Below are 57,671 nucleotides of genomic sequence, written 5' to 3'. Positions count from 1 at the left end.
CTGCGGCGCCCGAGCATGGAGTCCAGGCTGTAGGTGATCGGCTCGGCCGGTGTCGGCAGCGCGATCTCGTGGACCGGGTCGATCCGGAAGCGCTCCGGATAGCCCTGGGCCGACTGGAATCCGGCGATCTGGCCGCGCCGGAAGTCGGACAGCGCGGTCAGCTTCTCACCGCGGCCGACGGGCTCCACGTAGGGCAGGTCCTGCTGGGAGTAGTGCAGATAGGCGGCGCGCGACCAGCGGTGCTCCTCCCAGCGGAACATGTCCTCGGTGGTGCCGGCGTTCGCGTCGACCAGCAGCCCTGCCGCCAGGGCCTGTGCCCGTTCGGCCGAGTCGAAGCCGGCGGCCGCCGCCTCGGAATCGGTACGCGCTTCGAGGTGGAAGTGGAGGAGCTCCCAGGCGCGGGCCCCCACGGTCCGCAGCCGTTCGCGGGTCGCGAGACCGAGCGCGCTGAGCTGGTCGCCGCGGCGCTCGTGCGCGAAGAAGAAGGGGGAGGTCACGAGCCGGGCCGGAGCCGGGGCGGTGGTGTCCGTGGTGTTCGTGGGGTGAGGTGTGCTCATACGAGGGTCCCGAGGAAGAGGGGTGTCATCCGTTCGACATCGATGCCGAGCAGCGAGGCGATGCGTTCGTCACTGAACTTCTGGTACGTGTAGCCGCCGACGCCGAGCCGCTGGATCACGGTGCGGTACGCCATCAGGGTGTGGCCGACGTCGATGAACGGCGCGCGGGCCGAACGGGCGTCGCGGTAGCGCCACATGGCCCGTTCCACCAGCGAGGTGAAGACGATCAGTCCGAACGGCTCGGCGTGGAACTTGTCGAAGAGGTCGAAGCTCGCCTCGCGGAAGTCGGCGGAGTGATCCCCGGCCCGCAACAGATCAAGCCGGTGCAGTGCCACGTTGTAGTGGTACACACCCGGCTCCACCCCGCTGCCCGGGAAGAGCGCCACGAACGCCTCGGTGGGATGACGGGCGCCGCCGGACGGCACCGCCTTGCGCAGGAACTCGCCCTGGACCGCGAACGGACGGCGGGTGCGCTCGCCGAAGCAGACGTCCATCAACAGCGACAACCCCTCGGGGCCCCGCCGCTGCTGCGGGGACATCGCGGCGAGCAGGGCGTCGGCGGACTCGCCCTCACCCACCTTGCGCAGCGGCACGGAGCCCTCGGAGGGCAGTGCCAGGGTGATCGGCGGCGGCGCGCTGACCCCGATGTACTCCTCCATCCGCGCGTCGTCCGCGTCGAAGGCACCCTCGGTGTCCATCTGGAGGAAGGGGTAGTCGCGGGTCGAGGCGTGGTAGCGGTACGCCTCGTCCCAGTCGTAGGCCCGCCAGGCCTCAGCGGCGGCGGTCCGTTCCGCGGGGACCAGCACGTCCTCGGCGACCAGGGTCGTCCACAATTCGTCGGCGATCGCGGCCAGGTTCCCCTCGGCCCGCCAGAGCCCGGTGATCACCTCGCGGGTACCGCTGTCCGGGAGCAGGCTGATGGCGTGCGCGACGCGCGGGTCCTTCAGGACGAGGGGGGCCCTCGCCGAGCTGGTCTCGGCCACCATGACGCGCTGGTCACCGGAGAACGCCAGGGGATACACCAGCAGTTGCGGATGCGGTGCGTAGGTCTGTGGTGCGCCCGCCGGCGCTTCGATGGTCACGGTGGTGAAGCACTCCTCGTATGCGATGGGTCCAGGGGCGGGCCGTGCCGCCGCGCCGGTGCGGACACGGCGGCACGGCCCGGGCGGGTCAGCGACCGATGCCGTCCTGGCTGTAGTACTTCGGGTCGTTGCCGTTCTGGATCAGCGCGGCACGCACCACGCTCTCCGGGGCGCGCTCCACCAGGGAAACGCCGTCCTGGCTGTAGTACTTCGGGTCGTTGCCGTTCTGGATCAGGGCGGCGCGCACAACGGTCTGCGGGGCGCGCTCGACCAGGGTCTCTGACATGGGAATTCCCCTTTCGATCGGGACGTCCGGACGGGTGTCCGGACGGTTCACCCACCGCCGGTCGCGGTGGGAGTCTGTGGGGGCCGGGCGGTGAGCCGCGGCCGGGGAGGAGCGGACGGACGGGATCCCGGCGCGTCAGCCGCGCTGCCAGACGCCGTACACGATGCGGTGTTCGTGCTCGGGGCTCCCGCCGTGCGCATGGGTCAGGTCGCGGTGCCAGACCTCGCGGGGGCTGCGGCCCAGCCCGGCCAGCGCGTCGCCCACCAGGGCGCGGGGCGGCAGGTACGCCTCTTCGTAGGTCAGCGGTACCTCGTCGCAGATCCAGCTCAGGGCCAGCGGCCCACCGGGGGTGGTGACGGCGTCGACGGCCGCCAACATGCGGTGGACCACGTCGGGTCCGCTCGCGTAGTGCAGCACTCCGAGCAGCAGGACCGCGTCGAACGGCGGCTCCTGAGCGAGCGAGAGCAGGTCCCCCCGGCGCAACTCGACCGACCCGCCACCGGGCAGCGGTTCGGCGCCGTCTGTCGCCGCGTCAGCGGCGAGCTCGACGTCCGTCCCGAGGACGTGGTGCCCCGAGTGCTCGGCCAGCCAGCGGGCGACCGAACCGCTTCCGCAACCGGCGTCGAGCACACGGGAGCCGGCCGGCAGCGCCGCGACGGGTTCCAGCACGCGGTGCATGTGGGTGTTGAACGGCCGTGGGACGTCCGTGCTGCGCATCGCGCTCAAAATCGCTCCTCCGTCTTCTCCGTCGGGTGGTTGACGAATCCGGCGGGCTGAGGCGGTGGCCGCCCGGTCCGGACGTCGACGAAGCTAGGCGAGGGGGGATCTACAGCTGATCCACGGCGAATTCGACCGCGGCCCGCACCGCGTGCCGGCCCCACCGGCAGCGGGCGGGCCGCGGAGCGCCGACACCACCTGTGACCTGCACGTAGATCGCCTGTAGATCGACGTCGAGCAGGATGTTCCGCAGAACAGGACGTACCCGGCGGCGGCGCGCCCCTCAGTCCGCGCCGGCCGGGCACGACCACGGAAAGGGATGCACGTGATGTTCAGCAGGAATTCGGTGGTCCGGACGGCCGCGGCGGCAGCCGCCTTCGTGGCGCTCAGCGCTACTGCCGCGGGCGCCCTGACCGCCGCCGACGCACCCGCCGGGTACCACGTCCGACAGGGCGAGCGGACCGTGGCGTTCTCGGTGTTGCCGCCCCAGTGGAACAACACCGGTTCGGACTGCAAGGTCTGCGCGGAGAAGTAACGAGCGCGACGCAGGCAGCGGCCGACGCCCCACACCATCGCCCCCGAAGGGCGTGCGGCGCCGACACGCGAGAGGGTCCCGCACCGGTCCGGCCGGTGCGGGACCCTTCCGCGTTCGAGGTGAACCCGGGTGCCTGCTCCCGCAGGCACGGATGATCTCCCGGGTATCGCCCCGGAAGTCGTCGGTGGGTTCCCGTTCCGACGGTGTCCGAGGGAACGGACCCGTCCCGGTTCCCGTCCTGGAGGGTGAGGTACGTGCCCTTCGGGTGCTGGAGCGCGCGCCGCCATGGGGCGGGTTTGTGACGGACCGGTCGCAATCACCTCTCGAACACGCAGTGGACCGCGGTGGCGGGTCGAGCAGCGGGCGCACCATGTGACCATGGGCAGCCCGGTCGCACCTGCCCGAACCGTCGTGGTGCGGCACGGCCCGACCAGCCGTGTCACAGCCCTCGTCGTCATGAGGGCGAGCCATGCTGCCGGTACGGACACGGGGATGGGGAGTGGCATGCAATCGGACCGGTTGCGCTTCGCCGTGCTGGGCGCGATACGCGCCCACCGCGGTGACACGGAGATCCGGCTGGGGCCGCCGCAGCAGCGGGCACTGCTGGCGGCACTGCTGGTACGGAGCGGGCTCACGGTCTCGCTGACGCAGCTGATCGATGCCGTCTGGGGCGAGACGCCGCCGAACAAGGCGGTGACCACCGTCCGTACCTACGCCTGGAGGCTGCGCCGGCTGCTCGAACCGGACCCCGCCGGGCCCGTCGTGCTGGTGTCGGCGGGCAGCGGGTACCGCCTCGTGGTGCCCGACGACGCACTCGATGCCCGGCGGGCCGAGTCCCTCGTCGGTCGGGCGGCCGAAGCCCGACGGGAAGGGCTCCCGGACGAGGCCGCGGCGCTGCTCGACGAGGCACTGGCACTCTGGCAGGGCGAATCCCTGACGGGCGTGCCCGGCCGCTTCGCCGAATCCCAGCGCAACCGGTTGGAGGAACTGCGGCTCGCGGCCGTCGAGGAGCGGTACGACCTGGACGTGCTGCGGGGCAAGCACGCGCGCGCCATTCCCGGACTGACCGAGATCACCGTCGCCCATCCGCTGCGGGAGCGCCCACGCGCTGTGCTCATGCGCGCGCTCTACGCGGCGGGCCGGCAGGCCGAGGCACTCGCGCTGTTCGCCGCATTCCGGCGGCTCCTCGCGGACGAGCAGGGCATCGACCCCGGACCCGAGCTGTCCGCGGTCCACCAGCGGATCCTCGCCGCGGATCCCGCGCTGGTCACCGTGGCCGCGGCCGACGACCGGCCGCGCGAGGAGAGCGGCGGGCGGCCTCCCGGTGCACCGGCCGTCGCGGAGCCGGCACGGCTGCCGATTCCCGCACAGCTGCCTCCGGACATCCCCGACTTCACCGGACGAGCCCGGCAGCTGGCCACGTTGTGCGCACTGCTGACCGACGCGGGCCGCACCGCGCCCGTCGCGCTGGCGGTGACCGGAATGGGCGGCACCGGCAAGACCACGCTCGCACTGCACGTCGCGCACCGTGTCCGGTCGCACTACCCCGACGGACAGCTCCACGCCGACCTGCACGGCGGCGGCCCGGGATCCCCCGAACCGGATCAGGTCCTCGCGGAGTTCCTCATCGCGTTGGGCATCCCGGCGCCTTCCATACCGGACGGCCTCCAGGAGCGCAGCCGCCTGCTGCGGTCGGCCTTGGACGGGCGCAGGGTGCTGCTGGTGCTGGACAACGCGCGTGACGCGGAGCAGGTCCGGCACCTCCTGCCGGGTTCGGCCGGGTGCGCAGTGATCGTGACGAGCCGCTCGCTCCTGGTCGGACTCCCGCTGAACCACCAGCTCACGGTGGACGCCTTTCAGCCGGAGGAATCGCTCACCCTTCTGGACAACGTTGTCGGAAGCGGGCGGACGGCCGCCGAGCGGTCGAGCGCGCTGGACCTGATGGCAGCCTGCGGCCACCTGCCGCTCGCCATCCGGATCGTGGCGACCAGGCTGGCATCGCGTCCCGGCTGGACCCTCGCCGACCTGGCCGCCCGACTCGCCGACGAACGGGCGCGGATCAAGGAGTTGCGGGTGGGGGGCCTGGCGATCGACGCCGCCTTCGAGGTGAGCCACCGCCAGCTGACACTAGATCAGGCGGCGGCGTTCGGCATGCTCGCCGTCGCAGGGCCCGCCGGAATCGGCCTCCCGGCCGCCGCCGCGGTCCTGGGCACCGACGACGCGGACGCGGAGACCCTCGTGGAGTCGCTGGTGGACGCCGTACTGCTGGAGTCACCGGCGCCCGGCCGCTACCGCTACCACGACCTGGTTCGGGTCTTCGCCCTGCAACGGCTGGAGCACCAGGAGGCCGACGCCGCCCTCGACCGACTGCTCGGCTTCCTGCTGGCCACCGCGCGCAACGCCTTCACGCTCGCGGTGCCGGGCGATCCGGTGGGCGAGGCCCTCGGGGTGGCGCGCGGCCCGGAGGGCCTGGCGTTCACCGACGTCGACGGGGCCCGCGCCTGGGCCGCCCGCGAATTCGACGCCGTCATCGCCGCCGTGCAGCGCGCCGTCGAACGTCCCGGCGACGGCGGCGAGCGGCTGCGCGAGGCCGCCAACCTACTGCTGGCGCTCAGCCCGTTCCGCCGACCGGCGACGAACGGCTCGGCGGCCGTGGCGCGCACACTCGCGGCAGCCGCGGAGCGGACCGGAGACATGGCGGCGGTCGCACGGGCCCGGCTGACGTGCAGTACGACCGCCCTGCAGACCGCGCGCCCCGCCGAAGCGGAGGAACACGCCCGCCTGGCCGTCGCCGCGAGCCGCGCCATCGACGACATCACCATCCTGCGGCAGGCGCTCAACGACCTGGGCCTCGCCCTCCAGTTCCAGCGCCGTTTCGACGAGGCCGCCGCCTGCTACGACGAGGCCATCACGCTCGCCCGGCGCCTCGGGCACCGTTCCGGTGAGGCTGCCACGACCCTCAACGCGGCCCTGGCCCGGGTACGCAGCGGCCGGGCCGCCGAGGCGGCGGCGATCTGCGAGTCGGCGCGGGCCACGGCCCGGGAACTGGCCGACAGGGAGGGCGAGTCCTACGCCCTCTACGTGTGGGGGCTGGCCCTGCACGAGCAGCGGCGCCACGCGGACGCCATCTCCCGCTACACGGCCTGCCTGGACATCTGCCGCACGGCAGGACTGAGGCAACGCGAGGCGCATGCCTGGTACCGGCTCGCCGACACCCTGTGCCAGGTCGGCCGGCACGCAGAAGCCGCCCGGCTCGCCGCCGACGCGGTCGAGCGGTGCGAGGAGCTCGGGGCACCGCGCGACAAGGCGCACGCCCTCACGGTCCTCGGCCGGGCCGGGATCGCACTCGGCCGGACCGATGCCGCGCGCGCCCATCTCCACGAGGCACGGTCGGTGTTCATCGCCCTCCAGCTGCCCGACGCGGCCGATGTCGGCTGGATCCTCGACGCCCTGGACGCCCGTGTACCGCTCGGCTGAGCGGCACACGGCCGTACCCGGCAGCGCCTGCCCACGTCCTCCGGACCACCGGGACGCGACCGCGTACCGGCGCCACTCCGGCCGGCGGTGGAGGCGGGTCCAGGACGACCGAGGAGAAGATGTCGGCGGCCTGTCGGGTCAGTAGGTGAGATGTCGGCGCGGGCTGTCAACGTGTGACGAGGTGCTACCGGACGATCCGTCCGGAGCCGCGTTCGAAGAGGAGACCTCTCGTGCACGACGTGGTGATCGTAGGAGCCGGCCCGGTCGGTCTGACCCTGGCCTGTGAACTCGGCCTCGCAGGATGCTCGGTACTGGTGCTCGAACGGGAGCCGGAGCTCGGCTCCCCGTTACGGGCGGCCCCGCTCGGGATGCGGGGCCTGTCCGCCGCGTCCGTGGAGGCGTTCTACCGGCGCGGCCTGCTGGAACCGCTGCTCACGGCGTCCGGCGTCCAAGAAGGGTGGGGGCCGGTCTCCACGGCCGACGCACCGCAGGGACGCCGGATCGGAGGCCACTTCGCGGGGATGCTCCTCGACGCGGCCCGCATCGACCTCGACGCACTGCCCTTCCGGCTGCCCGGCCCGGCGGAGGAGCCGATACGGACGGACCTCGCAGCGGTCGAGACCGTGTTGTCCGAGCGGGCGGCGAAGCTGGGCGTGGAGATCAAGCGGGGCGTCAAGGTCTCGGCCGTCCACCAGGACCGGGAGAGCGTGGTCGTCCGCGCCGACGCGGAAGCGTACGAAGCGCGCCGGCTGGTCGGCTGCGACGGCGGACGCAGTACGGTGCGCAGGCTCACGGGCTTCGAATTCGTCGGCACCGAACCGCAGTTCACCGGATACACGATGCGCGCCCGCCTCGCCGAACCGGAGCAGTTGGGCCACGGGTTCCATCTGACGCCGACGGGCATGTACCTCCGGTTCCCGGCCCACGGACACATCGTCATGATGGACTTCGACGGCGGCGCCTTCGACCGGTCGTCGCCGCCGACCCGCGCACACCTGCAAGAGGTGCTGCGCCGGGTGTCCGGCACCGACGTGACCATCACCGAGGTCGACATCGCCTCTTCGTTCACCGACCGGGCGATGCAGGTGACGACCTACCGGCGGGGCCGCGTCCTGCTCGCGGGCGACGCGGCCCACATCCACTCGCCCCTCGGCGGGCAGGGCCTGAACACCGGCATCGGCGACGCGGTGAACCTGGGATGGAAGCTCGCCGCGACCGTGCACGGCCACGCACCGGACGGACTCCTGGACACCTACGACGCCGAACGCCATCCGGTCGGCGCCGCGGTCCTGGACTGGTCTCGCGCCCAGGTGGCGATCATGCGGCCGGACCCGTACTCCCCGGCCATCCAGGCAGTGGTGCGCGACCTCATCGGAACCCGGGACGGTGCGACCTACGTGTACGAGAAGTTGTCGGGGGCGTGGATCCGCCACGACCTCGGCAGCGAGCACCCGATGGTCGGCCTCAGCGCCCCGGACTACGCCCTGGAGGACGGGACCCGGCTCGGGGACCTCATGGCGGACGGGCGCGGGCTGGTGCTCGACTTCAGCGCCGAGCGCCCCCTGCGGGCCCCCGCGGCGGCCTGGGCGGGCCGGCTCCGGTACGTGGCCGGGGCGGTGGAGAACGACCTCGGGGCGGGTGCCGTGCTGGTGCGTCCGGACGGCGTCGTCGCCTGGGCGGGGGACGGGCGGTCCGATCGCGCGGCCTTCGAGCGGGCCGCCCGCCGCTGGTGGGGTGCTCCTACCACGGCCGGCGTGCCGTCCGAGGCCCACCCGGCGGACGCCCCCTCGCACCAGGGCGCCGTCACCCGACCCTGAGCCCGGCCGGGCGGGGCACCCCGGCGGGGCCCGGCACGATCCCAGGTGACGGCCCGGGAATCACCCCGCCCCGCAGGGGTCGGCCGCCGTCCGGACCGCGGCCGACGGGTCCGCGGACGCCCTCCACCTGCCGTGTCAGTCGAACAGGTTCTCCCGGTCGGCCAGTTCGTGGTCGATGAGCTCCTGAACGGCACTGCGCGTGCTCTCCGTGAGCATGCGCGCCGCGTCACGGCGGGCGGCCAGGCCCTCGGGCCTGACCGGAGGCCGGATGGGCTCCCCGACGCTGATGGTCCAGTTGGACGGCAACGGGAACGGCGTGGTGACCGGGAAGTACGGCACGCCGAGGAGCCTGGCGAGGGTCGGGACCTCACCGAGCTTGGGCGACGCCTCCTCGGCGCCCACGATCCCGATCGGTACCACGGGCGCCCCCGCCCGGATGGCGGCGACCGCGAAGCCCGGACTGAACGGACGCAGGCGGTACCGCTCGGTGAACGGCTTCTCCAGACCCGCGATGCCCTCCGGGTACACCCCGACGAGCTTGCCCGCGTTGAGGTGGTCGACGCCGGCCGTCGGGCCGATCGGGAGGGCACCGTTGCGGCGCGCGTGGCGCCCCAGAATGGGGGTGCGGAAGACGAACGGCGCCGCCAGGAAGCGCACGCGCCGGTCGAGCGCCCTGCCGAGGACCTTGTCGAGCACGAACGCGTCCAGGCCCCAGGCCCCGGAGTGGTTGACCGCGATCACCGCCGGGCCGTCGACGGGGATGTTCTCCAGACCGAGAGCGACCACCCGGAAGTAGTCGTCGACGAGCCAGTCGAGGAGACGGTCCCACGCCACCCCGCCCGCTTCTCCGAGCAGGCGCCTGGCTGAACCGAGTTCGGCCTGGGTCGCCCTGATCATCTCGGCCACGCTGTCCCTCACGTAGGATCTCGCTCTCGCATCGCTGGTCGTCGACGAGGTGTCGACGGGACGGTTTCCAGCCCGTTCAACGTCCCTACGGACTGTTGATCACGGCCGGTCGGTACGGACGGCGCCCGGTCGTTCGTTCGACGGCGCGAGGGCCCGGCGGGAGCGTGCGGCGGAGGTCAGTCCGACAGGTGCCGCGCGGTGCGCCGGACGTCGGCGGCGGCGGTCGCGCACCGCTCGGCGTGCGCGAGGATGACCATCCGCAATCGCTCCCCTGTTTCGCTTCCGTTCCAGCCGGGATCGGCCGCGCAGGCCGCGAGGCGTTCCGCCTGCCGGTCCAGGCGGTCCGCGCCCGCCCTGCCCCGCGCCCCGTGGGCGGCCAGTCGTCCCGTGCCCGCGGAGGGGACGGTGGGGTCGTCGGAGGCGGTGAGGGCGACGACCACGGTGTCGGGGTCGAGGGTGTCCGGCAGTACGTTCGGGGCGACGCGCGGGGCGAGCAGGGCGGGGCGCATCCCGTCGGTGGCGACGCGCAGGACTTCCCGGCCCACGAGGGCCGCGAAGTCGGCGGCGGTGCAGGCACCGGACGGGTTTCCGCACAGGGCCCACGACGGAGCGGCGGAGCCCGCGCCCCGGGCCCCTCGCTCCAGCAGGTCCGGTCGGAGGAGGATCTCGTCACCCGGGATGAGGACCGCATCCCCCGTGTCGAACGGAGCGCGCACCGGGTACACCACCGCGGACAGCGGAGGGTAGTGCTCCAGGGCGAGACCGCAGGCGTCCTCCACCGAGGTGCCGGTACCCGTGCCCGTGCCGGGAGTCCGGAGGTGGGTGCCGACGGTGGTGGTGGTTGTGGTGGTGGCGTGCAGGGCCAGGGCCTGGAGGGCCGAGACGACCGTGGCCGTCGACACCAGGTCCAGCAGGTGCGCGATCGCCAGGTCCGGGTGCGGCGTGTGCGGCCCGCCCCGCACCAGCCGGACGGCAAGGGCATCCGGGGCGGTGTCCGCCGGGTACCGGGCGAGCCGCCGTCGCACGGCTGCCGCCCGCTCCTCGTACCCACGGCTTCCGGCGGCTCGCGCCGCCGCCGTGACGATCTCGCTCAGCAGGGTGTCGTCGCTCGCACCGGGCCCCAGCACGATGCTGCGGCTGAGCCGCAGCATGCCCGTCCGCCAATGCTCCCGGTCCACGACGCCGTCCTCGCCCCGGGCGCCCAGTACGGGCAGGAGGTGCTCGGTCACCAGGGCGGTCAGCCGGTCGTGTTCGGCCTCCGTCAGCACGTCCCAGGGCTCCGCCGGGACGACGTGCGGCGACAGGCCGCACCGGCTTCCGTCGGCGTCCAACCGGGACGCGGCGCCCAGCGCACCCGCAGCGTCGGCACCGCCCAGCAGCCGCTCGGCGCGGGCGCGGGTCATCGGCACGACGAAGGTTCCGAACGGCGTGCGCAGACGTGCCGGCCCATCGGACGGACCGCCTCGCAGGTGCGTCATCAGCCTGCGCGTGAGACCCTCGCGGGTCAGCGCGTCCAGACGCAGGGTGCGCGCGGGAAGGTCCGCCCAGGGGACGCGGCGGGCCGCCCATGCGGCGCTGAACAGGAGGCTCTCCACGGGATGGGCCGCCCGGGGCCGCACGGTCTTCGTGACCTCGTCCTCGGCACAGGTCATCGGTCGCTCTCCCTCACGGTCGCTCATGCAGTGATCACTTGCGTTTCTCCGGCGCTGCTCGCGCCCCTGTGCGTTCACTTGTCGCGGAGCATGTACGGCTGGTTGTCGACGACTTCGCCGTCGTAGGCCGAGATCAGTTCGTTCACCCGGTCCCGGTGGTGCGCCATCTCGCCGCGCAGGGTGTCCGAGTAGGCCTGCGGGGCGTGCGAGAGCGGGTAGTCGTAGGACTCGTCCAGCCAGCTCAGCTCGACCCAGTCGGCGGGAACGTCGTGGGGGGAGGCGGGCCCCCGCCCGTCCAGCATGGGAATCACGTCGTGTTCGTTGATCAGGCTGATCACCTGTGTCGTGTGGTCGGCCGGGCGCTTGTTGTCGATGGGGGAGCCGAGCGTGATCACGTGCGTGATCCGGTAGGTGGCCGCGAGGTCCACGTCCATCGCCAGGTTCATCGCCGTCAACCCGCCCAGGCTGTGTCCGACGAACATCACTTCCGAGCCCGCCGGCACCCCCGCGCGTCGCAACAGCTTCCGGGCGGCGCGCGTGTAGGTCGTGTCGGAGCGCAGGCACCCGTCGAAGGCCCCCACCAGATCCTGCGGGGTGCTGTTGCTCGGCAGCCCGAAGCTCGTCCCGGGCAGCAGCAGCACGTACCGGACGAGCCCGTCGACGCACTCGACGCGGCGCAGCAGCGCCAACCCGTGATTGCCGAGCGTCCCGATGTCGTTGACGTAGCTGACGATGTCGTTGCGGGACGTCCTGAGGACCTTGGTCAGGATCGAGTCGGGCTCGATCCTCTCCGCACGTCCGGGCCCGGGGTTGAGGTGCCGCAGGACCGAACTCGGCAATCCGAGGAAGGGGTCCGTGGTCGGCACGCCCCCGGCGAGGGTCACCCAGGAGAAACTGTCGTTGACCGGGTTCTCGTCGAGCAGTCCCAGCAGAGCCAACAACTCCATGATCACGGGGCTGACCGTGGTCAGTGCCCGGGTCAGTCCCAGCCGCTCCACGAGCGCGTGAAACGCCTTGAGCGCCTCCCAACGGTTCCCTCGGACCATGGCGTCGATGAGCCGCCTCGCGGGTCCGGAGTCGAGGTTCGGGTGCTGCGCCGCCGCCGCCTCGATCCTCAGCGCGAAGGCGTCCACGGCCATGGCGACGGCGGCCGGCCGGCGGTGGGTCACGTTCCCGACGGTCCGGGCCAGTTCCCCGAGCACGCCACCGTTCGGCGCGAAGCCGAGCCCCGAGGGGTTGGTCAACGCCTTGACGCAGGCGACGGCCGAACCCAGGGCCCGGAGGGGCCCGCGCAGCGCCGCCGTCGCGAACCCTCGGCTGCTCAGGGTGTCCGTCAGCTCGGCGCCCGTTCGCTTCGCGACCATGGCGGCCTCCGCCAGCAGAACGGAGGCGGCGATCAGGAGTTCCGGGGCGGGACCACTGCCAGCCGCCGGTCCGACGGGCCCGGCCGCCGCCGCGCCACACGCGGCGGTGACCGGGCCGGCCTGTTCCGGAATGGGCTGAGTTGCTTCATCGATCACCTGATGAGGCGTCATGGTCTGCCCTCTCATCGCTGCGTGTCCGTGTCACCTGGCTGCTTCCGCCAGGCATCCTCACATTCGAGGTGATCCACTTCACACGCGCGCGAGGCGGCCGGAACGCCGGCACCGGGCTCCCACCAGCCCCACCAGCCCCACGCCGCGCCCCCCGCCCCGCTTCTCGGCCTTCCGCGGGGATCTTGTCCAGGGGGGATGAGGGCGGAGCCACCGTGTTGACGTCCGCCGCCTGGAGCCCCTCCCCGACCCCGATCGGTAGCGGCGCACGGGGTCCCGGAAGGCGCGCAGCCTTTCCGCGGGCTGCTGTGAGCCGTCGGACGCCCTGATTCCGCGATTCTCCTGCGACCATCCCGTCATGAACATCAGCGAGTCGACCAGCCGAAGCCCGGTGCTGGTCGTCGGCGGCACGGGAATGCTGTCCGGCCTCGTGGGCGCGCTGGTCCGGGAAGGCCTCACCACGGTGGTCGTGTCCCGCACGCCACCCGGGGCGGACACCTTCGAGAATCACGGCAAGGCCGACGGACTCCTGATACCTGTCAGCGCGGACTACACCGAGCCCCGCCGGTTCGCCGACGCGCTGCGCGATGCCGCCGCGCGTACAGGGCCGTTCCGGCAGGCCGTGCTGTGGGTGCACGCCGAGGGGCGACCGCACACGTACGCAGCCGTCGCCGACACGCTTGCCGATGACGCGCTGGTGGTCGAGGTCCTCGGGAGCGGGGCCGCGGCGCCCACAGCACCCAGCCCCCGACCGCACGAGGCCTTGAGCAGTGCGCGCCACCGCAGCGTCGTGCTCGGATTCACCGGTGACGCGCCGAATACCCGCTGGCTCGACCACGAGGAGATCAGTGGAGGAGTGCTGGCCGCGCTCAGGGCGCGAGGCGATGGCGAACTCCATGTGGTCGGGCGGGTCCGGCCGTGGGAGGACCGTCCATGAGGTGTCGATTCCCGTGCGGGAGGTGGTCCGCCGGACGCCGCGTGACGTGACGCGAAGGGGGGATGCGACAGCACGGGGAGACCATCACCGCGCGATGGCGGGCACGCGCAGACAGCCCGGACAGGTTTCGCTGCCGGAGACCTGGAGCCGGGCCCCGTTCGGCAGATGACATCGGTGACATCGCATGAAGTGACTGTCAGGCCGGCTGATGTGCTGCCGGAGTGGTGGTGGAGGTGCGGGAGTGCCTCGACGCCATCGCCGCCCAGCTCAACGGCGCCCACCCAGAGCGCTCGACGGACAACGTCAGCCGAGCGCATGCACAGAGTCCGCGCGGCCTGATCGAGCCGGCCACGTGTTGCGACGCCCCCGGAAACCGCCATCCAGGATGGCGGGCCCTCCTGCGTACGGGAGAGGACCGCTCCCGGTGCGTCTCCTGTCCGCCGCCGCGGCACCGGCCGCATCGGCACAGATGGCAGAGGTGGGCGGCGGCGCCGAGGGAGGCGGCCCGGACCACTCGGAGGATCGGGAGCCCTGATTCCATCGGCGCGGGTGACGTCGTAGGCATCGATGCGAACCGGGCGGGCCGCCGGCACGTCTTCGATCATGCTCGGGCGAAGGACCGTTTGTGAGAATTCGACGTCGCGAGTTCACGAGCTTGAGTCTCCAGCAGGGGGAGACCTGAGGGTGGGGGACATGAACGGCCGCACGCTCTACTCGATCGGCGAACTGGCCCGACGGGCCGGTAGCACGGTCAAGACCGTCCGGTTCTACTCCGACTCCGGACTCCTACCGCCCGCCGACCGCAGCCCGGCCGGCTACCGCCTCTACGACCACGACGCCGTCACACGCCTGGAACTCGTCCGAACCCTGCGCGATTTGGGACTGGACCTCGTGGCCATCCGGAAGGTCATCGACCGGGAACTCGTCCTGTCGGAGGTCGCCGCGGCGCATGCCGACGCGTTGGACGTGCAGATCCGCATCCTGCGGCTGCGGCGCGCGGTGCTGACCGCGGTGGCGAACCGCGGGGCCACCCCTGAGGAGACTCACCTGATGCACGCACTGGCCAAACTGTCCGAAGCCGAACGCCAACAACTGGTCGCCGGCTTCCTCGACGCCGCGTTCGGTGGCGTGGGAACCAGCTCCACGGTCGCGGGAATCACGCGCTCGATGACTCCGGAACTGCCGGACAACCCCGATGCGGAGCAGGTCCAGGCATGGGTGGAACTGGCCGAGCTGTCGCAGGACCCGGACTTCCGCACCCTGCTACGAGACCTGGCGCAGGAGCTGACAGTCGGATACGTCCCGGGCCGTCCACCCTCACCGCACGACGACCTGGCCGCGATCGTCCGTGACAGGATCACGCCCGCCGTGGCAGCGGGTGTCGAACCGGCCTCGCCCCAGGCCGATCCGGTCGTCGCGGCTCTCATGACCCGCTGCGCACATCTCCTCGACCCCGGTGACGATGCCACCTCGCGGGGGCAACTCCTCGCCAGGCTGGAACGGATGAACGACCCCCGGAGGGAGCGGTACTCCTCGCTGCTCGCGGTGATCAACGGCTGGCCGGGGCCGGAGAGCCTGCGGCCGGTACTCGACTGGGCGGTGCACGCTCTGCGGGCTCGGACACGGAAGTGACGGGACGACCGCGGGGCGGCGAGGACCAGCCGGCGCCGGGGACGGAACAAGCCCTGCCGCACATGATCCGGGCAGTGAACCCTCCCGTCGCACCCCGGGCTGCCGCGAACGAGCCCTCGTAGGGAAAGCGAAGAGGACGGACCGGGATGGGCCGGGGATCAGGAACAGGGCTGGGCGGCAGGCGACCGGTCCCGGGCGCGCGGCTTACCCTGCCTTCCACGGAACTGGATGCCGAACTGAACGCTCTGGCAGCTCAGCAGGACCTGCCCGTTGACCTGGTGCGGCGCCTGCTCCGGCACCCGGGGGCTCGGCGCTCGGTGGCGTTGCTGCGTCGGGATCTGACGGATGAACTGATGGCGGAGATCATCGATCTCGGCTCCGTACGGACTCTCGCCGCGAATTCCTCCGTGCCTTCTCGGATCAGGGCCCGCTTCGCGGAGCATCCGGAGCCGGCCGTTCGGTGTGCGGTCGCGGCGAGCGTCAGGGACGAGCCCCCGGGGCTGCTGGCGCGTCTGGCGGCCGACCCGGACCCTTCTGTGCGGTCGTTCCTTGCGATGAACGAGCATCTGTCGGCCGAGTTGCTGGCCCTCCTGGCCGCGGACCCGGAGGCCGGCGTGCGATCGTCGGTCATCCAGCGCCGGCGCGATGCTCCCGACGACGTCCGCCGAATGCTGCTGACCGATGCCGACCCGGGCATCCGCAACGGCAGCGTCCGGGCATTCGTCCCTCCCGCGGACCTCTTGCCCGGACTGCTGGCAGATCCGGCGACCCGTGCCGCCGCGGTCGCCCACGCCGTACCGACGTCCGAACTGGCGGCCGACCCGGATTCCGAGGTCCGGGAGGCCGTCGCCGCACATCCGGACCTGCCGCCAACTCTGCGTGATCTGCTGGCAACGGACCAGGACATCTTCGTCAGGAACGCCATCGCGGTTCGGGCAGACACCCCGTCGGCGCTGCGCGAACAGGTCGTGGGGATGCTGTCGTTCAGTCGCAGTACCCACACATGCCCTCCAGCCGCGCCGGCCCCGCCCCATCTCACACGACAACAGGCGGAGTCCTTGCTCGCTCGGGCAGGACTGTAGGGAGGGGATCCTCTCGTCGAGCGGCCCGAGCCTGGACGGCCACGGATGTTGACCGCGTGCTTCGAATTGCGCGGCCTCGGGTGGTGATGTGCCGCGTCACACACCGGCGTCGGGGGCCGGTACCGTCGGCCGGATGGTGCGCAACAGCGGCGGGGTTCCGGGCGAGCCCGCCGAGGAACAGGCCGTCCGGACCGGGCAGCCACCGCAGCCCACCGGCGGGCAGCCGCCGGTGACCGCTTCCCGGGTGAGTACGCCCCGCCCGACCCAGTAGTCGATCATCGAGGCCGCCTCGTCGGGCGCGACACCCACGCGGGCCGCCAGGTCGGAGATCCGGGAGGTGCCCTGGGCCCGGTGGACCTCCACCAGGATCCGCCGCAACGGACTCACGACCGGGCCCGCCCGGCCGTTCTCCCCCGTGCGGGGGAGACGGATCATCATGCGGTCTGATGTTGTGGGCGGAGCGGTGCGAGAGATTCGCATCATGACGATGACGATGACGATGACGACGACGGCGCCCGCTCCGCCCGCATCCCGCGGGCCGCGAGTTCGGGTCCGGATCCCGGCGTCCCGGCCGGCAAAGCCCTCTTCGGCGCCTCCTACGCCCCCTCCTGTGGCGGGGTCCGCTCCTGGCAGCGGTGACCCGGTCCCACCACCGACGGCGCAAGGCGCGTCCGTGATGATGATCGAATGTGGCATCGGCCCCCGATGGTGCGGGGTGGAACGATGATGGTCCTGGGGCTCAAGGGGGTTTCGAATGGCCGGAGTTGTGGATCTGATCTGCTATCCCGTCAAAGGGTGCGCGGGCACGTCGATGCGTGATGTGCTCCTGACACCGGCGGGTCTCGCACACGACCGCAGCTTCATGGTCATCAGTGAGGAGGGAGTCTTCCGCACACAACGGCGTCACCCCCGCCTCGCGCTGATCCGACCCATCATCAGCGCCGACGGCGCCCGGCTCACACTCCACTCGGCCGACAGCACGGCCGATCACGGCACCGTTCGCCTCGACGTGACGACGTCCGCGCCGCGTCGGGACGTCGATCTGTTCGGCACCGCCTTCCACGGGATCGACCAGGGTGACGAGGTCGCCGACTGGCTCTCGCAGGTTCTCGACACCCCCAGCCGTCTGGTCCGCGTACCGCCGGAGCACGACCGGATCGCCGATGGCCTCACCCCCGGCCCGTCCGGCTATGCCGACAGCAGTGCGGTGCACCTGCTGTCCCGGGCGTCCCTCGCCCTGCTCAACCGGCGGATGGCCGAGCGAGGCGCTCCACCCTTGTCGATGAACCGATTCCGCCCGAACATCGTCGTCGACAGCCACGACGATCACGACGATCACAACAGCCGCGACGATCACGACGGCTACGACGGTTACGACGACGGAACCGGCTGCGACTGGGCAGCCCTACCGCACGCCGAGGACCGCGCACGCCGCATCACCATCGGCGGCGCCGAGTTGGGCTTCGCCAAGCTCGCGGTGCGCTGTGCCGTCACATTGGTTGAGCCGGAGGTCGGCGTGAGGCAGGGACTGGAGCCCCTGCGGACGCTCGCAAGCTACCGGCGAGCGACGAGCGGTGGCGTGGTCTTCGGAACGAAATTCTCCGTGATCACGCCGGGGAAGCTGTCGGTCGGCGACGAGGTGGCCGTCAAGGAGTGGGGTGACGCCGAACGGTGAGGCACACGACGACGGCGATGGTGACGGCGACGGTGACGTCATGCCGGCAGTGAGGCGTCGCCTCCGACCATCAGGTCTGCTCCCCGTCGGCGTCCGCCGTGTCCCTGGTCTTCGCCGGGCCGTGTCGGTCGATGTCCTCGGGGATGTCCGCCGTCTTGGCACAGGTCGTGATGAACAGGTGCCGGTGACGATCCAGGGCGGCACGCACCGGAGGCCGGCGGAGTCCGGCCGCGCCGCTGACGTGCCGGATGTTCAGCCTTGCTGCGTCGCGCGGGTCACACGGTCGGTCAGCGCGGCCGCGCCGTCCTTGGTGAGGTTGCCGTGGAGGCGCAGGCGGGCCAGGCCTCCGTCGGGGTAGACGTCCAGTCGGGCGTGGGTGGCGGTGGCGGGGACCGTCAGAGGGAGGCGGTGCAGGGTGTCGGGCTGGAGGGCGGTCCGCGGCAGGACCTCCGTCCATTCGGCGGCCGTGCCGTCCTTGACCGACAGGGACACCCAGCCGGCGGCGTTGCCCTTGAGGTTGGCCGTGTCGACTTCCACGGCGCGGATCTCGCTCCGGGCGGCGAGCCGGTACTCGATCCAGTCGTTGCCCTCGTCACGGCGGCGCCTGGTCTCCCAACCGTCGTCCTGCTTCTGCGAGAGTCCCGGCATGATGGTGTTGCCCGGCGAGGAGTAGAAGCCGTCCGACGCCTCCGTCACGCTGCCGCCGTTGGTGATGCAGGCCACGTCGAAGGTTCCGAGCAGGTCCAGCCACGCAGGGTCGGGGACGACCTCGCCGTGGACGCGGAGGCGGGCGATGCCGCCGTCGGGGTGCTGGTTGATCCGCAGGTGCGTCCAGCGGCGGTCCGAGTCCACGGGGAGGGCGTTGGCTGCGTGGCCGCGAACGGGCGTGCGGGGCAGGATGACCTCCCACGCGGCGTCGTCCTCCAGCAGTTCGGCGACGGAGGGCGTGCCGTCGAAGGCGGCGGCCTCGACACTGACCTCCTGGGGGAAGTTCCCCCGGAAGTGGGCGGTGTCCACCACGATGCCGCGGATGATGCCGGCGGCGCCGAGGCGGACCAGGGCCCAGTCGTGGTCGGTGGCCGTGGGGAACGGGTGGTCGGCGTGGACCCCGCGGCGACGGCGGGTCTCCCAGCCGTCCATGACCTTGCCCTTGTTGCCGTAGTCGTGGACGTCGAAGACGGCGGGGGTACGGGAGAGGAGGTTCTCCCGGTCGGCGAAGAACTCGTCGTTGGCCGCGACGACGCCCGCGCCCAGTCGGCGGTCGGCGAGGTCGGGCAGCCGGGTGAAGGCGGCGTCGCTGCCGCGGTAGTCGGCGTACGGGTCGCCGGAGACGTACGGAGCGGCGTAGGCGGACTCGACGGGGGCGGAGTGTCCGGAAGGGGAGGGGCTCATGGGTGAGGACGCCTTTCCACGGAGTCTGCGGAATTGGCGGAATCGGCGTATTCCGCAGGGAAGTCGGGGTGCCACGGACAACCCTCACAGCCCGCGATCACTCACGTCCATCGACTGTTTTCGATCCTTCATTTCAGTGGACCTGAACGGTCCGCCCCGCATTGCTCCTACGCGCCGCGGTGAGTCCGGGCGTGGCAAGGACCCACCGAGCGGGGACCTGCGGGACCGGGGATCGGCGCGACGTGCGCCGCCGGGCCACCGCGCCGATGGCCCGGCCGCAAGCGGACGGCGGGGTGGGGACCACAGGCCGTCTGCCGCAAGCCGCAAGCCGTTCATGGACCCAGGCCGCAGACGGCGTCCGGGCCCTCCCGCTCATCCGCCGTTGCCCCCGGGCGGAGACGTCTGCGGCCCGCCGGGGTTCCCGGAGACCTCCGAGGCCGGGGACCGCCAGGGGCTCAAGCCCATTCGCCCCGTGTTCCCGAGGTCCACCGCGTGCTCCAGTTCCAGCGTCACCCGGGGCGCACCCGGTTTCGGGACGACCTCCAGTACCCAGCCCTCGACGGCCGCCCCCGCCCCGTCCGTCACCAGGTTCCGCCAGCGAATCCCCGTCGAGGCCGCCTGCCCGGGCCGCAGCACCACCTTGTGCGGCCCCGCCGGGGGGTCGTCTCCGTCCGCCGCCGTGATCCCGTCGTTCCCCGGTGTCACCGACACCTGCACCGGCCGCCGCTCCCGGTCCAGCAGCCGCACCTGCGGGTAACCCTCCAACTCGTAGACGTCCGAACCACAGTTCAGGAGCTGGATGTCGGCCACCCGTATCCCCATGGCCGCGTTCCCGTCGCCCTCCATCAGGCGCACCCCGCCCTCGGGGCAGGGGATCGGTTCAGCCGACGGGTACGACTCCCCGAGCGCGTCGAAGGCCGCACCGCACCCCGACAACACCCCCACCATGGTCAAAGCCCCCATCATCAAGCCGACTTGCCCCGCCCACCCCTGTTGGCCCATACGGCGACCCTACGTCGTCGCCGGCTCGGGTCGGCACAGCCGACGTCGCAGCGCCCCTGCGAACGGGGCCACGCCCACGGACCCCAGCGCCAGGCCACCGCCGGCAAGGATGGCGACGTTGACCCAGCCGGGCACCTGCTCGACGGCGGCGGGGTCCCCCGGGTACTTCTCGCAGACGACCGACACCGGGACCACGGACCGGGTGACGAGCCGGCTCTCGGGCGTCAAAGGGTCCGGAAACGTTCGGCCCACCCGACCGTTGCAGGCAGACCAGGGATCGGTGGGATCGAAGCCGGTCATGTGCCCGAAGGCGAACACGAGACCCGCGCAGAACGATGCGGCGACGCCGACATGGACGAACACCCAGGCCTCCAGGAGCGGTGCGGCCGAGCGCAGCCGGACGGCTGCCACGGAGTGCATGGCGAGCGAGAGAAGGGAGCCGACTCCGGCCGATGCCAACGCCAGCGCAACGAAGATGATCACGACAACGGGGACGCGGGATCCTGCGCAGCGGTTTCCGACCCGCCCGTAGCCCGACGTGGCGGGGCCGCGGCGCCCGCCACGTCGCCAGTCATACCAACAGCAGAGGCGCCGCAGGCCTGACACGCTCCGCGTGTCGACCCTTCCCCCTGCCGTCGCGATCCTCCCGCGGGTACTTCGTCCCGCCCACCCGCCCACCGGCAGCACGGGTCAGTCCGTGGTGCCGCGGCCGTGAGCCGTGGCAAGGACGAGCTGGTCGACGACGGCCTCCGGCCCGCCGTGCAGGGTTGCCCAGGCGCGTTGCCGGGTCGCTGCGTCCCCGCGTTCGGCAAGCCGCCGGAACCACATCGTGACGTGGTCCACGTCCCCTGTGGCTTCGAGCGCCGGCCGCAGGAAGTCGACCGTCGAGGCGGCGATGTCCGCAAGCATCCGGTAGCGGCCGGTGGCGGGATCGAAGCCGAGGCCGGTGCTCGTCCATCCGTCGCGTGCGGCACGCCAGCAGGCGGCCCTGAGCACTTCCGCCTCCCACGCCGGTCCGGGGCCGCGCTGGAACGCCCGGCCGGCCAGCGTGGTGACCAGGGCCCGCAGCAGCAGGGCTACGGCGACCGTGTCCTCCACGTCGGGCAGGACATCCATGGCGCGGATCTCCACGGTGGGCAGCCGCGGGTGCGGACGTAGATCCCAGTACGCGGTGGTCGGATCGAGCATGGCCTCGCTGTCGCTGATGGCGACGGCCAGTCGCTCGTGCTCCTGCAGGGTGCGGGCGTAGGGCGGGGGGCCCAGGCAGGGGAAACGATGACGCAGGACGGTCCGGTGGCCGGAGTAGCCCGTGTCGATGCCGCGGTGGAACGGTGAGTTGGCGCTCATCGCGATGAGCAGCGGCAGCCACGGCCGCAGCCGGTTCACCGTCCACACGGCCCGCTCGCGGTCGGGCAGGTGCACGTGGACGTGCAGGGCGCTGACGGCGAAGTCGTCCATCATGCTCCGGTACTGACCCTCCGCGGCCCGGTAGCGCGGATGGTCGGCCACCTGTACCGGTCCGGGCTTCTGCAACACCGGCGTTCCGGACGCGCACACGTGCACGCCCTCCGCCCGCGCCGCGCCCACCAGCGCCGCCCGCACGTGTTCCAGGTTGCCGCGCAGCTCCGCCCCGGACTGGCAGGGCGGGGTCCGTCCCTCGACCTGGCACAGTGCGAACTCCTCGGCCACGAGGTCGCCCACCTCGCCGGCGGCGCGAGCGGCGACTGCCGGGCCTGCGGGGACGGGGAACCGGGTTCGCGGATCGATGAGGAAGAACTCCTCTTCCACCCCGACGGTCGCGAGGTCGTGCGTTCGGAGAACTGTCGTGGGAGCAGTCATGCGTCCAGCATCGCCCTCTCGGACCGCATGGACGCCCACGGCGCGAGAGCCATTCCCCGGTCCACGCTCCCGGGCAGGAATGCGGATGCGGGGGGTCAGGTGGCCCACGGCAGCCGTACGGCTTCGAGGTCGTCGTCGTTGAGGAGAGCTTCGATCAGCGTGGTCGAGCCGGCCACCTTGGTGGCCCGGAGGTCGTAGTCCGTGCACAGTACCCAGGACTGGTCCCTCGGCCAGAGGTTGGACGGGCTCCAGCCGTCCTCCTCGGGGTGGTCGTACAGCACGTGGGCGTCCGCGAGCGTGCCGGTTCGGATGTGCAGGTTGTCGAAGTCCTCGGCTCCGTGCAGCCGCGGGCTGTAGTAGGCCAGGCAGAGGGTGTCGGGGCCTTGTGGGCTGTGCTCGGTGAGGATCGTGGTCAGGCGGTTCCAGGCGGCCCGGTCCATGCTGCCTTCGCGCGCGGCCTTGATTCCGACCGGCCAGGGGCGCGGCGCGATCGAGGGGAAAGCGCTGTGGCGGGGTAGGCGTCCCTCCGGCACGGTCGGGTCACCGATCCGGCGCGCGAGCTCCGTCCATCGCAGTCGGCGCCAATGAGGTCCGGGGTGCTCACCGGGGATCGTGTCCATCACGTCCGCCGGGTCCAGACCCGGGATGATCCCGGGCCCGTCGCCCAGGAGCATGCGTCGCTGGTACTCGACGTAGGACATGTCCGTCGGTCCGAGTTCGTGCTCGTACATGGAGTGAAGCACCCAGGCCGCATCGGGCAGCGCCGGCGGCATGAACCCGGTCAGTCCGTCATCGGAGGTCAGGCCCCGCAACCAGTCGGCTTCCCGGCTTGCGGTGAGGGGCCACCGAGCGATCGCCCGAGCCTCGGCTGTCTCGTGCATCCGTCCAGAGTCGCACCCGGCGTGAGGAGTCTCCCGAGTGGGGTCCTGGCCGCCCGGCACACCCCGCCCACGGTGCTCCTGCCCACCATCGCGGAAACCGGGGCGGGCCGTTCGAACGTGCATCGCGCAAGACCCTGATCGGGTGCCATCGAGCCGACTGCACTCGAACGTGTGAGTTCCAACGCTGCCATCCCCTTCGGGCTTGCCCGCCGACCCGCATCGGAATTCTGTTCGAGAAATTCCCCCCTCTGTGTCCGTTACGACACCCGGGCGTGGAGGGTTGTTCGATCGATGCTCGGTTCCACGTCATTCCAGGGAGGATCAGTGTCGACAGTCCACCGCCCCCGCCCGGCCCCTGCTCGAATCGAACAGACAGGACCGGGGTACCGGCCACTGACGAAGGTGGTGCTGCTCGCGATCCGCCCCGACGGCAGGGTGGCCCTCCTACGACGTACCCACTCCCCCGACGGGGGCCGGCCGGCACTGGTGGAGGGACGGCTCCGGCCGGCGGAGCGGGTGGACGAGGCGGCCTGCCGGGTCGCGTCCCGGATCCTCGGCATCCAGGTCGGCGCCCAGGACCTTGAGCTCAGCGGTCTCCTGCACCACCGCGGCGAGAACGGCGCGGGCGAGGACGGAGCGCCCGGCCGCGGGCCCGGCGCCCGGCCGGACGCCACCACTGGGGGCCCGGACCACATCAACACGAGCACCGGAGCGTTCCGGGACACGAGGGGGACGAAGTGAGCAACAAGGGCAACAAGGGCAACAAGGGCAACGAGAACACCGGGGCGACGGAGGTGTCGGAGTCCGAGCGGCTCCTGTTCGGCGGGGAGTTGGCGTACGACGTCGGCTGGGACCGCCACGAGGGCGTGTGGCTCAAGCTCGGTCTGTGGACCATGGCCCGGTCCTTACCCAGGATGATCGGTACCGGGCTGAGGCTCGCCCGCCTCGCGGACGCCCGCGCGCTGCGCGTCATGCTCGGCGCGGAGGTCGGGCGCGGCATCACCCAGGCGACCGGACTGGTCGCCGTCAACAGCGTTCTGGGTCACCTCCTCGCGAGCGGGCTGACCAACGAGCGTCTGGCCCGGGCCGTGCCGGCGCTCGCCGTGGTGGCGGTGGTCGCGCTGCTGGGCTCGCTGCTGCGATCCGCGTCGACGGCCGCGACGGGGGAGCTGGAGCCGAAGGTCCAGCGGGTCGCGACCGAGCAGTACCTCGCCCTCGTGTACCGCGTGGAGCTCGCGGCCATCGAGGACGACGAGTTCCACCGGCTCCTGGATGCCGCCCGCTACGGCGCCGACTCGGCCCGCCGCATGATCCGCTACTGCACGAACACCCTGAACTCCGGCATCTCCCTCATCGCCGCCGGCGGGGTCCTGACCGTGCTCCATCCGGCGCTCCTGCCCATGCTTGTCCTGATGACGGTGCCGAGCGCCTGGCGGTCCCTGACCATCTCCAAGCAGCGTTACATCTCCTTCCACACCTTCGTCCAGCACGCCCGGGCCGGACTCCTCCTCGGGCAGCTCCTGACGCAGCGGGAGGCCGCCGCCGAAGTCCGCGTCCACGAGGTCGGCGGCTTCCTCCTGGACCACTTCCGGGAGATGGCCGAGACCAGCGAGCGCGAGCAGACCCGCCTGGCCCGCAACGCCGCTCGGATCGGGCTGCTCGCCGACGCGGCGTCGGGAGCCGCGACCCTCCTCACCTACGGGGCTTTGGGGTTGTTCCTGTGGAGCGGGCGGATGGACCTCGCGGTCGCCGGGACCGCGGTCCTGGCGATCCGGACCGGATCCTCCAGTCTGGACAGCCTCGTCGTGCAGATGGCCGACCTCCACCAGGAGTCCCTGTTCGTCGCCGACTTCGAGCAGCTCTGCATGGAAGCCCGGGCCCGGGCCATCCCGGAAACGGGCGAGGACCTGCCCGAGCGGGTGCGGGAAGTCCGCTTCGAGAAGGTCTCCTTCACCTACCCCGCCGGCGACGGCCAGGAGCCGGAACCCACCTTGCGGGAGGTGTCCCTGTCCTTCCCCATGGGCAAGGTCATCGCGCTCGTCGGGGCGAACGGGTCCGGCAAGTCCACCCTGATCAAGCTCCTCGCGGGCCTCTACCTGCCCGACGCGGGCGGCGGCACGATCTGGTGGGACGGTGTGGACGCGGCCAAGGCCGACCGCGGGCAGATCTTCGCCCGTATCGCCCTCATGTCCCAGTCGTTCTTCCGGTGGCCGTTCACCGTCCGCGTCAACATCGGCATCGGCCGCCCCACCAGCCCCATCGACGACGACGGCGTGAACGAGGCCGCCGGCTTCTCCGGCGCCGACCGGTTCATCTCCCGCCTCCCCCGCGGAATCGGCACCCTCCTGGGGCGCGGCTTCAAGGGCGGGCAGGACGCCTCGGGCGGGGAGTGGCAAATGGTCGGCATCAGCCGTGCCTGGTACAAGAACGCCGGAATCCTCGTGGTCGACGAGCCCACCAGCGCCCTGGACGCGGTCGCCGAGCAGAAGGTCTTCGACCGGATCCGCGCCCTCGCCGAGACCGGGCAGACCGTCGTGCTGATCACGCACCGCCTGCACTCCGTACGCCACGCCGACGTCATCCACGTCATGAAGGACGGGCAGGTCGCGGAGTCGGGCACGTTCGCCGAGTTGATGGACGAGGCAACGGGCACGGGGGATTTCCGTGAGGCGTACCTCGTACAGGCCTCCGCCTTCGAGGCCACCCTTCCCACCCAGCCCACCGGAGACCACGACGACGCCACCGCACAGGGCCAGACATGAGGGCCGGTGCACGGGCCGGGTCCGGGCTCGGAAGGGGGTTCCGGCTGTATCTGAGCGGGGAGGCCGCCGGGCTCGTGGGGACATCGGTGCATCTGGTGGCCCTGCCCGCCCTGGCCGTGCTGGAGCTGGAGGCGACGGCGGGTCAGGCCGCGCTCCTGGCGTCCTTGACGCACCTGCCCACCTTCCTCCTCGCCCTTCCGGCCGGAGTCGTCGTCGACCGCCACGCGAAACGCACCCTGATGGTGGGCACGGACCTGGCCGCCGCCGGCGTCGTCGCGGTCATCCCGGCGGCGGCCGCGGCCGGCATGCTGACCATGCCGGTCCTCTACGGGGTCGCCCTGGTCCTGGGCGCGGTGACCGTGCTGCACCAGGCGGCGGCCATCGCGATCGTGCCGCAACTGGTGGAACCGGACCGGCTCCACCGGGCCAACGCCCGCGTCGGCGCGGCGTTCGGTGCGGCTGACACGGCCGGCACGTCCCTCGGTACCGTCGTCGTCGCGGTGCTCGGCGCGGCCCGGGCCTTCTGGCTCGACGTCCTGTCGTACCTGGTGTCCGCCTGGTGCGCGGCCCGGGTCCCGGATCCCGGCGCCCCCGTGGGGCAGACCGCCGCGCGTGTGCGAAGGCGCCGGATGCTGGGGGAGATCGGGGAGGGCCTCGCGCACACGGCCCGCACACCACTGGTGCGGGATCTCGTCCTGGCACTGATCCTGACCGGGATGGGCGTCGGCGTCATCGGGGCCCTGTTCGCGTACCACCTGCTGACCTCGCTGGAGGCGGGGCCGACCGGGCTGGGAATCGTGATGGGCCTGTCCGGTGCGGGCGCGCTCGCCGGCGCTCTGGTGGCCCCGCGGATCGTGGCCCGCTTCGGCCCCGGCCGCACCCTCCTCGCCGGATTCGCCACCTGCCCCGTGGCGGGCGTGCCGCTGCTGGTCGCCGGTCCCGGGCCGGTCTGGCAGGCGGTCCTCGCCGCGGCGGGGGCCCTCCAACTCGCCGCGGCGGCCGTTGCGGGAACCACGCAGAGGTCCCTCCGTCAGCAGCTCTGCCCACCGCAGTTGCAGGCACGGGCGCAGCAGACTTCCACCTGGCTGGTTTCCGGGAGCAAGCCGCTCGCGGCCCTGGCCGCGGGCGCGATGGCCACTGGCTACGGGGTCCGGGCGGCGCTGACCGCCGGAACGCTGCTGCTGGTGTTCCCGGTGCTGGTGCTGTGGCGCTCACCCGTCAGCCGCCTGACCGCCATGCCCGCCCCCTCCGCCTCCGCATCCCCCTCCGCATCCCCCTCCGACGACGAGCCCGTTCCCGTCGGCCGGGAGCAGCCGCCCGCCGACGCCGATCAACCAGCGTCGCGCCCATGAAGACGGCCGTCTTCTCTCCACCCCCGTCCCGCCGATCTGCGAGGTTCCTCTTGCCACCCACCCGCTCACACATCCGCGATCTCCTCACCACCTACCTGGAACGGAACCCCACCGAAGTGCACTCGTTGGCTCCGCTGTTGCGGCTGCTGGACGAGGACGCCGAGCCCACGAGCCGATCGACCCTGCCGGGACACATCACGTGCAGCGCGGTCGTCGTCAACCACGACCGCCGTGTCCTGCTCATCCACCACAACACCTTCGGGCTGCTGCTGGCCCCCGGCGGACACGTCGAGGCAGGGGATCACACGTTGCCGGCGACGGCATTGCGTGAGGTCCATGAGGAGGTCGGCATCCCGCCCGGCGCACTGTGCGCCACCGCCGCCTACGGCGACCTGCCCATCGACGTCGATGTCTTCGACATCGACGCCAACCCGGCCAAGGGCGAAGCCGCCCACCAGCACTGGGACTTCCGCTTCGTCTTCCAGTTGGTGGACAGCGACATCGAGGTCACGGTGCAGCCGGAGGAGGTCTCGTCCCCTCGGTGGACCACCTTCGACAAGGTCACGGCCCCGCAGCTACGGGCGAAGCTCAGCACGTCCGGACTGAAGGGCCGCATCGAGCCGGTCAACGCCTCGGCGTTGATCCACGACGGGCGCGGGCGCTACCTGCTGCACCTGCGCGACGACATCCCCGGCATCCGGGAGCCGGGGGCCTGGGCGCTGCTCGGCGGCGGCCGTGAGCCGGGCGACACCACGCTCGAAGACACGGTCCGCCGTGAACTGCGGGAGGAAACCGGGCTCGAACTTCGCGCCGTGGAGCCGTTCGCCGTCGAGCTCGCCACCGGCACCGATGGTCTGACCGTGCCGGTTCAGGTGTTCACCGCCCAGTGGAACGGCGACCCGGCCCGGCTGCCGCTCACCGAGGGCGTGATGTTGGCCTGGTTCCACCCCGACACCATGCGGCGCCTGCGGCTCAGCCCCTCCACCCTGGACCTCGTCCGCCGGCACGCCCAGCACACCGCCCGAACCACGACGGCGCCCCAGGGCGGAACCGTCGAGCCGGAGAGCCGGAAGGCGGGCAGCACCAGCGTTCCGCACATCGTCGGCGTCCACCTGTACCTCGAACGCGACGGCCGGGTGCTGCTCGGCCTGCGGCACCCCGGCTCCGCGTACGCGGGCGGTACCCACCACTTCCTCGCCGGGCACTGCGAGCGGGAGTCCGCGGTGGCCTGCCTGGTCCGCGAGGCGCAGGAAGAGGCCGGGCTGCTCATCGACCCGGCCGACGTCGAGCTCGCGCACGTGGTGCACATGGTGGACCAACCCGGGGACCAGCCCCGCATCGGGTTCGTCTTCCGCGCCCGGCAGTGGACGGGGACGCCCGAGGTCCGGGAATCGGACCGGTGTGTCTCCTGGGGCTGGTGGCCGGTTGACGCGCTCCCCGAGCCGATCGTCCCCTACACCCGCGCGGCGATCGACGGCATCCGGGCCGGTCGTCCCTACACCGAGCTCGGCTGGACCTGACCGCCTCCGAGCCCCCCGCCCGCTTCCGTCACTGCCCGAGGAGTCGTAGCGTGCGCGGAGAGGGGCGTGGCCTCCTGGCACCGGGCACGGTGGTTCCGGGCCGGCTAGGGTTACGCCCATGATCTTCCCGAGCGGTGGTGCCGATGAGCCCGGCGGAGTTGCCGTCGTGTGCCAGGACAACGCATCCGTGGCAGTCCGCTTCTGTGAGCGGGAATCCGCAGACGATTGGTGTGTCCACTACTCGGTCGAAGTGCAGGCACCGGGGCTCGGTGTCCGGATCGACAAGGTCGTGGCGTGGATCGGGGACGGCGGGGGCCTCGCTCCTTTCCTTGAGAAGCTGGCCGGCGATTTCGCCGGCTGGGACGGAGAACGGTGCTGGTCCACCCATGACGGCGACCTGGCCGTGTCCGCGGTGTCCAGGTCCGGCGGCTACGTCGGCCTGACGTGGACCCTGCGCCCCTGGCGTAGGGACATGGGCGGATGGAGCGTTTCCGTGACCACGTGGCTGGAAGCAGGGGAGCAGATGTCCTCGTTCGCTGCTGCCGTCCGCTTCTTCGTCGACGGCCCGGAGGCCTGATCCCCGGCGGACTCACCACCAGCCGCAGGCTGATCCATGGCGCGGTCGACCCGATCGCGCCCGTTCGTCCGGGCGCCGCCCGCGGTGGCGTCCGAGCAGCGGCCAAGGACAGGGGTTCATGGCTGTCCGTCGGGGTGGGGCTCGGTGTGGTTGCCGAGGCCGTGCGGGCTACGTGGCGGGCCTGTTGCTGAAGATCCGGTCGAGATGGTGGTCGAGTACCGCGATGGCGGACTGCGGCGTCCGCTGGCCGACGAGGACGCTGGTTCCCATGGTCGCGGTCATGGCGAGGAGGCTGATCGCCTCTGTGCGCGCGTCGACGGCCGGATCGGCCAGGGCGGTCTCCTGTGCCTGCTGGAGCAGTGCGGTCAGGGCGTTCTCGGCGGCGTCGGGGTTGTCGATGAAGGGCTGGGCGGCCAGTGCCTCGTCGGTCACGGACAGGATGGCGTAGGAGCTGTACAGCAGGTGGAACGTCCGGCCTTCTTCGTCCGTCGGCAGCGAGGCCAGCAGTAGCGCCTCGATCGTGGCACGCGGGCCCGGGTCCGGTCCGACGGCGGCCAGGCGGGCGCCCACACGTGTGGTGAAGAGGTCGGTGAGGTGCTTGAGGCCGTAGAAGAGCAGCTTCTCCTTGGTCTCGAAGTAGTACTGGACGAGCCGTAGTGACACGCCCGCCTCGGCTGCGACGTCGCGCATGCCGACGGCGTGCAATCCGCGCCGCCCGGCGGCCTGGATGAGGGCGTCGGCGATCTGGACGCGCCGTTCCTCGTGGTCCACGTGCTTGGGCATGTGCGGCGTCTCCGGCTGTCGATGGTGAGTTGGCGTCCGGTCCTGTCCCGGACCACTTCATGATACCGCCGTACCATCTACATGGTACGCTCGTATCACGAAGAACGGATCTTCCCGGAGGTGCCCCGTGCCCGAACCCACGACCCGCGAGCGCCGCGATGTCGGCCGTTACGTCAACGACCAGCTCCGCGACCGCTACTTCGCCGCCGCGGACGTGCTCTACGCCATGGGAGCACCCATCCGCTCCGAAACGGACGTGGAGACCAGCTTCGGCACCACCCACGTCTACCGCTACGGCCCCACCTCACCGGAGGCCGAGGCCAGGACGCCGATCGTCCTGATCCACGGCGCCGGCTACAGCTCCGCCATGTGGTACCCCAACACCCCCGGGCTCAGCCTCGATCGCCCGGTCTACGCCCTCGACACCCCGGGCGACGCCAACCGCAGCGTCCACCGCGAGCCCATGTGGCAACCCGAGCGCGCCGCGCAGTGGATGGACGAAGCCCTCGACGCGCTCGGCCTCGACAAGGTCCACCTCGTCGGCTCTTCCTACGGAGGATGGCTCGTCCTCAACCAGGCCCACCGTCGGCCCGAACGACTCGCTTCCGTCACCGCCCTCGATCCGGGCGGCCTGGAGAAGGTGGGACTGCGGTTCTTCGCCTGGGTGTTCGTCAGCCTGTTCGCCACCTTCGCCCCCGCCGCCCTGCGCCCCCGGCTCGCCAAGTGGCTGGATCAGCCGGTCATCGCTGTCCCCGAGATGCGCAAGTGGATCCAGATCGGTGCCCGTGCGTATCGAATCCGCCGTCCCGCACCACTGCCGCTCGCCGAGGACGCGCTGCGGTCCATCCGCACCCCGCTGTACCTGATCATGGGCAAGCACAGCCTCCTCGTACACCCGAAGCGGCAGCTGGAGCGCGTACCGCGCCTGATACCGGGGGCCCGCGCCGAGATCATCACCGCGACGGGGCACGGCCCGCAGATCGACCACCCGGACGTGGTCAATGCCCGGATGCTCTCCTTCATGGAGGACGTCGACTCCCTCGACCCGGCGGGAAACCGGGGCGCCACGCACCCGTAGGCGCTTTCCCCCCCGGCTTCGGCAACCCTGCGCAGGGTTTGGCGCCGGATGGGCACCATCCCGGAGGACGTGGGCCTGGCCGGGACCACGAGATCCGGCCAGGCCCTTTTCGTGTGGTGACGCTCGGTTGAACCGCGGACCGGTGGCCGCCACGGGGCGCGCTCCGGCCGTACGCCTCCGGCATGCATCGGCGGTGTCCCACGAGATCCCGGGCTCCTCCAGGTCGGCGGCCCGCCGGCCGTTCGTGCCCCCGGCTCGGAACGTACGCCGATGGTCGGACAGCCGCGGCTTCGAACCCGAATCGTCGCCCCCCTCGTGCTGGGCGGCCTCGTCGGCTCAGCCGAACATGTCGAGGTAGTGCTGTGCGTGGACCGGGTGGTAGTCACCGAAGTCGACGGACGCCGGGTCACCGCCGGTCTCGGCGACGACGAGCCGATCGAGGTAGTAGTCCCAGCCGGGGCCGACTCCGCCCGCCATCGCCGGGTCGTCGCCGACGGACTGGGTGAAGGTGAGTGTGGTGGTGCCCTCGTGTTCGACGAGCGTGAGGGTGATGTGCCAGATGAGTTCCTGGCCGGGCACCTGCGACGTGAGGACGAGACGGTGGGGGGCCCGGCATTCCTGGATGGTGAGGAGCTCGGCCTGGTGTTCGTCCCCCTCGTAGAGCATCCGGAAGTCGACGGAGCCGGTCGTCGGGTCGCCGGTCCACTCACCGATCCATCGGGCCAGGCGGTCCGACTCGGTGACCGCCGCCCAAACGTCCTTGATGCCTGCTCGGAAGGTGCGGTCGAAGGCGATGCTGTCCAGGCCGTCGACGGTCACGCGACGCCCGGTGGGGGTGCTGGTCATGCGGATTCCTCCTGAGGTCTTCCGGTATCGGTGCCGGTGCCGGTGCCGATACCGGTGCCGGCACCGGTGTCCGTGCCGGTAGCGGCGTCGGCAGCGGCCCGGCGGTCGTGGACGGTCCTGCGGACCTCCAGGTCGAGGGCGTCGAAGGCGCTCTCGGGGATCGGGGGGCGGAGTCCGGCGAGCTCGTCGAGCAGCGCGCGGACCGGGGCGAGGCCCGCGCGGGCGAGCGCGTAGTGGCGTTCGCGACCGTGGTCCTCGACGGTGGCCAGCCCCGCCTCGGTGAGCAGTCGCAGATGCTTGCTCACCGCGGGCCGGCTGATCGGGTGTCGTGCCGCGAGGTCGACCACGCGGGCCGGTCCGGACGCGAGGGCGCGCAGCAGGTCACGGCGTATGGGGTCGGCCAGAGCGATGAACGGGTCCACTCCTCATTGGTAACCTATAGGTTACCAATGTGCAAGTCCTCGGGTTCACCGCTTCTCGATGCCCGAGCCCACCCGTGAGCGCCCGTCCCGGACCCGTCGTGCCGGCGACGCGGAGGTGGACCACCACCACCCCGGTCCGCCACACCACCCCGGTCCGCCACACCGCCCTCCCATCTGCCCGGCCACAAGGTCTGCAGCGGTCCGAGGTCGACCGGCTCGCCATTGAGCTGCCATGCCGCCAGGACGTCACCGCGAGTGTGCCCGGGCAGCCGCGCGGGGGCGCGAAGGGCCCCGCAGGACAACCGGGTTCGGCGAATTCCGCCGTCGTGACGGAGGCCGGTGCGCATCGCCGTGAGGCGCCGGGTCCGTCGGGCCGTTTCCGCCCGGAGCGCCCCGGGAAGGCGCCATGATGACCGTATGACAGGGCACCAGACCGATGCCGCGCCGACCACGGATCCGGCCATCACGGTCGCCGCCGTCGACGATCACCCATTCATCAGGCACGGCCTCCAGTACTTCTTCGCCGACAACGCCCCGGACATCCGGCTGACCGCCGTCGAAACCAGCGTCAGAGGGTTGCTTGCACGCACCGACGGCCCCGCCTCGGTGGTGTTGCTCGATCTGCTCCTGCCGGACGAACCCGATGTCGCGCTCAACGTCAGACGAATCCGTGCCATCGGCTCCCGTGTCGTGATCCTCACCTCCGACTCCCGTCCCGGCATCGTGCGCAGCGCCATCGACGCCGGCGCGCTCGGCCTCGTGCTCAAGGGGGATCCGGAACAAACCGTCGTGGAGGCGGTCCGCGCCGCGCACCGGAACGACTTCTCGGTCTCCAGCAGACTGGCCCACGCCATCGTGACCGATCCGCGCGCGGGTGTCCGACTCTCGGCGCGCGAGCGCCAGGTCCTGTCCCTGATCGCCCAGGGAAAGCCGCGCCGACTGGTCGCGAAGGAGATGCAGATCGCGGAGCACACCCTGCCCTCCTACCTCAAGCGGGCGGCGAAGCGGTACGCGGCCGTCGGCCATCCGACGGCGGGTGCGCAGGAGTTGGCGGCGTTCGCCTTGCGCGACGGCCACATCGGCATCGAACTGCCCGGCGACGACACCGCCGATGCGGGATCCCCCGTTGCCGAGGAACTCGGCGCCGAGCCCGGAGCCTCGTGAAGGAGGGAACGTACCGGTTCGGCAAGGAGGGAACGTACCGGTTCGGCGTCGAACGGGGAATCCAACGGTCCTTCACCGTACTCGCGCTGATGCTGGCGATGCTGTGGACGGTCACCCTGGTGTCCGCCGCCGGGACGCTCGACGGGGGTACGGCTTTCGCGGGCGGCCTGTTCGTCGTGGTGCTTCTGCTCGGTGCGGCCCGCGCCTGGCGCTGCCTGTTGGCCGCCCCGGACGCGTGGGTGGCGGGTGCTGCGGCCCTCGTGGTGTACGTGGCGATCGGCGTGTCCCGTCCGGAGGCGATCGTGGTGGGCACCCGGGGGAATCCGGCCCTGGTCGCGGGGATCCTGGCGGCGGGTTTCCTGCCCCCGAGTCGTGCCTGGCCGGCCTGTGTGACCGTGTGTCTCGGCCAGGTGGTCGCTTCGCTTCCGTCGGACGGGCTGGTGGGCGCCCTGGAAAGTCTCTGGCCCGCCGTCTCGGGCACACTGGCCGCCGGTGTGGTGTGCAGTGTGATGCGGTCCGCCGCCGCGAGGGCCGATCACGCCCATGACGCCCTGTTGGCGGCGCAGGCCAACGAGGCGCACCACGAGGGGTTGCGCTCAGCGCACCGCACGTTCCAGCGCATGCTTCACGACGACGTGGCCGCTGCCCTGCAAGCGGTGGCCGGGCGCGGCGCCACCCGGGCCGAAGTGCGGCGGGCCTGCGCGGATGCACTCGCGGCGATATCGCGGGCTCCGGCGGCACCGGACGGCGGTACCCGAAACCTCGCCGGGGACGTGGAAGGGCTCCGTGCCGTCATCGCGGTGACCACCACCGTGCACACCGACGCCGACGTCCTGGTGCCGGCCACCGTGGCGTCGGCCATGCTCGCCGCCGCACGGGAGGCATTGCGCAACGTCGACCGCCACGCCCACGCCGACACCGTTTCCGTACGCCTGGAGGAGGGCCCCCACGGCGTGACCCTGACCGTGGCGGACAACGGCATCGGGTTCTCCCCGACGAGGGCGCGCGGCCGCTCCTGGGGTCTGAACGGGTCGGTCGTCGAGTGCATGGCCGAAGTGGGCGGCACGGCCGAGGTGGTGAGCGAGAAGGGCGCGGGCACGACGGTCCGGCTGGTCTGGAGCCGGGACGCCGCGCTCTCGCAGGTCGAGACGGCCCGCCCGGACAGGGTCGGCCTGATCGCCCTCGCCGTGGGGGACATCCGCAGGCCGCTCGCGGCGGTCTGCGTTCCCTATCTGCTGAGCATGTACGCGATCGCGGTGATCTACAGCGATGCCGCGGAAGGCGCCGACCGGCTCACGCTCTGGTACACCGGGGTCGCCCTGGCAACGCTCGCCCTGATCGTCCGCGCGCATCGGCCGGTGCCCCGATGGGTCGGCGTCTGCGCCGCCGCGTTCGCCGTGACCGGTCTGGTGTACGGCCTCTCCGTCATCCCCGCCGACAGCCTCGACGACTTCGGGTCGTGGCCCATCGGCGCGCTCTCCCCCTTGTTCGTGGTGCTGCTGACGGTCCGTTCGGTGAGAGAAGCCGTGATTCCACTGATCGCCGAGGAGATCGCCGTCCTGGCGCTGATCGCGACCGGCGATCTGGAGGCCGCCTCGCCGGGCGCCGTACTGCCCGCCCTGCTGGCTCCGGTGTTCGGCGTCGTCATGGTGTGGGTGATCGTACGGACGGTGTTGCGTCTGGGCGCCGTCGTGTCGGACGCCCACCGGGAGCAGCTCGCGATCACGATCGCCGAAGCGGCCCAGCAGGCCCATGTGACGCTCCATCAACGCAGACTGTCGGAGATCGGCGCCGAGCTGCTGCCCTTCCTGCGCGAGGTCGGGGCGGATCGTGAGCGGCCGTCGGGGCAGGAGACGCGAGAACGCGCCCGCGCGCTCGAAACGATGGCGCGCGACGAACTGCACCTGCCCGGAGTCATCGATGAACGGATCCGAGGTCTCCTGAGCACGGCCCGGGAGGCCGGCTGCGTCGTCACCTTCCAATCGGACACCGACTCCGTGGATCCACCCCTGGTCCTGCGCGACCTGCTCGCCGCCGCGCTGAGGGGCTCCGTGACACCTCGGGAACTGACCCTCAGCCTGCATCCCGGCGCGGACCGGGTGGAGGTGAGCCTGGTGACCGTCCCGGGCGATCCTGCCAGGAGCGCGACGATCGGCCGGGCCCTCGCGGAATTCGGACCGGTCGTGGACGACTTTCCCGAGGCGACGTGTGTGCGTCTGGTCGTGCTCCGCAACGGCCGTCATGTCCCCGGATTCGGGGACATGACCCCGGGCCCGGTCCCCGTCACGCTGGAGGGCAGAAGCCGAGCGTGAAAGGACGGTCGTGGGAGCTCTACTGATCTTTCTGTTCCTCTGCACAGCGGTGGGAGCGGGAGCCTTCTTCCAAGGCAGACGGTTCGTTCGCGATCTTGAACGGCAGTACGCGACGGTGGGCCCGGCCGACCCGCAGGAGGTCTACCGGTGCGTCGCCGAGGCGGCCCGCGGAATGCGCTGGACCGTCAGCGGCACGGAGCAGGGACTGGAGACCCGGCATGCCGTGGGAAGCATCATCCGCGTCGATGTGGAGCCGCAGGAGGACGGCACCTGCATGACCACCGTTTTCGTCAGCAACATGGCTCTCACCACACAGCTCGGCGGGATCATCAGGACACCTCGGGCTTACCGGGCGATCCGGCGCAAACGGAAACGGATCATCGACTCCGTCTCCTCCACGGCAGGGCAAGCGGAATGGATGGAGACGGACGGGCCGAACTGACCCGAACCGCATGGCCCGTGGAGAACTCGTCGCAAGAGTAAGGGAATTGCATGGCTACAGCGGAACAGTACGAAGCGGTTCTGAGCAAGGCGGAACGGATGGGGGTGGGATCCCTGGACAAGCAGCAGACGGAGCTCCTGTACCGGCTGTACCGGGAGGCCGGATCGCGGGGAAACCGAGCGCGCAAGGTCATCGACGGCACGTGATCGGTCCGGCGGCCGAGACAGGGAGAAGACAGAACATGGGATTTTTCGGACGCGGTCGACGTGCTGCCGCCGAAGAGCATGCGAAGTCGGGAGAGGTGGGAACGTTCCGCTCCCCCCACTCGCCGGAGGACACCGTCCGCATCGTCCACGCGGGCCTCATCGACCAGTTGTCGCACCCGTCGATGGAGGTCACCGGACCCGGACTCATGGAGTCCATCCATCTGATCAGGTGTGATTCAACCGGAATCACTGTGGGTGCCGGAAATTCGGTCGACACCTACTTCACGTTCTTCGTCGATCTGTCCGTCGTATCCGGAGCGACCGAGGGCCACGCCTACTTCGACCGCCCCGTGCGGTCGGTGAAGCGATGGATGGGCAACACCCTCGGGATCCGCAATGGCGTACAGATGGCTCTTGAAGGATCCGGCGTGCGGATCACCCATTGGGACCGCGGGTTCTGAGGGAACGAAGGCAACCCCAGGGCTCGACCACGCGGCAGGCCCCCACCCCGTCGGCATCGGGGTGGGGGCCTGCCGCGCGCCCGGCCGCATCGGCGCCGACAACAGCGTGCCGGCCGCGCGGTACGCGCGGCTCGGGTGCAGGGCGCGCCGGGCCGGTCGGCGCGAGGGGCTCCGCGCTCGGCCATGGGCGCCGGCCCCGTAGTGGACCTGCCGGACAGCTGCGCGTTCCTTCCGAATCCATTCCTCAGGAGCGGGTGATGTGTGACCCGGACGGATTCACTTCCTGCTCAGCGCCTCCGCGTACTCGGTGAGTTCCGTTTCCTGGTCCCGGGTCAGATGCCGGATCTCCCAGATCAGCGAGGCGGTGTCGACCACCTCGGGCGCGGGTTCCGGAAGGTCGCCCGGCGGGCGGATTCCGGTCAGGGCGGCCAGCACGGCGACGGGTATGCCGAGCGTCGCCGCGACGCCGTCGACGATCTGCGGATCGAGCTGCTTGGCGCCTCGTCCCACCGCGCCGATGGTCGAGGCCGCCTTGCACACGCCCGACATGAGGCACATGGCCTTGGCCGTCCCCGACCAGCTCAGGTTACGGAGCGCGAGCATCCGAAGGAGGAGCGAGCCGAAGCCCGGTGGATACTGCTCGTGCGGTCGGGGCTGCCGAGGAGCGAGTGTTCCCGCCGGCGCGGTCAGGGAGCGAGCACGGGTGCGCAGCAGCTGCCTGTCGGACGCGGTCAGGGCGAGGGAGCGTGAAACCAAGGAACTGGAAGCGCCGGCCGTCTCGTCGAAGAGCCACGCGGTCGCGGGTACGGGGAGATCCGCGATCAGCAGGAGGTCGTGGACGCGGAGCCCGGTTCGCCGCGCGAGTTCGTCGAGGAACGCAGCGGTCGGAGGCCATGCGGGTGTCAGACCGACTGCGCTCGCGAGGCGCGCCAGACGTACGTCGGGTTCGGGAAAGTTCGAGGGTTCCATGACCGCCACGACTGGTAGGGGGTGTGGGGCGGGCCGCTCCGGCCGAGCCGGCCCAGGTACGTCAGGTACGTCAGGTGCGTTCGGTCTCTCAGCCGCGGAGGGACATCAAGGATGGCTTCCCGGGCTTGCGGCCTTCCGGCTCGCGCCGCTGCTGCGCGGGTGTCCGAGAGCCGTCTTCGGCTACCTCGCGTACGCCGCCAGGAACATCGCCAGCAGGCCGTCCACCGCGTACTCGTCGATGGGGAGGTCCGTCACGAGCCAGCGGTAGTACAGCGTCCCGCTCAATACTTCGGCGGCGTACGTCAGGTCCGCGTCCGGGTCCAGCTCGCCGGTCTGCTGGGCGAGGGTGATGCGGTCGAGGGTGCTCTGCTCCACGGTGCGCAGGAACCGCGCGTGCAGGGTTGCCCGTAGTGCCGGGTCCGCTTGTGCCTCCGCGATGACCGCGCGGTAGAGGGGGCCGATCGGAGGCTCGGAGAGGGCGGAGGCCGAGCGGAGGAACTGTTCGCGCAGGTCGGCGCGGACGTCGCCGGTGTCGCGGTAGTCCAGGCCCTGGGTCCAGACGCGGTTGAGTGCATCGAGGAGCAGGGCCGACTTGGACGGCCAGCGCCGGTAGAGCGTGTGCTTGCCCACGCCTGCCCGGCGGGCGAGTGCCTCGAAGCTCAGCCCTGCGAAACCGACTTCGGCTCCGAGTTCGAGTGTCGTGCGGAGCAGTTCGTCGGTGCGTGCGGTGCCACGGCGTCGCGGGGGAGCCTCCTCGTCCGTCATGGCCCCGACTATATCGGCACGCCATGTGCCGTTGACATGGACTACCGGGGCGCCCATGATGATCCATGATCGGCACGGCACGGTCCGTGCCGATATCCCTCGTCGAACCTCGGGGCATTTCGTCGGCGGGGCAGGGGGACGTCAACGGTGAACGGGGTGGGGGATGGCCATGTACGTGGTTCGAAGGACCGTCCGTGGTGCGGTGGGTGCGTTCCTGGCGCTACCGGTCGGCCTGGCGGGGGTGCTCCTGGTTCTCCTGGGGCAGCGGGGGCGGGCAGCACGGGTGCAGGGTTGGCTGTCGGGTGTCTCGGGGTGGACGGCCGGCAGGGTGTTGGGGCGGGCGGCAATGAGCCTGCCGCTGGACCTGGCGGCATTCGTGCTGATCGGCTACTCGCTGTTCAACTCCGTCCGGAACTTCGCCTATCCGGTCTGGTACTACGACACCGACTACCACCAGGCATGGGGCGGCCCGACGATGGCGGGTGTATGGGCGGTGCACGCGTTCGGCTGGCTGCTGTGCCTGGCGATCCTGCTGTACTGGCCGGTGCGATGGCTGGCGAGAGGCCAAAAGGCGGTCGAGCGCAGGGTGACGGGCAGCCGGACACCCAGGGAGACCACGCCCAAGGGAACAGAACAGCGGCTTGCCTCCTGACTGCGGCAGGCGAGGGATCCAGCTGCACTTCTACGCGGGCTCCCTCGCCCGTTTCACCACGTTTCGCGAGGACGACGGAAACCTCGGACCCGGAGTACGGGGTCGTTCGAGCACGCCGCGCCGCCGGCTCACCGCGCTGAAGCCCCGGCGGCAACCGCCGCGCAAGCCGTCGGAAGAACCACGCCGGGTGGGCGCCTGACGTACCGTCGCGGGCCACTAGCCACCGCCGGCGGCGAGCGCGGCAGGTCCGACGGCAAGCCCCGGCAGCAAGCCCCGAGGCCGGCGGCCCGGAGGCCCGGAGCAGGCCACCACGGCACTCCGGCCGTCGGCCGACAGGCTCCCACCCACCCTCCGGCTCGATCGAGTGTCTCCGTACGACCTCGGTGAACGCACGGCCGCACGGCCGCACGGCCACCGGGGCCACCCGGGTGCGCCCCTGGGGGAGGCGTGCGCCGGCGACGTCAGGCGGGCTGTGGGGTGAGGCGCTTGAGTCCCTTGCGGTCGTAGTAGGCGGTCATGGCGAACCCGAAGAGCAGGGCCAAGGCAGTGCCGATCGCGATCATGATCCAGGAGCGGGTCAGGCCGGCGTCGCCACGGGCGTCGAAGTAGAGGATGGCGCGCACGCCGTCGCTGAGCTGGCGCATCGGTTCGAAGTGCGACAGGAACCGGTAGAAGGCCGGCACCGCCTGGAGCGGCACGGTGGCACCCGAGGACGGCAGGCCCAGCACGATGAACACGAACATGGACACCAGCTGGCCGATCCCGCCGAACGCGGCGTTGATGGCCTGCACGCCCAGGCCGACGGCCAGGGCCGCGCAGTAGGAGTAGATCCACAGCAGCGGCAGGTGGGACGCGTCCATCCCGAGGACGACGACGCAGGCCAGCATCACCAGACCGGTGCTGACCAGGGTGATGCCGGCGGTCATCACCATCTTGAGGAGCAGCGTCTGGGTCCGGTCGATCGGCACGGTCGGGCGGCGCGTGTGCCAGGGGCCGATCTCGTTGTCGGCGTAGCCGAGGGCGGTGTCGACGCCGTTGCTGATCACGTTGCCGCCCATGAACCCGGCCAGCACCAGCAGCAGCGTGTAGTAGAAGGCCGTCAGGCCGAGTCCGCTGTGGGTGCCGATGGGGTGGCCGACCTGGGTGACGATCTCGACGGGATCGGCGAGCAGCAGTTTCGTCGTGGGGTTCACCCGGTCGCCCGTGGCCGCGGTGAGCTGCCGGCCGACGTTCTGGGAGGCAGTGTGGGCCGCCCGGGTGGTGATCTGGCCGGCGAGGGAGGAACCGAGGCTTCCCTTGCCGGGGTTGGTGAGCACGGTGATGATCGGCCGTCCCGTGGCCCCGGGTGTCGTGAGCGCGGTGACGGAGTCCGTGAAACCGGAAGGGATCACCAGGGCGCCGTAGATCTTGCCGGAGTCGAGCTGGTCCTGGGCCTGGGCACGGGTGACCGTGCGCCAGTCGGCCTTGCCGCCCGCGGTATCGGCGGCGATGGCGGCCGTGATCTGCGCACCGAAGTTCTGCTGCTGTCCGGCCGGCGGTTTGCCGATGTCGTCGTTGACGAGGGCGATGGGCAGGTCGCGGAGGTCCGCGTTGGGATTCACGATGCCGCCCATGTAGAGGAGCGACAGCAGCAGGGCGAGCAGGCCGGTCAGGATCGTGGGGATCAGCCATAGCTGCGGACGGCGCAACAGGGCAGCGGCAGTGGCTTCGGGGGCGGCGGGCTCGGACATGGCTCTCCGTGACGTTCCGGCGGGCGGGATCGGACATCAGGATGGGCCCCGAACCGGCCAAGCCCGCTGTACGCCTCGCACACCTCCCCCCGTTGCACCCACACGGTCCGGCGCGAATGTTCCCCAGCCGGAACCTCCACGGCCGGGAGGCCGAGGCCTGCCGCTGCCGGTGGCCCGCTGCACCCATCGCGTGAAGTGGTCACGGGCCGTGAGAGGGCCGCGGGGCGGTGGGCGCCGAGCACACGGTTGTTGTCGGTACGAGAGCCGTGAAGAGGTCACGCCCGGCCGCCGGGTCTCCCGCGTGGCCTGCGGCGCGACCCCTTCCGCCGCGCGGCACGTCCCGTTTGCTTTGGGGGTTCGCTCCGACCTAATATCGTCATCATGACGATAATCGCTCGGTGGTCCCCGCTCCCGGCGGGCGCTGCCTCCAGGGGCCTCAAGTCCCTCCATGGATGCGACGCGCACGCGTACGTGGCCCACAGTTCCGCCCTTCACCCCGAAGGGCTGCCCGTTCCGGGCGGTCGGGCCCGCGGCCACCGTGGTGTCGGCGATGCCCTGAGGACGGAGAAGTGAGCATGTTCGGAATGCCGGTAAACCCCTTTGAGCTCTCCGAGGAAGCACTGAGTCGCATATCTGCCGACGACTCATGGGCCCCGATCGAGTCGGAGATCCCGAACGTCGATGCCAGGTTGATTCGCCACTTCCTCACTCCCACTGAAGTGGAGGTGTTCGCGGCCGAACTGGCGGCCCAACGCTTTGTGCCGTTGGGTCGAGACGGCGTTGCCGCCAACTACAGGGAGGGAGACCCGGTCGGTCACTTCCGCGCCACGGCCGACTCCGAAACCCTGGCGGCAGAGTTCTACCGCAGGCTGCGGACGTTTCTGTCGGTTGAAGCGGGACCGGACCGGACGGCGGACGCGGACGGAAGGGCCTGGGCGCCGGCGGCCGTCAATCCGCGCATGCGCTTCATCACGTACGAACGCGGCGGACTTCTCGTCCCCCACTACGATTCCCCCTACTTCGCCCCCGACGGAAGGCGAACCCTCCTGACGGTCGTCGTCTACCTGTCGTACGAGGCGGTGGGCGGAGAAACACGGTTCATCGCCGACAAGCAGAACGATCTTCCCTTCGCGCAACGCGACTTCTCGGATTGGACCCGGCCCGCAGAGCCTGAGGACATACTGGGCGTCCACCGCCCCGAACCGGGCGATGTGCTCCTCTTCCGGCATCGGACGCTCCACGACTCGGCCCCGATTCTTGAGGGCACGAAGACAATTCTCAGAACCGATGTGCTCTACGAGCCCGTGGATGTGCCGTGAGCAGCACCGAGGCAATCGGGGTGCCAGGGGCCATACCGTAAAAGATCTTGGCTCAGGGTGCGGAGAAGTCCGAAGAGCCGGCCGGCGCTCAGCTGGTGGTTCGTGGGGTTGGCGGGGCCCGGGCGAAGTTGGCGAGCCCGAGGCAGTCGTGGTCCACCCAGGCGATTGGACGGCCGTCTGCGTGATTCACCAGTGCTTCGGCACTCCGGTGAACTCCGGCGGGACCTTTCTGAAGCAGGACGTCGCCGAAGTCGACGAAGAGAAGTTCTGGAGGGCCGCGGACCGGAGCACCTGACCGGTCGGCGTCGTCTGCTGGAAGGATGCTGGGATGACCGACCACCGTGATGCCGTCCTTCGCCTGTGGGGTCGCCGGCTCTACGAGCGTCAGAGCGAGCCGCTCACCTGGGCGGAGGCGGTCCTGGAGGCCACCGGTCGCCCGCCGACCGACGTCACTGCGGCGATGTCCGGCCGCCTCGACGCCCTCGCCGATTCCCCATCGGACCGCGCATGGCTGCTGTTCCGTACGGTCGCCAAGCTTGCCGCGAACCTGCGCGGCGACGGCCGGTACGACGCGGACGTCGGCACCCGAATCGGCCCACTGGCCCTGTCGCTGGGCGAGCTCGAACCATCGCTCGCCGGCCCGCTCGGGGACGCACTCGGCCACCCGCCGGACGGGCCGACATCCCTCGTCACCGTCCACGCCGCCGAGTTGAGCGGGAACCGCACGATCCGGCTGCGGGCGATCGATGCCCTGCTGGAGTGGGCCGAGCTCGGCCATCCCCAGGCACGCGCGGCCCTGTCCGCGGTCGCCTCCGACCACCGGACGCAGGACGTCACCGTCTGGACCAAGGCACTCAACCGGATCGCCCTGTTCGGCGACGCGAGCATCGAACCGAGCCTCCTGCGCGCGCTCGCCGACACCGGGCACCGCGGGGTGCGATGGTCGGCGCTCGCCTGCGGCGAACTCGGCTTCCGCCGGGCCGTTCCGCTGATCACCGCCCTGCTGGAGCACCCCGATCCGATGGTCCGCGAGGGTGCCTGCGAGGCGCTCGGACTCCTTCGGGAACCGGCCGCCGTGCCCGCGCTGGCAACCCTGCTGAACGACGCGACCACCTGGGTACGCAGCAGCGCCGCCGTGGCGCTCGGCCACATCGGCGGCGACCGGGCACTCGCCGCCCTCTGGCAGGCAATGACGGAACGCCGGAACCCGAAGGCCGGTCATCTCGCCTCCGCGATCGCCACCTTCGGTCCGCCGGTGGTGGACGACCTGATCGCCCTCACCACCGATCCCGACCCGGACCTGCGAGCACTGGCCTGCCGTGCTCTCGGCTCCACCGCCGACGACCGGGCCCTGCCGGCATTGGAACACCTCGCCGCCCACGACCTCACCAGAACCACCCTCGGCGGCCTCGTGGCAACCGCGGCCAAGCAGGGGCTGCGGACCGCGCACCGCATTCGCGCGCGCACCGTATCGCCCTGAGCTCGCCGCCCAGAGCTCGTCGCTCGCCGCTCGTCCCTCGTCGCGATGATGGAGTCACCTGCCCACGAGCGGCCGGTCTGTTGGAAGCGCGGCTCCGAATCGGTGCTTTCCGGAGCGCAGGTCCCCGCCCTTCGTGTCCCACTGGGGTTCGCGTGCAACGCGGCCGTCTCCGGGCGTGGCTGCTGCTGTTCGGCGTGTGCTGGATGTGTCCCTACGAGGTGACGGACAGGGTGGTGATCGCGAGGGTGAGCAGTACGAGGGGTGCGGAGACCAGGCACGCGAGGGTGGCGGCGATGATGGCCGGTGTCCGGTATTCGCGGGGGTCGGCGAAGTTCGCGCAGATCAACAGAGGGGCCGAGGAAAGAAACGCCCAGGTTCCTTCGAGGACGCCGACGACTGACCATCCGAGGACCAGGACGGCGACGATGACGCTGGAGGTCATGAACCACGCGCGGTCCCGGCGGAGTGTCAGTGGTATGCCGAGGAGCAGAGCGGGGACCGTGAGGCGGAAGATCGACCCGCCATTGAGCGCGGCCGTGACTGCGCACGGCAGCGGGAGCATCAGGGCTGCCAGCGCGATTCCTGTCTGCCAAGGGTGAGCAGCGGGCCTTCGTGTACCACTGCCCGGCTCTTTGTACGGCGTGGTGTGCGTGTCGACTGCCACAGGGCCCCCGGTCGCCTCTCGGATTTGAACACGTTCATTCTATGGCGTGTTCCTGCCCCGTGTCGCCCTTGTGGCGACCCGGGTGCCCCCCGGTGGCCACCTCGGGGCGGAGCGACTCGCTCCGCCCACGCGTAGGGCGGGTCCGCGGCGCCGTGATGACGAGTCGGCGCCGGGTCCCATGCCCCCTCGATGGCGCGACGTAGCCGTGCGCCGGAAGGCTGGAGCTGCGCAGGTGGGGTACCTGGATCAGTGCCCAGGGCTCCCGCAGGTGGAGCGGGTACCGACCACCCTGCGTGCAATGCGCGCATAGGCGATGGGAGTTGTGCATATGTCCAGTTCGGAAGCTCTGCTACGGCTGACGGTCGCGGCCTTGATGTATGCGACGGGGGAGTCGCAGGCCGACCTCGCGCGGGGCCTGAAGCTGAGTCAGGGCCAGGTGTCGCGCCGGCAGTCGGGGGAGTCCCATGGGCCGTCGTGGACGCTGGCCGACCTCGACCGACTGTCCGCCCACCACGGGATCCCGGTGTCCGACCTGTTCCGCAGCGTCTCCGGATTGACCCCGAGATCGGCGGCGACCGACCTGATCGTCGCTCCCGGCCGCGACTCGTACAGCGCGACCGCGTCCGCCTTGAACTCCGGCGGGTAGTTCTTCATGACCACGAGATGTCCGTTCTCAGATCCTCAGGATCCAGTGTCTCGTGTGTTCAGGATTCGGGGTCAAGGCCCGATCACGCGGTGAAATGCCTCCCCGCCCGCCGCCGCGCGGCTACGGTCGGTGGACTGCAGACCACGATCACCCCGTAGGAAGACCCCGGGTATCGCCGCACCACGACCCCGTTCTCGTCGATCGGCCAGGCCGAGCTGTCGTTCTTGGTGCCGAAGTAGTACGCCTGCACCCCCCCCGTAACGGGAGCTGAGATCTGCACTCAAGCGCAGGACTGCGTCACTTCTGTTGGCGTTGCACGGATCGCACCACGGGCCGATCACGAGAGTCCATCCCTCGATCTCAGGGCCTACATACACCCGGGCCAGTCCATCTAAATTGTCCAGAGCCTCTCCGTGGCCGTCCTCGTCGATGATGGCCTCGGTGAACGTCACGGGTAACGGCCGGGTGAGGCCCACGGACGCAATGACTCCCGCTTGGTCCCCGGGCGGTACGGCAATCCAGCGGAGCCAACAAGTCGACAGCGGTCTTGGCTGGTCATCCGTCGCGATGATCACGGCCACAGCCTGCCACTCGGGGCCTGCCCGTTCGAAACGGGACGTTGAACGACAAGCTGAGTGGCGGACACCGAACCCGGCGCCTCGTCACCAACGCCAACCAGAGGAGGGACGGGAGCGGCCCCAAGGCGGGCGGGACATATCAGGTGGGGTCCCAGCCTCACAACCGTGGACGCCCATGCGGTGACGGCTCCGAGCGGACGGCGACGGGGACGGTCGCGCCGGCCGGCGGGCTGGTGGGCTGGTCTGTGATGTGGGCCGACGCCCGGCCCAGGGGGTTTCTGGGCCGGGCGTCGGTTTGTGTGGGGTGGTTGTGGGTGGGACGTTGGTCAGCCGAGGGTGAGGAACGTCTTCCAGTCGTCTTCCTCGACACGCCAGCCCACGTCGATGGCCGTGCGGCCTCCGTGGTAGCGGTGCAGCGTGCCGTCGTTCTTCGTGAGGTAGAGGTCGGGGATGCCGTCTCCATTCACGTCGGGCGCGCCGCGCAGGAGGGGCCAGGTGGTGCTGTCCCAGCCAGTTGTGCCGTAGGGGAGGTCCTTGCCGTCGGCGGAGTTGACGGCGAGGGCCAGGGAGTTGATGTCGGCGCCGCCGCTCGTGCCGGGCTTGCCGCGGCGCAGGGCCAGACCCCGGTTGGGGTCGGCGTCGTCGCGGAAGGTGAGGTCGGGTACCCCATCACCACTGACGTCGCGGACGTCGATGATGTCGCGTTTGGTCCAGCTGGTCGCGGAGAGCTGGCGTGCTTCGGTGATGGATGCACCCGTGTAGCCGGTGAGGACCCACAGGGTGTCACCGGCGGTGGCGAAGATGTCCTCGGCGTTGTCGCCGTTCATGTCGGGGACGACGACGATCTGGGTGAGGGTGGCCGGATTGGGTGCGCCCGCGGGAAGGAGGATCTCGGTGCGGCGGCTGATGTCGAAGCGGCCGTTGCCGTCGCCCTGGTACACGTACAACTTGCCGTCGGGCATGCGGGCGACGAGGTCGGTGATGCCGTCGCCCGGGTACCAGTCGTTGGAGTGCCCGATGAGGGCGGTCCTTCCGCTCGGGTCCTTCCAGTACCCGGCCGGTGCGGGCTTGCCGTTGTCGACGGCGGCGGGCATCCAGGCGTCCACGTCGCCTGTGGCATCGGCCGGGTACACGCGCAGGTCACCGGCGCCGTCGATGGCGAGGAGGTCGGCGTTCTTGTCGCCGGTGACATCGCCGGGGCCGTCGAGGCCGGGCTTGGGCCGGACATAGAAGGTGTAGGTGAACGGATCGGAGAAGTTCCCGGCCTTGTTGACGATCCGTACGTAGAACAGGTTCGGGCCGGCGTTGTCGGGGTTGACGTCCACGGTGACGGTGTCCTGGCCCGCGGCCGGAACGGCCTTCTGGTCGTAGACGGGATGGTTGAGCGACCACTGGAACTCGCGGATGTCGGCGGGGTTGGTGCCGCCGGCTATGACGGTGATCTTGCCGGGGCCGAGGGTGTTCTTGCTCCATTCGGCGCCATCGGGGCCGGGGGCGGGGAAGTCCTCGGAGCGGATCGTCGGGGCTGTGGGCTGGGTGTGGTCGACGGTGAAGGCACACCATCCGCCGCCGCCGGAGTCCAGGGGCCCGCTGCCCGACCACTGGCCGTCCCAGTCGACGGCCTGGGCCAGCCAGTAGTAGGTGACACCGGGGGTGAACTTCTCCCACCCGACCTTCACCGAGGCGACGCCGTCGCTGTTGGTGTCCCCGTAGGCGTCGACGGCGGAGCCGCTGGACGACCAGGCGCGGAAGTTCAGGTGCCGCAGGTTGCCGTCGCCGTCCGACGCCTTGGCCTGGAAGGTCACGTCCGACTTGCCGATCTTCACGATCGGGGGCTGCGTCGAGCACTCGCCGCCGGGTGAGGTGGACATGTCGGCCTTGACCGGGGTGTTGGGCACCCGAGTGTACTCGACCTCGATGAACGGGGCGCTCTCGCCGTTGGCCTGGAACTTCTTCCAGTAACTGGGGTCGCTCTCGTTCGGGGAGCGCAGGCCCAGGGTGAGGTTTTGCCAGGCGCCACGGGCGCCCTCCTCGACCGTGGACTTGATGTCGATGCCGACCCAAGCGTCGGGGCAGGCGCTCTTGGCCCCGTGATTGGTGGTCGCGCCAGCGATCCGCTTGCCCCAGAAGCCGCTGGTGTTGTTCCACGTGCTGGAACTGGTGATCAATGGAGTGTGGTAGACGTCGAACGGCCGCGCTTCACAGCCCCAGTTGTACGTCTGCAGGGCACGCAGGTGCGCCGAGCGGATCTGCGTCCCGTGGAGCTGGCTGCCGAAGTCGAAGATGAACGCCGACCGCGAGGTGCCGTACGTGGTGGTCTCGTAGCCGACGCGAGCCTCGGGGGTGCCGGAGCCGCTGTTGTAGTTCTGCCCGTTCCAGAAACTGGAGCCGCCCTCCGTCTTGTAGAGGGTGGTCCAGTTCTGCTTGTGGCCCTTGAAGGACGGGTCGATGAAGACGGGGTAGACGGTGTCCGCGTCGTTCAGCAGCTGCGTGCTCGGCTTGACGGTGAGGATGTTCTCGGGGGAGAGGTCCGCCCCCGCCGCCTTCGCGTGGTTGCCCTCCGCACCGTTGAGACCGGGCAACGCCAGCGTGGGGTGGGCCTTGGCCTCGGGAGCGGGTGCGGGGACGTTCTCGCCCTCGGTGATGGCGACCTTGCCCGCCGAGTCCCACATGTACGGGGTCGGGGAGCCCGCGACCTCTTCGCCCTTGGCGTCGCGGGCACTGACGGAGCGGGACTCCCCGTCGAGGTGGAAGGTCAGGTCCGGGGAGGAGAGCCGGTAGTTCAACTGGCCCAGCAGCGGGTCGCCGGCGGCCTGCTTGTCTTTGACGACCAGCACGTGCGTGTAGCCGCTGTCCTGAGCGGTCATCACCAGGTCGATGCCCGGCCGGACGTTCTCGTACAGTGCCCGTGAGCCCGAGACCACCGGCTCGGGAAGCGGCCCGGGCCAGCCCACGACCAGATCGCGACCGTCGAGATTGAGCCGTACGAGGTCACTCCACTGCGGCTCCGGACCGTCCGCCTTCACCACCACCGGACGCGCCAACGCGACACGGGAGACGCTGCGCGAGGCACGCTCACCACCCCCGTCCACGGGAGCCGGCTGGGCCTTGGTGCCCGCGCTGAACACCACGCGCCCGTTCACTGCCTTCGGCGCGAAACCGCCCTCCACCCGCTCCAGCGTCGTGTCGATGGGCTTCCACTGATCGCCGACCTTCGCACGCGTCGCCGCGTTCGACACCCGCATCTTGAACACGCCGTTGGGCTGAGCCCAGGTGGTGGTGTGCGCGGTCGTCTCCGAGGTGACCTCGACCTCGTGGCCGCTCTCCTTGGCCTGCTTGCGCGCCTCGGTTGCGGTCATCGGGCTCTGGGCCTGGTCGGCCTTGGGCGTGGGTCGGTTTTCCGCCGGCGTGGGTCGGTCGTCGTGGGTGAGGGCCACGGGCACGGCGACCGCCATCGCGAGCAGGGCGGTGACGCCCCCGAGGGCCCGGCGACGCCGGTACCACCTACGCGGAATGTCCGCGGCGTCACCCGGCTCCTTTTCAAAGGACAGTTGCGAATGCTCTTCCGAGGATTCGTTTTCGGACACGGTGATTTTCTCCCCCCTCGGGTGCGGTCTTTCGCCACCCCTGGGTGTTCGCAGGCAAATGCGCCCGGCAGCCGGGCAGCGCGAAGGACCGGCTCCCCGACCGGTGTTCGCGCATGGAATGTGCGAGCCGAGCATGACGCATCACGTGGTCGACGTCACCTGCGACAACACCCGCCATTAGCCCGCTACTAGGCTTTTGTCACAACCTATGCAGACGGCAAGTGATACATTCCACACCTGATAGCGGACTCTGGATTTCGTCCGCCGGAGACCGCAGAATCAGCGCACTATTTGTCAGTTCCCTGCCACACGTGTGTCATCACCGTGGGCAGAGCGTGGGGGGTCCACATGTCGCCGTTCTCGGCGCATCATTTTCGCCTGCCCGGAAACAGCAGGTCGCGCGATAAACGCGCGCGCCTTGCCGGGCGCACCGGCGTCACCGTCTCGGTGGCGCTGATCGCATCACTCCTGCCCCTACAGGCCTGGGCGGCGCCGCCGGGCTCCCGGGACGGCGTACAGCTGCCCGGTCTCCAGCAGGACATGAAGGCCAAGCTCGACAAGGTCGAGGCGGCCAAGCTCGAAGGCTGGGCCGGCGCTCCCGTCCAGCCGCCTGCCGAGTACGAACCGTCCAAGATCACACCTCCGGCCGGAGGGACGGCAAGTGTCACACTGTCCGGCGACCAACTGCTCCAGGCCGGCTCCTTGCCTGTAAGCATCGGCAAGGCCTCGCCGACCGCCGAGAACCCGACCCCTCCCACACCGTCGGGCACCTGGGCGGTCTCAGTCGAGACACGCGCCGCCACCGAAGCAGCCAAAGTCGACGGCGCACTGATCAAGGTGACTCCGCCGACCGAAGGTTCCACACCGGTGGATGTCCAACTGGACTACAAGAAGTTCAAGGACCTCTACGGCACCGAGTGGGCCACCCGCCTGGAGTTGAAGCAGCTCCCAGAGTGCTTTCTGACCACTCCGGATCTGCCTGAGTGCTCGGTCGCCCAGGACGTTCCCAGTGTCAACGACCCCGCCACCGGCACGGTGCGTGCGACCATCGACCCGGCCACTGCACCGAGCCAAGGCATGCGCACCATGGCGGGCGGTAGCGGCGGACCCACCGTCCTGGCCGCATCCGACGGCGCCGCCGGTGCGGGCGGAACCTACAAGGCCACATCCTTGTCTCCCTCAGGTTCATGGTCAGCGGGCGGCAGTGGCGGCGGCTTCTCCTGGTCGTACCCCCTGACGATTCCCGCCGCGGCTGCGGGACCCACGCCGACGGTTGGCTTCGGATATTCGTCGCAGGCAGTGGACGGCAAGACCTCCGTGGCCAACGGGCAGGCGTCCTGGATCGGCGACGGCTGGGGCTACGAGCCGGGTTTCATCGAACGCCGCTACCGCTCCTGCTCCGATGACCTCAAGGCCAGCCCAACCAAGCCGAACAACGACAACAGCACGGACAAGAAGAAGAACGACCTGTGCTGGGCCGGCGACAACGTCGTTATGTCCCTGGGCGGCTCCACGACCGAACTGGTCCACGACGCCACAACCGGCGCCTGGGTCCCCGCATCGGATGATGGTTCCCGGGTCGAACGCAAGGCGGACTCCGCTATCGCCAACGGGGCGAAGGACGGCGAGTACTGGGTCGTTACCACCCGGGACGGAACGCGCTACTTCTTCGGCCGCCACGACCTCGACGGCGTCGGCAGCCGACCCGTAACCAACTCCGTCCTCACCGCCCCGGTCTTCGGCAACCACCCCGGAGAACCCTGCTACCAGAATTCCTTCGCGGCCTCATCGTGCACTCAGGGCTGGCGCTGGAACCTCGACTACGTCGAGGACGTACATGCCAACGCCATGATCATCGACTGGGCCAAGGAGACCAACCGCTACGCCAAGAACGGTAAGTACAAGGAGCCGGTCTCCTACACCCGCGCGGGATATCCGACGCAGATCACCTACGGCCTGCGAAGCGACAACCTGTCCGGCGCACCGGCCGCCAAGGTCGAGTTCACCGTTGCCGAACGCTGCATCAAGGAAGGCATCACCCAGTGCTCGGATGTCGAATTCGAGGGCAACAACTACGGTGCCAAGCAGCCGTGGTGGGACACCCCCGCCACCCTGCACTGCAAGGCTGACGCCAAGGACTGCTACAGCGGCGCGCCCACCTTCTGGACCCGCAAGCGGCTGGCTGCGGTCACCACCTACGGCCAGCGCACCACGGGTTCCACCGCTCTGTCCCTGGTAGACCGGTGGACGCTCGCCCACTCGTTCCCGAGGCAGCGCACCGACACGCACCCGCCGCTGTGGCTTGAGTCGATCACCCGGACCGGTTTCGGCACCACCAAGGATGCTGCCGGCAACCAGGAGAGCATCGCGCTCCCGCCGGTCTCCTTCCTGCCCAACGTCCAGGACATGCCCAACCGTGTCGCGACCAGTGCCACCGACGCGACCCCCGACTTCGACCGTCTGCGCGTGGAGACAATCCGCTCGGAGACTGGCGGCGAGGTCTCCGTCGACTACTCCGCGCCCTGCCCTGTCGGTGGCACACATCCGAAGCCTGAGGAGAACACCACACGCTGCTTCCCCGTCCACTGGTCTCCGGACAGCGAGCTGGAGAAGCCGCCGCTGGAGTGGTTCAACAAATACGTCGTCGACAAGGTCACCGAGAAGGACCGAGTCGCCCGCCAGCCCGACGTCACGACCAGCTATACCTATGAGGGCGACGCGGCCTGGGCCAAGGACAGCGACGAGTTCACCAAGCCCGAACTGCGCACCTACAACGAATGGCGCGGCTACGCCAGCGTCGTGGTAAACAAGGGCGTCACCGCCAACGCGGGCAAGAGCGACGCGACCGAGCAGTCCCAAACCCGCACCCGCTACTTCCGGGGCATGTCCGGCGATGCCGGCCGCCCCAAGATCACGATCAAGGACTCCACCAACACCGAAGAACTCGGCGAGGACCGGCGTCATTACCAGGGCAACGCAGCCGAGAGCATCACCTACGCCAAGGCAGGCGGCACCGTCGTCTCCCGGGTACTGACCTGGCCATCAAGCCAGAAGACGGCAAGCCGACCCCGAGATGGGACCACTCCCCTAGAGGCTTTCCGAGGCGATGTCACGCGCACGGACGAGATCACCAGCGTCAGCGCCGGCAAGTCCCGCATGGTCCGAACCCGTAACACCTTCGACACCACCTACGGCCTACTCCTCACCACCCAGACCGAGGCCCTGGCCAACAGCGGAACCGGATGGACCTCCGTTGAACGGAGCTGCACTACCACCAGCTACGTACACAACCCCGGCCAGAATCTGATCGGCCTGCCTCATCGGGTCCGCACGACCCAAGGGGACTGCGTACAGAGCACGACCGGGTCCGTTCTCTCCGACTCCCGCACCTCCTACGATGCGCTGAACGCCTTCGGCGCCGCGCCGACCAAGGGGCTGGTCGTTCAGACCGACACCCTCGACGGGGCAGGGACCGGCTGGATCACCAACAGCCGCAGCGAGTACGACGCCCTCGGCCGCGCCACAAAGACGTACGACGCCGCTGGCAACTCATCGTCCACGACCTTCACCCCGGCAGCCGGTCCTGCGTTCACCGTGACGAAGACCAATGCCCTCGGGCACACCTCGAGCACCGCAGTCGACCCAGCCCGGGGCAGCCTACTGGAAGCCACCGACACCAACGGCCGCAAGGTCACAACCAGCTACGACAGCCTCGGACGCTCCACAGCAGTTTGGACACCCTCGCAAAAGCCCGCCATGGACAAGGCAGCCGTCACCTTCGGCTACCAGTTCTCCGAACACGAGGCCCCGGCTGTCACCAGCAGCACGCTGCAGGACGACGGCACCTACACCCAGACCGTCACGATCTACGACGGCCTTCTGAGGCCTCGCCAGACACAGTCCAAGGCAATGGGCGGGGGCCGACTGATCACGGACACGCTGTACAGCGCCAACGGGACAGCACGCCGTATCAACAGCGCCTACTACGCCGAAGGCGCACCGGCAAAGAAGATCTTCGTCCCGGACAGCGTCTTCCAGGTCCCAAGCTCGACCGAGACGGCCTACGACGGTCTCGGCCGCACCGTCCGAGCAACCACCCTCCACGCGGACGTGCCCCAGTACGCGGCCACCACCGAGTACGGAGGCGACTGGACCCGCACTCGCACCGCGCTGTCCCCTAACGGGATCACGCCCCTAGCGGGCAGCCGTACGGCGGAAACCTGGACGGATGCCCTCGGCCGTACCAACGAGGTTCGGCAGTACACCGCCGCCGATCTGACCACTTTTAACAAGACCACCTACACCTACGACAACCGCGGCAACCTGGCCAAGGTCACCGACCCCGCCGGGAACCAGTGGACCTACGGCTACGATGCCCGGGGCCACAAGACCAGCGCCACAGATCCGGATACGGGAACGTCCACCTTCGGGTTTAACAACCTCGACCAGCAGATCTGGGCCAAGGACTCCAGCGGCCGCAACCAGTACACAAAGTACGACGCTCTCGGACGCATCACTGAGCTGCGTGACAACGCGGCCGACGGTCCACTCGTCGCGTCCTTCACCTTCGACAGCCTTCCAGGCTCCAAGGGCCAGCCCGTCGCATCAACCCGCTACGAGGGTGGGGCGGCCTACTCCAGCGAGGTCACGGCCTACGACACCGAGTACCGGCCGACCGGATCTAAAATCACGATCCCGGACGTTCCGGCCACCAAGGGCCTGGCCGGAACCTACGCTTACGGCACCACCTACACTCCCACCGGCAAGGTCCAGTCTAGAACTCTCCCGGGCGCGCCGGGGGGCCTGGCAGTCGAAAAACTGGTCACCCGCTACAACGCCGACGGCATGGCCCAGAGCATGTCCGGCCTGAACTGGTACACCGCCGACATCAAGTACAGCCCCTTCGGTGAAGTCCTGCGTACCGCAACAGGCAACGCCCCGAATCGGGTGTGGACGACGACGCTCTACAACCAGAACACCGGGCAGGTTACCAACCAGATCAGCGACAGGGAGACCGGCGGCCCCAACCGCATCAGCAACGTCTCCTACGCGTACGACCCGGCCGGGAACGTCACCTCCATCACGGATTCCCAGCCTGGCGGTCGGGAGGACCGCCAGTGCTACACGTACGACCCGCTAGGACAGCTCACGCAGGCATGGACCGGTAAGACGGCGGCCTGCGCCGGCCCCAGCCTGGCCGACGTCACTCCCGGACCGGACGGTGACGGCTTCTGGCAGGAATACCTGTTCGACTCGATTGGCAATCGCTCCAAACTGATCAACCGCGACCTGACCAACGGTGCGCTTGACGACGAAACCACTTACACCTACGGCGTCACCATCGCTGGCAACGGCGCCCAGCCGCCGGTCAAGGTCCAGCCACACGCCCTGGCAAAGGCCGACAAGACCACCCGCACCCCGGGCTCCACAGTCAGTTCCCTCTCCACCTACGAGTACGACGCCTCCGGCAACACCAAAAGCCGGCGCATCGACGGTGATGCGCAGACGCTCACCTGGGACCGCCGCAACAAGATCACCTCGGCAAGCAGCCCGGGCATCGCAGCCGCGTCCATCACCGGCGCGTCCGGCAAGTGCGTAGACGTCGAATACGGCGGAACGTCTGACGGGACACCCGTCCAGATCTATCCCTGCAACGAGACAAAGGCCCAACAGTGGCGGCTGACGAACAACACTGTCCGTGCCTTGGACAAGTGCCTTAGCGCCAACGGCACGAAGCTCATCCTGGCCACCTGTGACGGCAGCGACAAGCAGAAGTTCGTCTACCGCGCTGGGGACAAGTCGCTCAACAACCCCGCTACTAACCAGTGCGTCGACGTCCCCAACAACGCCGCCGACGGCACCGACCTCCAGCTGTGGTCCTGCAACACCACCGGACCCCAGCAGTTCGCCTTCGACACCAGCACCACCTACATCTACGACGCCTCCGGCAACCGTCTGATCGAGGAAACCGGCAGTAGCCGTACCCTCTACCTCGGCGAAGCCGAGATCACCGTAAACAAGGCTGGCCAGGCACTCGATGCCGTCCGCTACTACAGTGGCCCGGGCGCCAACACCGTCCGCCGCACCAGCGGTAAGGCCGACAACCACCAACTCACCATCCAACTCTCCGACCACCACGGCACCGCAACCACCTCGGTGGAGCAGAGCACCGGCCAGGCCGTCACCCGCCGCAAGTCCGACCCCTATGGAAACCCCCGCGGCGCCCAGCCCAGCAATTGGCCTGGCAACCGCTCTTTCCTCGGCACCGGAGTCGATGACACCAACACCGGTCTGACCCACATCGGCGCTCGCGAGTACGAACCCACCACAGGGCGTTTCATATCCGTCGACCCAATCATCGACATCGCCGACCCGCTTCAGATGAACGGGTACACCTACTCCGCAGGCAACCCCGTCATGAACGCAGACCCTAGCGGCCTGCGCAGTGAAGAATGCGGAACGCTCTACAGCTGCGGCTCCAAGGGAACAATCACTTTCGGCAACACGAACGAGATCAAAGAACGGACCGGAGGCGGCGCCGAGCTCGCGAAAAACACCCATGTCAGTTACAACCGCGGGGACCCGACGTACTGGAAGCGTGTTTGGCTGAAGCCCACGTACTACGGAGGCAGTGCAGGCACCAACAGCGGAAGCAAGAGCACGAAGAACACGACGCGCTCGAAGGGCGGGACGCCGCAGGGTCACACAAAGACCGTGTGCAACCGGGCATCATGCACCAGTACCTGGGTCAACCAGCCGATGGGCAACGACCGAGACCTCGCAGCCGGATTCCTGGCAGGGGTTGCGGATGGGCTCACATTCGCATGCCAAGGATTCAAACTGTTCGGAGAGGTCGAATGCGCAGGCGACGCCATCCGCAAGGAGGCGGTCAACGAGCATGGAGTTGACGCCGGAACTGCCGCATTCGAGATGGGATATGCGGGCGGAGGGGCCGTTGCCTCGATTCCCCTTGGCCCAATCGCTGCAGAGTCCAGGGTCGCCCAATCCTTCGCCGCAGCAGCCTTGTGGCGTCGGGGGCAGAATCTCGGAGCGTACAGCGACCTGGAGGTCCCCATGACCAGAAAATCCGTGAAGAAATATGCCACTCTTGGAGGAGCAGACCTCTCTGGCGTAAAATGGAAGATCGTCAAGGATCCCGAACACGTAGGGAAGGATCTCTACGGCTGGACCAATCCCTCTAACGGTGACATACAGTTCTACGCCGACGCCTTCGGATCCCCGGAAACCCTGGTGCGAACAATCGGGCACGAGAGAACGCACGTAATGCAACTCGATCTATACGGTTATGGGGTTCGAGACTCCGAAACATCGAAGATTTACGAGCGCACAGCTTACGCCATCGAAGACAGCTTCGCATACTACTACAACTCGAACGGGAGTAAGGGTGCAAAGTAGCCGGGGAGAGTGGATGAAAGCACTCTCGAGGGTCATCGATGGAAAACCGAATACGACATGCCCGAATTGCGGTTTTTCGGATCTCCGACTGCGATACATCGGGGATCAGGATACCCGGATCGGGTATGCAGAATTTTGGTGCGATAACTGCCTGCACGGAATTTCCATCTCGCGGGCTCAGGCCAAGGCCGGATTTGACTTCCGAACCTTCGACGACCCTGCCGCAACCGAGGGGATCCCAGATTTCACTCAGGCAGGCTAAAAACGCAGACACCATAAACTAAAGGATAGATCCCAGAGAAGCCTTACCCCGATTTCGGGGTAAGGCTTCTATCGCAGGGCCGCACCAACCGGGCCCCCTCTTGCAGTAAAGCGAGCCTACACAGATGACATTGTGGGTAGAGACTCGTTCAAGGCAGTAGGGGTAAGGGCACTAATTTGCCTCGTTGGGCGGTCAGTCGCCCTCACGTCCCAGCCGATGTCCCGGGTCAGGCCCGCGCCTGAGTCCTCAGTGGCTCCCCAGCCGACATCGCCATATCCCCATCCGCCGAGGCTCATGACTGTCTCTTCCTGTCGTACGGGGGTTGTCCATGCCCCGTAGGAGCCGCGACTGTGTGTACGGCTCACCTGCTGTGTCACCCCTGTTTCTCCCACCTAAGGGCTGTCCCGTTACTGTCAGGAGGGGTGAGAGTCGGGCTCAGCCTTCCTAGTGGTCTGCTGCTGCGGCCCAGCGACGGATGTGTGGGTCGGGATGGACACCGGCGGATGTGAGTGTGCTTTCAATTAGTTCGTACAGGTGTGGCGGGTATGCCGCGCGGGAGGTAGGCAGGCCCAACAGGACACGGGGCCTTGACCCCGAATCCTGAACACGGTTTATGCGGCTGGTACCAGCGTAGTTGGTTGTGTTGCGAGTGCGGTTTCGTAGGCGATGGGGCTGCG

44 protein-coding genes and 1 pseudogene (1 of these 45 running past the window's edge) are annotated in these 57,671 nt (G+C 70.0%); 22 read left to right on the top strand and 23 right to left on the bottom strand.

All coding sequences use genetic code 11. The features are described 5' to 3' along the window. From ACZ58N_RS37485 to ACZ58N_RS37470, 4 genes are all read right to left on the bottom strand, one after another. Positions 1 to 557: the 5' portion of a nitroreductase family protein gene (locus ACZ58N_RS37485; RefSeq protein ID WP_471169680.1), read on the bottom strand. The gene continues 553 nt to the left of window position 1, outside the view; only the first 557 of its 1,110 coding nucleotides appear in the window; its start codon is at positions 555 to 557; the stop codon falls past the left edge of the window. Next, positions 554 to 1,639: a SagB/ThcOx family dehydrogenase gene (locus ACZ58N_RS37480; protein WP_471169677.1), complete on the bottom strand. Its 1,086-nt coding sequence runs from the start codon at positions 1,637 to 1,639 to the stop codon at positions 554 to 556. Before ACZ58N_RS37480 ends, ACZ58N_RS37485 begins: the two co-directional genes overlap by 4 nt. A gap of 88 nt (positions 1,640 to 1,727) precedes the next feature. Next, positions 1,728 to 1,925, bottom strand: a complete 198-nt coding sequence (locus ACZ58N_RS37475) for a hypothetical protein (protein ID WP_030871150.1) — start codon at positions 1,923 to 1,925, stop codon at positions 1,728 to 1,730. A gap of 135 nt (positions 1,926 to 2,060) precedes the next feature. Then, positions 2,061 to 2,642, bottom strand: coding sequence for a class I SAM-dependent methyltransferase (locus ACZ58N_RS37470; RefSeq protein ID WP_471169674.1), 582 nt, complete (start codon positions 2,640 to 2,642; stop codon positions 2,061 to 2,063). 328 nt (positions 2,643 to 2,970) lie between these two features. Between ACZ58N_RS37470 and ACZ58N_RS37465 the strand changes: the two genes are divergently transcribed. The 3 genes from ACZ58N_RS37465 to ACZ58N_RS37455 all read left to right on the top strand — a co-directional run bounded on the left by ACZ58N_RS37465 (position 2,971) and on the right by ACZ58N_RS37455 (position 8,471). Next, positions 2,971 to 3,177: a hypothetical protein gene (locus ACZ58N_RS37465; RefSeq protein ID WP_471169671.1), complete on the top strand. Its 207-nt coding sequence runs from the start codon at positions 2,971 to 2,973 to the stop codon at positions 3,175 to 3,177. A gap of 504 nt (positions 3,178 to 3,681) precedes the next feature. Beyond that, on the top strand, positions 3,682 to 6,654 hold the full coding sequence (locus tag ACZ58N_RS37460) for an AfsR/SARP family transcriptional regulator (RefSeq protein ID WP_471169668.1): 2,973 nt from the start codon (positions 3,682 to 3,684) through the stop codon (positions 6,652 to 6,654). Positions 6,655 to 6,884: 230 nt separating this feature from the next. After that, positions 6,885 to 8,471 (top strand): FAD-dependent oxidoreductase, encoded by a 1,587-nt coding sequence (locus ACZ58N_RS37455; protein ID WP_471169665.1) that lies wholly within the window; start codon positions 6,885 to 6,887, stop codon positions 8,469 to 8,471. A gap of 135 nt (positions 8,472 to 8,606) precedes the next feature. On the opposite strand, the gene ACZ58N_RS37450 is transcribed toward ACZ58N_RS37455, so the two are convergent. From ACZ58N_RS37450 to ACZ58N_RS37440, 3 genes are all read right to left on the bottom strand, one after another. Then, a complete protein-coding gene (locus ACZ58N_RS37450; RefSeq protein ID WP_471169662.1) occupies positions 8,607 to 9,389 on the bottom strand; it encodes a lysophospholipid acyltransferase family protein in 783 nt (260 codons plus the stop codon). Positions 9,390 to 9,553: 164 nt separating this feature from the next. After that, positions 9,554 to 11,029, bottom strand: a complete 1,476-nt coding sequence (locus ACZ58N_RS37445) for a hypothetical protein (protein WP_471169659.1) — start codon at positions 11,027 to 11,029, stop codon at positions 9,554 to 9,556. A 74-nt stretch (positions 11,030 to 11,103) separates the two neighbouring features. Beyond that, on the bottom strand, positions 11,104 to 12,564 hold the full coding sequence (locus ACZ58N_RS37440; RefSeq protein WP_471169656.1) for a lipase family protein: 1,461 nt from the start codon (positions 12,562 to 12,564) through the stop codon (positions 11,104 to 11,106). A gap of 355 nt (positions 12,565 to 12,919) precedes the next feature. Here ACZ58N_RS37440 and ACZ58N_RS37435 point away from each other — a divergent pair, with 355 nt between their 5' ends. From ACZ58N_RS37435 to ACZ58N_RS37425, 3 genes are all read left to right on the top strand, one after another. After that, positions 12,920 to 13,498: a Rossmann-fold NAD(P)-binding domain-containing protein gene (locus ACZ58N_RS37435; RefSeq protein ID WP_471169653.1), complete on the top strand. Its 579-nt coding sequence runs from the start codon at positions 12,920 to 12,922 to the stop codon at positions 13,496 to 13,498. A 693-nt stretch (positions 13,499 to 14,191) separates the two neighbouring features. Next, positions 14,192 to 15,130, top strand: a complete 939-nt coding sequence (locus ACZ58N_RS37430; RefSeq protein WP_471169651.1) for a MerR family transcriptional regulator — start codon at positions 14,192 to 14,194, stop codon at positions 15,128 to 15,130. A gap of 353 nt (positions 15,131 to 15,483) precedes the next feature. Next, positions 15,484 to 16,212 (top strand): hypothetical protein, encoded by a 729-nt coding sequence (locus ACZ58N_RS37425; protein WP_471169648.1) that lies wholly within the window; start codon positions 15,484 to 15,486, stop codon positions 16,210 to 16,212. 96 nt (positions 16,213 to 16,308) lie between these two features. On the opposite strand, the gene ACZ58N_RS37420 is transcribed toward ACZ58N_RS37425, so the two are convergent. Beyond that, entirely contained in the window at positions 16,309 to 16,650 is a 342-nt protein-coding gene (locus ACZ58N_RS37420) for a FeoC-like transcriptional regulator (RefSeq protein WP_471169645.1), read from the bottom strand. A gap of 316 nt (positions 16,651 to 16,966) precedes the next feature. Between ACZ58N_RS37420 and ACZ58N_RS37415 the strand changes: the two genes are divergently transcribed. After that, entirely contained in the window at positions 16,967 to 17,887 is a 921-nt protein-coding gene (locus ACZ58N_RS37415) for an MOSC domain-containing protein (protein WP_471169643.1), read from the top strand. 70 nt (positions 17,888 to 17,957) lie between these two features. Here ACZ58N_RS37415 and ACZ58N_RS37410 read toward each other — a convergent pair whose 3' ends face one another. From ACZ58N_RS37410 to ACZ58N_RS37385, 6 genes are all read right to left on the bottom strand, one after another. Next, the gene (locus tag ACZ58N_RS37410) at positions 17,958 to 18,095 is read right to left on the bottom strand and encodes a hypothetical protein (RefSeq protein WP_471169640.1); all 138 of its coding nucleotides are present in this window, start codon (positions 18,093 to 18,095) and stop codon (positions 17,958 to 17,960) included. A 44-nt stretch (positions 18,096 to 18,139) separates the two neighbouring features. After that, positions 18,140 to 19,279: an allantoicase gene (gene alc, locus ACZ58N_RS37405; protein ID WP_471169637.1), complete on the bottom strand. Its 1,140-nt coding sequence runs from the start codon at positions 19,277 to 19,279 to the stop codon at positions 18,140 to 18,142. 372 nt (positions 19,280 to 19,651) lie between these two features. Further along, a complete protein-coding gene (locus ACZ58N_RS37400) occupies positions 19,652 to 20,227 on the bottom strand; it encodes a DUF4232 domain-containing protein (RefSeq protein WP_471169689.1) in 576 nt (191 codons plus the stop codon). 63 nt (positions 20,228 to 20,290) lie between these two features. Continuing rightward, positions 20,291 to 20,764, bottom strand: coding sequence for a hypothetical protein (locus ACZ58N_RS37395; RefSeq protein ID WP_471169634.1), 474 nt, complete (start codon positions 20,762 to 20,764; stop codon positions 20,291 to 20,293). A gap of 207 nt (positions 20,765 to 20,971) precedes the next feature. After that, positions 20,972 to 22,120, bottom strand: coding sequence for a carboxylate-amine ligase (locus ACZ58N_RS37390; RefSeq protein WP_471169631.1), 1,149 nt, complete (start codon positions 22,118 to 22,120; stop codon positions 20,972 to 20,974). A gap of 95 nt (positions 22,121 to 22,215) precedes the next feature. After that, positions 22,216 to 23,001 carry a hypothetical protein gene (locus tag ACZ58N_RS37385; protein WP_471169628.1) on the bottom strand — a complete coding sequence of 262 codons (786 nt, stop codon included), beginning with the start codon at positions 22,999 to 23,001 and terminating at the stop codon, positions 22,216 to 22,218. 402 nt (positions 23,002 to 23,403) lie between these two features. Between ACZ58N_RS37385 and ACZ58N_RS37380 the strand changes: the two genes are divergently transcribed. The 5 genes from ACZ58N_RS37380 (at position 23,404) to ACZ58N_RS37360 (ending at position 29,212) form a co-directional block, all read left to right on the top strand. Beyond that, positions 23,404 to 23,742, top strand: coding sequence for an NUDIX hydrolase (locus ACZ58N_RS37380; protein WP_471169625.1), 339 nt, complete (start codon positions 23,404 to 23,406; stop codon positions 23,740 to 23,742). Then, entirely contained in the window at positions 23,739 to 25,763 is a 2,025-nt protein-coding gene (locus ACZ58N_RS37375) for an ABC transporter ATP-binding protein (RefSeq protein WP_471169622.1), read from the top strand. Before ACZ58N_RS37380 ends, ACZ58N_RS37375 begins: the two co-directional genes overlap by 4 nt. A gap of 74 nt (positions 25,764 to 25,837) precedes the next feature. Next, positions 25,838 to 27,115: an MFS transporter gene (locus tag ACZ58N_RS37370; protein ID WP_471169620.1), complete on the top strand. Its 1,278-nt coding sequence runs from the start codon at positions 25,838 to 25,840 to the stop codon at positions 27,113 to 27,115. Between the two features lie 50 nt (positions 27,116 to 27,165). After that, positions 27,166 to 28,635 (top strand): NUDIX domain-containing protein, encoded by a 1,470-nt coding sequence (locus tag ACZ58N_RS37365; protein WP_471169618.1) that lies wholly within the window; start codon positions 27,166 to 27,168, stop codon positions 28,633 to 28,635. Between the two features lie 118 nt (positions 28,636 to 28,753). Continuing rightward, positions 28,754 to 29,212 (top strand): DUF6228 family protein, encoded by a 459-nt coding sequence (locus ACZ58N_RS37360; protein ID WP_471169615.1) that lies wholly within the window; start codon positions 28,754 to 28,756, stop codon positions 29,210 to 29,212. A gap of 168 nt (positions 29,213 to 29,380) precedes the next feature. Here the strand turns inward: ACZ58N_RS37360 and ACZ58N_RS37355 are convergent, their stop codons facing one another. After that, the gene (locus ACZ58N_RS37355; protein ID WP_471169613.1) at positions 29,381 to 29,995 is read right to left on the bottom strand and encodes a TetR/AcrR family transcriptional regulator; all 615 of its coding nucleotides are present in this window, start codon (positions 29,993 to 29,995) and stop codon (positions 29,381 to 29,383) included. A 127-nt stretch (positions 29,996 to 30,122) separates the two neighbouring features. On the opposite strand from ACZ58N_RS37355, the gene ACZ58N_RS37350 reads away from it, so the two are divergent. Next, positions 30,123 to 31,073: an alpha/beta fold hydrolase gene (locus ACZ58N_RS37350; protein ID WP_471169610.1), complete on the top strand. Its 951-nt coding sequence runs from the start codon at positions 30,123 to 30,125 to the stop codon at positions 31,071 to 31,073. 336 nt (positions 31,074 to 31,409) lie between these two features. Here the strand turns inward: ACZ58N_RS37350 and ACZ58N_RS37345 are convergent, their stop codons facing one another. Together ACZ58N_RS37345 and ACZ58N_RS37340 are read right to left on the bottom strand one after the other, a co-directional pair. Continuing rightward, positions 31,410 to 31,919 (bottom strand): SRPBCC family protein, encoded by a 510-nt coding sequence (locus ACZ58N_RS37345; RefSeq protein WP_471169607.1) that lies wholly within the window; start codon positions 31,917 to 31,919, stop codon positions 31,410 to 31,412. Beyond that, positions 31,916 to 32,341, bottom strand: coding sequence for an ArsR/SmtB family transcription factor (locus ACZ58N_RS37340; RefSeq protein ID WP_471169604.1), 426 nt, complete (start codon positions 32,339 to 32,341; stop codon positions 31,916 to 31,918). Before ACZ58N_RS37340 ends, ACZ58N_RS37345 begins: the two co-directional genes overlap by 4 nt. A 417-nt stretch (positions 32,342 to 32,758) precedes the next feature. Between ACZ58N_RS37340 and ACZ58N_RS37335 the strand changes: the two genes are divergently transcribed. From ACZ58N_RS37335 to ACZ58N_RS37315, 5 genes are read left to right on the top strand one after another with little or no spacing between them, the layout of a single operon-like run. After that, positions 32,759 to 33,505 carry a LuxR C-terminal-related transcriptional regulator gene (locus ACZ58N_RS37335; protein WP_471169601.1) on the top strand — a complete coding sequence of 249 codons (747 nt, stop codon included), beginning with the start codon at positions 32,759 to 32,761 and terminating at the stop codon, positions 33,503 to 33,505. Beyond that, on the top strand, positions 33,502 to 35,817 hold the full coding sequence (locus ACZ58N_RS37330; RefSeq protein WP_471169598.1) for a sensor histidine kinase: 2,316 nt from the start codon (positions 33,502 to 33,504) through the stop codon (positions 35,815 to 35,817). Before ACZ58N_RS37335 ends, ACZ58N_RS37330 begins: the two co-directional genes overlap by 4 nt. Positions 35,818 to 35,827: 10 nt before the next feature. Further along, complete coding sequence (locus ACZ58N_RS37325) at positions 35,828 to 36,259, top strand: hypothetical protein (RefSeq protein ID WP_471169595.1); 432 nt, start codon at positions 35,828 to 35,830, stop codon at positions 36,257 to 36,259. A 50-nt stretch (positions 36,260 to 36,309) separates the two neighbouring features. Then, complete coding sequence (locus ACZ58N_RS37320; RefSeq protein ID WP_389710266.1) at positions 36,310 to 36,465, top strand: hypothetical protein; 156 nt, start codon at positions 36,310 to 36,312, stop codon at positions 36,463 to 36,465. A 35-nt stretch (positions 36,466 to 36,500) separates the two neighbouring features. Beyond that, complete coding sequence (locus tag ACZ58N_RS37315; RefSeq protein ID WP_471169591.1) at positions 36,501 to 36,926, top strand: hypothetical protein; 426 nt, start codon at positions 36,501 to 36,503, stop codon at positions 36,924 to 36,926. Between the two features lie 276 nt (positions 36,927 to 37,202). Here the strand turns inward: ACZ58N_RS37315 and ACZ58N_RS37310 are convergent, their stop codons facing one another. Further along, on the bottom strand, positions 37,203 to 37,904 hold the full coding sequence (locus ACZ58N_RS37310) for a hypothetical protein (protein ID WP_471169588.1): 702 nt from the start codon (positions 37,902 to 37,904) through the stop codon (positions 37,203 to 37,205). A 171-nt stretch (positions 37,905 to 38,075) separates the two neighbouring features. Beyond that, positions 38,076 to 38,660: a TetR/AcrR family transcriptional regulator gene (locus tag ACZ58N_RS37305; protein WP_471169586.1), complete on the bottom strand. Its 585-nt coding sequence runs from the start codon at positions 38,658 to 38,660 to the stop codon at positions 38,076 to 38,078. A gap of 169 nt (positions 38,661 to 38,829) precedes the next feature. Between ACZ58N_RS37305 and ACZ58N_RS37300 the strand changes: the two genes are divergently transcribed. Then, positions 38,830 to 39,312, top strand: a complete 483-nt coding sequence (locus tag ACZ58N_RS37300) for a hypothetical protein (RefSeq protein WP_471169583.1) — start codon at positions 38,830 to 38,832, stop codon at positions 39,310 to 39,312. 461 nt (positions 39,313 to 39,773) lie between these two features. Here ACZ58N_RS37300 and ACZ58N_RS37295 read toward each other — a convergent pair whose 3' ends face one another. Then, complete coding sequence (locus ACZ58N_RS37295) at positions 39,774 to 41,042, bottom strand: YhgE/Pip domain-containing protein (RefSeq protein WP_471169581.1); 1,269 nt, start codon at positions 41,040 to 41,042, stop codon at positions 39,774 to 39,776. A gap of 575 nt (positions 41,043 to 41,617) precedes the next feature. On the opposite strand from ACZ58N_RS37295, the gene ACZ58N_RS37290 reads away from it, so the two are divergent. Both ACZ58N_RS37290 and ACZ58N_RS37285 read left to right on the top strand, forming a co-directional pair. Beyond that, a complete protein-coding gene (locus tag ACZ58N_RS37290) occupies positions 41,618 to 42,361 on the top strand; it encodes a 2OG-Fe(II) oxygenase (RefSeq protein ID WP_471169686.1) in 744 nt (247 codons plus the stop codon). A gap of 328 nt (positions 42,362 to 42,689) precedes the next feature. Then, complete coding sequence (locus tag ACZ58N_RS37285) at positions 42,690 to 43,841, top strand: HEAT repeat domain-containing protein (RefSeq protein ID WP_471169579.1); 1,152 nt, start codon at positions 42,690 to 42,692, stop codon at positions 43,839 to 43,841. A 211-nt stretch (positions 43,842 to 44,052) separates the two neighbouring features. Here the strand turns inward: ACZ58N_RS37285 and ACZ58N_RS37280 are convergent, their stop codons facing one another. The 3 genes and pseudogenes from ACZ58N_RS37280 to ACZ58N_RS37270 all read right to left on the bottom strand — a co-directional run bounded on the left by ACZ58N_RS37280 (position 44,053) and on the right by ACZ58N_RS37270 (position 49,316). Further along, positions 44,053 to 44,283, bottom strand: coding sequence for a hypothetical protein (locus tag ACZ58N_RS37280; RefSeq protein ID WP_471169576.1), 231 nt, complete (start codon positions 44,281 to 44,283; stop codon positions 44,053 to 44,055). Between the two features lie 756 nt (positions 44,284 to 45,039). Beyond that, a pseudogene (locus ACZ58N_RS37275) lies at positions 45,040 to 45,165 on the bottom strand (transposase); the annotation flags it as partial. Between the two features lie 890 nt (positions 45,166 to 46,055). Further along, the gene (locus tag ACZ58N_RS37270) at positions 46,056 to 49,316 is read right to left on the bottom strand and encodes a DNRLRE domain-containing protein (protein ID WP_471169573.1); all 3,261 of its coding nucleotides are present in this window, start codon (positions 49,314 to 49,316) and stop codon (positions 46,056 to 46,058) included. Between the two features lie 348 nt (positions 49,317 to 49,664). Here ACZ58N_RS37270 and ACZ58N_RS37265 point away from each other — a divergent pair, with 348 nt between their 5' ends. Continuing rightward, on the top strand, positions 49,665 to 56,732 hold the full coding sequence (locus ACZ58N_RS37265) for a ricin-type beta-trefoil lectin domain protein (RefSeq protein ID WP_471169570.1): 7,068 nt from the start codon (positions 49,665 to 49,667) through the stop codon (positions 56,730 to 56,732). Positions 56,733 to 57,671 lie beyond the last annotated feature (939 nt).

This window comes from Streptomyces sp. NPDC040432 (genome assembly GCF_055595445.1).
Note: the sequence above shows the minus strand (reverse complement) of the source record. Positions and strands in the feature narration are given on the sequence as shown.

Excerpts from the sequence above, each read along its gene's own strand:
- ACZ58N_RS37475 (WP_030871150.1), bottom strand. The coding sequence starts at position 1,925 with ATGTCAGAGACCCTGGTCGAGCGCGCCCCGCAGACCGTTGTGCGCGCC.
- ACZ58N_RS37470 (WP_471169674.1), bottom strand. The coding sequence starts at position 2,642 with ATGCGCAGCACGGACGTCCCACGGCCGTTCAACACCCACATGCACCGC.
- ACZ58N_RS37465 (WP_471169671.1), top strand. The coding sequence starts at position 2,971 with ATGTTCAGCAGGAATTCGGTGGTCCGGACGGCCGCGGCGGCAGCCGCC.
- ACZ58N_RS37460 (WP_471169668.1), top strand. The coding sequence starts at position 3,682 with ATGCAATCGGACCGGTTGCGCTTCGCCGTGCTGGGCGCGATACGCGCC.
- ACZ58N_RS37445 (WP_471169659.1), bottom strand. The coding sequence starts at position 11,029 with ATGACCTGTGCCGAGGACGAGGTCACGAAGACCGTGCGGCCCCGGGCG.
- ACZ58N_RS37440 (WP_471169656.1), bottom strand. The coding sequence starts at position 12,564 with ATGACGCCTCATCAGGTGATCGATGAAGCAACTCAGCCCATTCCGGAA.
- ACZ58N_RS37435 (WP_471169653.1), top strand. The coding sequence starts at position 12,920 with ATGAACATCAGCGAGTCGACCAGCCGAAGCCCGGTGCTGGTCGTCGGC.
- ACZ58N_RS37430 (WP_471169651.1), top strand. The coding sequence starts at position 14,192 with ATGAACGGCCGCACGCTCTACTCGATCGGCGAACTGGCCCGACGGGCC.
- ACZ58N_RS37425 (WP_471169648.1), top strand. The coding sequence starts at position 15,484 with ATGGCGGAGATCATCGATCTCGGCTCCGTACGGACTCTCGCCGCGAAT.
- ACZ58N_RS37420 (WP_471169645.1), bottom strand. The coding sequence starts at position 16,650 with ATGATGATCCGTCTCCCCCGCACGGGGGAGAACGGCCGGGCGGGCCCG.
- ACZ58N_RS37415 (WP_471169643.1), top strand. The coding sequence starts at position 16,967 with ATGGCCGGAGTTGTGGATCTGATCTGCTATCCCGTCAAAGGGTGCGCG.
- alc (WP_471169637.1), bottom strand. The coding sequence starts at position 19,279 with ATGAGCCCCTCCCCTTCCGGACACTCCGCCCCCGTCGAGTCCGCCTAC.
- ACZ58N_RS37400 (WP_471169689.1), bottom strand. The coding sequence starts at position 20,227 with ATGGTGGGGGTGTTGTCGGGGTGCGGTGCGGCCTTCGACGCGCTCGGG.
- ACZ58N_RS37390 (WP_471169631.1), bottom strand. The coding sequence starts at position 22,120 with ATGACTGCTCCCACGACAGTTCTCCGAACGCACGACCTCGCGACCGTC.
- ACZ58N_RS37385 (WP_471169628.1), bottom strand. The coding sequence starts at position 23,001 with ATGCACGAGACAGCCGAGGCTCGGGCGATCGCTCGGTGGCCCCTCACC.
- ACZ58N_RS37360 (WP_471169615.1), top strand. The coding sequence starts at position 28,754 with ATGATCTTCCCGAGCGGTGGTGCCGATGAGCCCGGCGGAGTTGCCGTC.
- ACZ58N_RS37355 (WP_471169613.1), bottom strand. The coding sequence starts at position 29,995 with ATGCCCAAGCACGTGGACCACGAGGAACGGCGCGTCCAGATCGCCGAC.
- ACZ58N_RS37345 (WP_471169607.1), bottom strand. The coding sequence starts at position 31,919 with ATGACCAGCACCCCCACCGGGCGTCGCGTGACCGTCGACGGCCTGGAC.
- ACZ58N_RS37335 (WP_471169601.1), top strand. The coding sequence starts at position 32,759 with ATGACAGGGCACCAGACCGATGCCGCGCCGACCACGGATCCGGCCATC.
- ACZ58N_RS37320 (WP_389710266.1), top strand. The coding sequence starts at position 36,310 with ATGGCTACAGCGGAACAGTACGAAGCGGTTCTGAGCAAGGCGGAACGG.
- ACZ58N_RS37315 (WP_471169591.1), top strand. The coding sequence starts at position 36,501 with ATGGGATTTTTCGGACGCGGTCGACGTGCTGCCGCCGAAGAGCATGCG.
- ACZ58N_RS37305 (WP_471169586.1), bottom strand. The coding sequence starts at position 38,660 with ATGACGGACGAGGAGGCTCCCCCGCGACGCCGTGGCACCGCACGCACC.
- ACZ58N_RS37300 (WP_471169583.1), top strand. The coding sequence starts at position 38,830 with ATGTACGTGGTTCGAAGGACCGTCCGTGGTGCGGTGGGTGCGTTCCTG.
- ACZ58N_RS37295 (WP_471169581.1), bottom strand. The coding sequence starts at position 41,042 with ATGTCCGAGCCCGCCGCCCCCGAAGCCACTGCCGCTGCCCTGTTGCGC.
- ACZ58N_RS37290 (WP_471169686.1), top strand. The coding sequence starts at position 41,618 with ATGTTCGGAATGCCGGTAAACCCCTTTGAGCTCTCCGAGGAAGCACTG.
- ACZ58N_RS37285 (WP_471169579.1), top strand. The coding sequence starts at position 42,690 with ATGACCGACCACCGTGATGCCGTCCTTCGCCTGTGGGGTCGCCGGCTC.
- ACZ58N_RS37280 (WP_471169576.1), bottom strand. The coding sequence starts at position 44,283 with ATGACCTCCAGCGTCATCGTCGCCGTCCTGGTCCTCGGATGGTCAGTC.
- ACZ58N_RS37265 (WP_471169570.1), top strand. The coding sequence starts at position 49,665 with ATGTCGCCGTTCTCGGCGCATCATTTTCGCCTGCCCGGAAACAGCAGG.